General features: G+C 74.5%; 47 protein-coding genes. 21 read left to right on the top strand and 26 right to left on the bottom strand.

The features are described 5' to 3' along the window. The first annotated feature begins 59 nt into the window (after positions 1 to 59). Positions 60 to 578, top strand: a complete 519-nt coding sequence (locus WDV86_RS03275; protein ID WP_339566163.1) for a mycothiol transferase — start codon at positions 60 to 62, stop codon at positions 576 to 578. An 18-nt stretch (positions 579 to 596) separates the two neighbouring features. Here the strand turns inward: WDV86_RS03275 and WDV86_RS03270 are convergent, their stop codons facing one another. Together WDV86_RS03270 and WDV86_RS03265 are read right to left on the bottom strand one after the other, a co-directional pair. After that, entirely contained in the window at positions 597 to 1,016 is a 420-nt protein-coding gene (locus WDV86_RS03270; protein ID WP_339566162.1) for an arsenate-mycothiol transferase ArsC, read from the bottom strand. Next, entirely contained in the window at positions 1,013 to 1,393 is a 381-nt protein-coding gene (locus tag WDV86_RS03265; protein ID WP_339566161.1) for an ArsR/SmtB family transcription factor, read from the bottom strand. Before WDV86_RS03265 ends, WDV86_RS03270 begins: the two co-directional genes overlap by 4 nt. Positions 1,394 to 1,508: 115 nt before the next feature. Here WDV86_RS03265 and arsB point away from each other — a divergent pair, with 115 nt between their 5' ends. Genes arsB through WDV86_RS03245 form a run of 4 tightly spaced genes read left to right on the top strand, consistent with a single transcriptional unit; the run spans position 1,509 to position 4,995 of the window. Then, positions 1,509 to 2,648, top strand: coding sequence for an ACR3 family arsenite efflux transporter (gene arsB / locus WDV86_RS03260; RefSeq protein WP_339566160.1), 1,140 nt, complete (start codon positions 1,509 to 1,511; stop codon positions 2,646 to 2,648). A gap of 56 nt (positions 2,649 to 2,704) precedes the next feature. After that, on the top strand, positions 2,705 to 3,394 hold the full coding sequence (gene deoC / locus WDV86_RS03255) for a deoxyribose-phosphate aldolase (protein WP_339566159.1): 690 nt from the start codon (positions 2,705 to 2,707) through the stop codon (positions 3,392 to 3,394). Positions 3,395 to 3,432: 38 nt separating this feature from the next. Continuing rightward, positions 3,433 to 4,515, top strand: coding sequence for an adenosine deaminase (locus WDV86_RS03250; RefSeq protein WP_445262923.1), 1,083 nt, complete (start codon positions 3,433 to 3,435; stop codon positions 4,513 to 4,515). A gap of 9 nt (positions 4,516 to 4,524) precedes the next feature. Next, positions 4,525 to 4,995: a hypothetical protein gene (locus WDV86_RS03245; protein ID WP_339566157.1), complete on the top strand. Its 471-nt coding sequence runs from the start codon at positions 4,525 to 4,527 to the stop codon at positions 4,993 to 4,995. 102 nt (positions 4,996 to 5,097) lie between these two features. Here WDV86_RS03245 and WDV86_RS03240 read toward each other — a convergent pair whose 3' ends face one another. The 5 genes from WDV86_RS03240 to WDV86_RS03220 all read right to left on the bottom strand — a co-directional run bounded on the left by WDV86_RS03240 (position 5,098) and on the right by WDV86_RS03220 (position 13,683). Further along, a complete protein-coding gene (locus tag WDV86_RS03240; RefSeq protein ID WP_339566156.1) occupies positions 5,098 to 9,687 on the bottom strand; it encodes a S8 family serine peptidase in 4,590 nt (1,529 codons plus the stop codon). Between the two features lie 156 nt (positions 9,688 to 9,843). Further along, positions 9,844 to 10,536, bottom strand: a complete 693-nt coding sequence (locus WDV86_RS03235) for a uridine kinase family protein (protein WP_339566155.1) — start codon at positions 10,534 to 10,536, stop codon at positions 9,844 to 9,846. Next, entirely contained in the window at positions 10,533 to 12,302 is a 1,770-nt protein-coding gene (locus tag WDV86_RS03230) for a phospho-sugar mutase (protein ID WP_339566154.1), read from the bottom strand. The genes WDV86_RS03235 and WDV86_RS03230 overlap by 4 nt, the downstream gene beginning before the upstream one ends. Then, positions 12,299 to 13,123, bottom strand: coding sequence for a purine-nucleoside phosphorylase (locus WDV86_RS03225; RefSeq protein ID WP_339566153.1), 825 nt, complete (start codon positions 13,121 to 13,123; stop codon positions 12,299 to 12,301). Before WDV86_RS03225 ends, WDV86_RS03230 begins: the two co-directional genes overlap by 4 nt. 68 nt (positions 13,124 to 13,191) lie before the next feature. Beyond that, a complete protein-coding gene (locus tag WDV86_RS03220) occupies positions 13,192 to 13,683 on the bottom strand; it encodes a gamma-glutamylcyclotransferase family protein (RefSeq protein WP_339566152.1) in 492 nt (163 codons plus the stop codon). Positions 13,684 to 13,799: 116 nt separating this feature from the next. On the opposite strand from WDV86_RS03220, the gene WDV86_RS03215 reads away from it, so the two are divergent. Continuing rightward, positions 13,800 to 15,449, top strand: a complete 1,650-nt coding sequence (locus WDV86_RS03215; protein WP_339566151.1) for an NAD(P)H-quinone dehydrogenase — start codon at positions 13,800 to 13,802, stop codon at positions 15,447 to 15,449. Positions 15,450 to 15,602: 153 nt separating this feature from the next. On the opposite strand, the gene WDV86_RS03210 is transcribed toward WDV86_RS03215, so the two are convergent. The 5 genes from WDV86_RS03210 to WDV86_RS03190 form a co-directional block, all read right to left on the bottom strand. Beyond that, positions 15,603 to 16,520 carry an endonuclease domain-containing protein gene (locus WDV86_RS03210; protein WP_339566150.1) on the bottom strand — a complete coding sequence of 306 codons (918 nt, stop codon included), beginning with the start codon at positions 16,518 to 16,520 and terminating at the stop codon, positions 15,603 to 15,605. Between the two features lie 239 nt (positions 16,521 to 16,759). After that, a complete protein-coding gene (locus tag WDV86_RS03205; protein ID WP_445262922.1) occupies positions 16,760 to 18,526 on the bottom strand; it encodes an acetyl/propionyl/methylcrotonyl-CoA carboxylase subunit alpha in 1,767 nt (588 codons plus the stop codon). 274 nt (positions 18,527 to 18,800) lie between these two features. Next, positions 18,801 to 19,466 (bottom strand): Maf family protein, encoded by a 666-nt coding sequence (locus tag WDV86_RS03200; RefSeq protein WP_339566148.1) that lies wholly within the window; start codon positions 19,464 to 19,466, stop codon positions 18,801 to 18,803. A 46-nt stretch (positions 19,467 to 19,512) separates the two neighbouring features. Next, positions 19,513 to 20,940 (bottom strand): dicarboxylate/amino acid:cation symporter, encoded by a 1,428-nt coding sequence (locus WDV86_RS03195; protein ID WP_339566147.1) that lies wholly within the window; start codon positions 20,938 to 20,940, stop codon positions 19,513 to 19,515. A gap of 92 nt (positions 20,941 to 21,032) precedes the next feature. After that, on the bottom strand, positions 21,033 to 22,748 hold the full coding sequence (locus WDV86_RS03190; protein WP_339566146.1) for a DUF885 domain-containing protein: 1,716 nt from the start codon (positions 22,746 to 22,748) through the stop codon (positions 21,033 to 21,035). 216 nt (positions 22,749 to 22,964) lie between these two features. On the opposite strand from WDV86_RS03190, the gene WDV86_RS03185 reads away from it, so the two are divergent. Next, on the top strand, positions 22,965 to 25,841 hold the full coding sequence (locus tag WDV86_RS03185; protein ID WP_339566145.1) for a hypothetical protein: 2,877 nt from the start codon (positions 22,965 to 22,967) through the stop codon (positions 25,839 to 25,841). Positions 25,842 to 25,929: 88 nt separating this feature from the next. Here WDV86_RS03185 and WDV86_RS03180 read toward each other — a convergent pair whose 3' ends face one another. The 4 genes from WDV86_RS03180 to WDV86_RS03165 all read right to left on the bottom strand — a co-directional run bounded on the left by WDV86_RS03180 (position 25,930) and on the right by WDV86_RS03165 (position 30,877). Further along, positions 25,930 to 26,646 (bottom strand): PspA/IM30 family protein, encoded by a 717-nt coding sequence (locus WDV86_RS03180; protein WP_339566144.1) that lies wholly within the window; start codon positions 26,644 to 26,646, stop codon positions 25,930 to 25,932. A gap of 171 nt (positions 26,647 to 26,817) precedes the next feature. After that, positions 26,818 to 28,998 carry a TPM domain-containing protein gene (locus tag WDV86_RS03175; RefSeq protein WP_339566143.1) on the bottom strand — a complete coding sequence of 727 codons (2,181 nt, stop codon included), beginning with the start codon at positions 28,996 to 28,998 and terminating at the stop codon, positions 26,818 to 26,820. Then, a complete protein-coding gene (locus WDV86_RS03170; protein ID WP_339566142.1) occupies positions 28,995 to 29,249 on the bottom strand; it encodes an acyl-CoA carboxylase subunit epsilon in 255 nt (84 codons plus the stop codon). The genes WDV86_RS03175 and WDV86_RS03170 overlap by 4 nt, the downstream gene beginning before the upstream one ends. Beyond that, a complete protein-coding gene (locus WDV86_RS03165) occupies positions 29,246 to 30,877 on the bottom strand; it encodes an acyl-CoA carboxylase subunit beta (protein ID WP_339566141.1) in 1,632 nt (543 codons plus the stop codon). The genes WDV86_RS03170 and WDV86_RS03165 overlap by 4 nt, the downstream gene beginning before the upstream one ends. A 136-nt stretch (positions 30,878 to 31,013) precedes the next feature. Here WDV86_RS03165 and WDV86_RS03160 point away from each other — a divergent pair, with 136 nt between their 5' ends. Both WDV86_RS03160 and WDV86_RS03155 read left to right on the top strand, forming a co-directional pair. Further along, on the top strand, positions 31,014 to 32,105 hold the full coding sequence (locus tag WDV86_RS03160) for a biotin--[acetyl-CoA-carboxylase] ligase (protein ID WP_339566140.1): 1,092 nt from the start codon (positions 31,014 to 31,016) through the stop codon (positions 32,103 to 32,105). Further along, the gene (locus WDV86_RS03155) at positions 32,102 to 33,193 is read left to right on the top strand and encodes an adenylate/guanylate cyclase domain-containing protein (RefSeq protein ID WP_339566139.1); all 1,092 of its coding nucleotides are present in this window, start codon (positions 32,102 to 32,104) and stop codon (positions 33,191 to 33,193) included. Before WDV86_RS03160 ends, WDV86_RS03155 begins: the two co-directional genes overlap by 4 nt. 50 nt (positions 33,194 to 33,243) lie before the next feature. Here WDV86_RS03155 and WDV86_RS03150 read toward each other — a convergent pair whose 3' ends face one another. Both WDV86_RS03150 and WDV86_RS03145 read right to left on the bottom strand, forming a co-directional pair. Continuing rightward, entirely contained in the window at positions 33,244 to 34,017 is a 774-nt protein-coding gene (locus WDV86_RS03150; RefSeq protein WP_339566138.1) for a polyprenol monophosphomannose synthase, read from the bottom strand. Further along, complete coding sequence (locus WDV86_RS03145) at positions 34,014 to 34,727, bottom strand: GtrA family protein (RefSeq protein WP_339566137.1); 714 nt, start codon at positions 34,725 to 34,727, stop codon at positions 34,014 to 34,016. The genes WDV86_RS03150 and WDV86_RS03145 overlap by 4 nt, the downstream gene beginning before the upstream one ends. Positions 34,728 to 34,877: 150 nt before the next feature. Between WDV86_RS03145 and WDV86_RS03140 the strand changes: the two genes are divergently transcribed. Both WDV86_RS03140 and purE read left to right on the top strand, forming a co-directional pair. Then, entirely contained in the window at positions 34,878 to 36,131 is a 1,254-nt protein-coding gene (locus WDV86_RS03140; protein WP_339566136.1) for a 5-(carboxyamino)imidazole ribonucleotide synthase, read from the top strand. An 83-nt stretch (positions 36,132 to 36,214) separates the two neighbouring features. After that, on the top strand, positions 36,215 to 36,703 hold the full coding sequence (purE, locus tag WDV86_RS03135) for a 5-(carboxyamino)imidazole ribonucleotide mutase (protein ID WP_445262921.1): 489 nt from the start codon (positions 36,215 to 36,217) through the stop codon (positions 36,701 to 36,703). A gap of 24 nt (positions 36,704 to 36,727) precedes the next feature. On the opposite strand, the gene WDV86_RS03130 is transcribed toward purE, so the two are convergent. The 4 genes from WDV86_RS03130 to WDV86_RS03115 all read right to left on the bottom strand — a co-directional run bounded on the left by WDV86_RS03130 (position 36,728) and on the right by WDV86_RS03115 (position 40,020). After that, complete coding sequence (locus WDV86_RS03130; RefSeq protein ID WP_339566134.1) at positions 36,728 to 37,156, bottom strand: CoA-binding protein; 429 nt, start codon at positions 37,154 to 37,156, stop codon at positions 36,728 to 36,730. 38 nt (positions 37,157 to 37,194) lie between these two features. Further along, a complete protein-coding gene (locus tag WDV86_RS03125) occupies positions 37,195 to 38,490 on the bottom strand; it encodes an LCP family protein (RefSeq protein ID WP_339566133.1) in 1,296 nt (431 codons plus the stop codon). Positions 38,491 to 38,655: 165 nt separating this feature from the next. Further along, positions 38,656 to 39,276 carry a dTDP-4-dehydrorhamnose 3,5-epimerase family protein gene (locus WDV86_RS03120; protein ID WP_339566132.1) on the bottom strand — a complete coding sequence of 207 codons (621 nt, stop codon included), beginning with the start codon at positions 39,274 to 39,276 and terminating at the stop codon, positions 38,656 to 38,658. A gap of 36 nt (positions 39,277 to 39,312) precedes the next feature. Continuing rightward, positions 39,313 to 40,020, bottom strand: a complete 708-nt coding sequence (locus WDV86_RS03115) for a hypothetical protein (RefSeq protein ID WP_339566131.1) — start codon at positions 40,018 to 40,020, stop codon at positions 39,313 to 39,315. Between the two features lie 245 nt (positions 40,021 to 40,265). On the opposite strand from WDV86_RS03115, the gene rfbD reads away from it, so the two are divergent. The 5 genes from rfbD to WDV86_RS03090 all read left to right on the top strand — a co-directional run bounded on the left by rfbD (position 40,266) and on the right by WDV86_RS03090 (position 44,901). Then, on the top strand, positions 40,266 to 41,090 hold the full coding sequence (rfbD, locus tag WDV86_RS03110; protein WP_445262920.1) for a dTDP-4-dehydrorhamnose reductase: 825 nt from the start codon (positions 40,266 to 40,268) through the stop codon (positions 41,088 to 41,090). A gap of 113 nt (positions 41,091 to 41,203) precedes the next feature. Next, positions 41,204 to 42,247: a class I SAM-dependent methyltransferase gene (locus WDV86_RS03105; protein ID WP_339566175.1), complete on the top strand. Its 1,044-nt coding sequence runs from the start codon at positions 41,204 to 41,206 to the stop codon at positions 42,245 to 42,247. A 238-nt stretch (positions 42,248 to 42,485) separates the two neighbouring features. Next, the gene (locus WDV86_RS03100; RefSeq protein ID WP_339566129.1) at positions 42,486 to 43,484 is read left to right on the top strand and encodes a hypothetical protein; all 999 of its coding nucleotides are present in this window, start codon (positions 42,486 to 42,488) and stop codon (positions 43,482 to 43,484) included. A 131-nt stretch (positions 43,485 to 43,615) separates the two neighbouring features. Beyond that, on the top strand, positions 43,616 to 43,981 hold the full coding sequence (locus WDV86_RS03095) for a hypothetical protein (RefSeq protein WP_339566128.1): 366 nt from the start codon (positions 43,616 to 43,618) through the stop codon (positions 43,979 to 43,981). Positions 43,982 to 44,094: 113 nt separating this feature from the next. Then, entirely contained in the window at positions 44,095 to 44,901 is an 807-nt protein-coding gene (locus tag WDV86_RS03090) for a hypothetical protein (RefSeq protein WP_339566127.1), read from the top strand. A gap of 49 nt (positions 44,902 to 44,950) precedes the next feature. Here WDV86_RS03090 and rfbA read toward each other — a convergent pair whose 3' ends face one another. Further along, positions 44,951 to 45,820: a glucose-1-phosphate thymidylyltransferase RfbA gene (gene rfbA, locus WDV86_RS03085; protein ID WP_339566126.1), complete on the bottom strand. Its 870-nt coding sequence runs from the start codon at positions 45,818 to 45,820 to the stop codon at positions 44,951 to 44,953. Positions 45,821 to 45,835: 15 nt separating this feature from the next. Here rfbA and WDV86_RS03080 point away from each other — a divergent pair, with 15 nt between their 5' ends. Beyond that, positions 45,836 to 46,903, top strand: a complete 1,068-nt coding sequence (locus WDV86_RS03080; protein ID WP_339566125.1) for a glycosyltransferase family 2 protein — start codon at positions 45,836 to 45,838, stop codon at positions 46,901 to 46,903. 16 nt (positions 46,904 to 46,919) lie between these two features. On the opposite strand, the gene WDV86_RS03075 is transcribed toward WDV86_RS03080, so the two are convergent. From WDV86_RS03075 to WDV86_RS03065, 3 genes are read right to left on the bottom strand one after another with little or no spacing between them, the layout of a single operon-like run. After that, complete coding sequence (locus WDV86_RS03075) at positions 46,920 to 48,056, bottom strand: glycosyltransferase family 4 protein (RefSeq protein ID WP_339566124.1); 1,137 nt, start codon at positions 48,054 to 48,056, stop codon at positions 46,920 to 46,922. Continuing rightward, positions 48,053 to 48,826 carry an ABC transporter ATP-binding protein gene (locus tag WDV86_RS03070; RefSeq protein WP_339566123.1) on the bottom strand — a complete coding sequence of 258 codons (774 nt, stop codon included), beginning with the start codon at positions 48,824 to 48,826 and terminating at the stop codon, positions 48,053 to 48,055. The genes WDV86_RS03075 and WDV86_RS03070 overlap by 4 nt, the downstream gene beginning before the upstream one ends. Continuing rightward, entirely contained in the window at positions 48,819 to 49,679 is an 861-nt protein-coding gene (locus WDV86_RS03065) for an ABC transporter permease (protein WP_339566122.1), read from the bottom strand. Before WDV86_RS03065 ends, WDV86_RS03070 begins: the two co-directional genes overlap by 8 nt. 363 nt (positions 49,680 to 50,042) lie before the next feature. Here WDV86_RS03065 and WDV86_RS03060 point away from each other — a divergent pair, with 363 nt between their 5' ends. From WDV86_RS03060 to WDV86_RS03045, 4 genes are all read left to right on the top strand, one after another. Then, positions 50,043 to 50,885 carry a hypothetical protein gene (locus WDV86_RS03060; RefSeq protein ID WP_339566121.1) on the top strand — a complete coding sequence of 281 codons (843 nt, stop codon included), beginning with the start codon at positions 50,043 to 50,045 and terminating at the stop codon, positions 50,883 to 50,885. Then, a complete protein-coding gene (locus WDV86_RS03055; RefSeq protein ID WP_339566120.1) occupies positions 50,873 to 54,019 on the top strand; it encodes a glycosyltransferase in 3,147 nt (1,048 codons plus the stop codon). The genes WDV86_RS03060 and WDV86_RS03055 overlap by 13 nt, the downstream gene beginning before the upstream one ends. 780 nt (positions 54,020 to 54,799) lie before the next feature. After that, positions 54,800 to 56,125 (top strand): SpoIID/LytB domain-containing protein, encoded by a 1,326-nt coding sequence (locus WDV86_RS03050; RefSeq protein WP_339566174.1) that lies wholly within the window; start codon positions 54,800 to 54,802, stop codon positions 56,123 to 56,125. A gap of 204 nt (positions 56,126 to 56,329) precedes the next feature. After that, on the top strand, positions 56,330 to 57,671 hold a 1,342-nt coding region (locus WDV86_RS03045; RefSeq protein WP_339566119.1), incomplete at its 3' end, for a peptidoglycan recognition protein family protein.

Genomic DNA, 57,671 nt, shown 5'->3' with positions numbered 1-57,671 from the left:
CAGGGACCGCAGCCGCGACCCGAGGACGGCGGCAGCCGCGTCCCGCATGCTTGTCCTCCGTGACCGCGACGCACGACCCCGGCCCCGAGCGCGAGGCGCTGATGGAGTCCCTGCGCGACCAGCGCGCGCACGTGCTGCGCGCCGTCGAGGGGCTGCCGGAGGCCGACCTGCGCCGGTCGGTCCTGCCCTCGGGATGGACGCCGCTGGGCCTGGTGCGCCACCTGACGTGGGACGTCGAGCGCTTCTGGTTCCGCGTCGTCGTCGCCGGCGAGCGCCTGCCGATGCCGACGGACGAGGAGGTCTGGCAGGTCCCCGGCTCCGTGACGGCGGACGACGTTGTGCAGGCCTACCGGGCCGCTGCCGCGCTGGGCGACGAGGTCGTCGCCGCCGCAGCGCTGGACGCCCGGCCGGCGCGCTGGGCGCTGGAGGCCTTCCCCGGCACTCCCGACCGGGCCCTGCGCGCGACGGTGCTGCACGTCGTCACCGAGACCGCCGCCCACGCCGGCCACCTCGACGTCGTCCGCGAGCTCCTCGACGGGCACCAGCACCTCGTCGTGACGGACGGCGACCAGGCGTGACGGACCTTCCCGGGCCGGTCAGCCGGTCAGGCGCTGGTGCAGGTGCTCGACGCGGGCGGCGACGTCGTCGCGCACCAGCCGCATCCGCTCCATCCCCTCGACGCCGCGCCGGGACGGCTCGTCGGTCTCCCAGACCTCGACCGGGGTGCCGCCGACAGGCTCGACGTGGGCCTCGGTGCCCAGGACGACGACGAGGTCGGCCTCGGCCACCATGGCATCGGTGAGCTGGCGGGGCTGCTCGCCGCTGACGTCCACCCCGACCTCGGCGAGGCTGGCCACGGACTGGGCGTTCAGGCTGCCGCCGGCGCGGGTGCCGGCCGAGCTGACCCGGACCGGCGCCTCAGGGTGGTCGGCGACGGCCCGGCGCAGCAGGCCGGCCGCCATCTGGGACTTGCCGCCGTTCTTCACGCACACGAAGAGCACGTGCGGGGTGCTCATGGGGCCCCCGTCCCGCAGAGGCGGTCCTCGAGGGCTCGGGCGACCGCGTCCAGGGCCCCGGGCACCGCGGCGTAGAAGACCCACGACCCACGGCGCTCCCGGGTGAGCAGGCCCGCCTCGACGAGGGTCTTGAGGTGGTGGCTCACGGTCGGCTGGCTCAGGCCCACCGGGGTCGTGAGGTCGCAGACGCACGCCTCGGCGCCCTCGGCCGCCGCGACGAGCGAGAGCAGGCGCAGCCGGGCGGGGTCGGCGAGGGCCTTGAGGGTGCGGGCCAGCCGGTGCGCCTCCTCGACGCCGAGCGGGGTGGCCGTCGTCGGCCCCGGGCCGGTGCAGCCGGTCGCGCCGCGCGGTGGCGCCGGGGCGGTCGTCGTCCTCACGTGGCGACCGTACGCGACGGCATCCATGGCTGTCGATGTTGACGTCGGTCGATGCCGGCCCCACCATCGACGCCGGTCGACCCTCGTCGGCCGCCCCCGACCGGGAGGACCCCCTGTGAGCGACGTCGTCGCCGAGACCCCGCGCCCCGCCTCGTCGGAGGCGCCCGTCCTGGCCCGGCTGTCGGTGCTCGACCGCTTCCTGCCGGTGTGGATCGGCCTCGCCATGGCCGCCGGCCTGCTGCTGGGGCGGGCGGTCCCGGGCCTGGACGACGCCCTCGAGGCCATCACGGTGGGCGACGTCAGCCTGCCGATCGCGGTCGGCCTCCTGCTGATGATGTACCCGGTGCTCGCGAAGGTGCGGTACGCCGAGACCGCCCGGGTGACCGGCGACCGCCGCCTGGTCGTCGCGTCGCTCGCGCTGAACTGGCTGGTGGGACCGGCGCTGATGTTCGCGCTCGCGTGGCTCATGCTGCCCGACTCCCCGGAGCTGCGGACCGGCCTCGTGGTCGTGGGCCTGGCCCGATGCATCGCCATGGTCCTCATCTGGAACGACCTCTCCTGCGGGGACACCGAGGCCGCGGCCGTGCTGGTGGCCATCAACTCGGTCTTCCAGGTCGTCGCCTTCGCCGGGCTGGGGTGGTTCTACCTCGAGGTGCTGCCGGGATGGCTCGGCCTCGCGACGACCTCGGCCGAGTTCTCGGTCGGCGCGGTCGTGGTCTCGGTGCTCGTCTTCCTCGGCGTGCCGCTCGTGGCCGGCTTCCTGACGCGGGCCGTGGGGGAGCGGGCCCGGGGGCGGGAGTGGTACGAGTCCCGCTTCCTGCCGCGCATCGGGCCGCTGGCGCTCTACGGGCTGCTCTTCACCATCGTCATGCTGTTCGCGCTGCAGGGCGAGGCGATCACCTCGGCCCCGCTCGACGTCGCCCGGGTCGCACTGCCGCTGCTGGCCTACTTCGTCCTGATGTTCACCGGCTCCTTCCTGCTCGGCATGCGCCTGGGGCTGGGCTACGCGAAGACCTCGACGCTCGCCTTCACGGCCAGCGGCAACAACTTCGAGCTCGCGATCGCCGTGGCCATCGGCACCTTCGGGGTCACCTCGGGGCAGGCCCTGGCCGGCGTCGTCGGCCCGCTCGTCGAGGTGCCCGTGCTCGTCGCCCTCGTCTACGTGGCCCTGTGGGCCGGGCGTCGCTTCTTCCCCGGTGACCCGAGCGCGCCCCCGGCGCGGACCGTCCCGGGGTCCTCCCGCCGGACCGGCTGAGCAGCCGCCGGACCTCGGCAGGTGCGAGGCCGGCACCGACTGCCAGGATGCCGGGCATGGACACCTCCACCGGGAGCCCGCCGGCGGCGGGCGTGCGCCGCGCCCAGGTCGCGGCGATGGTCGACCACACCCTGCTCAAGCCCGAGGCCACGGCCGAGGACGTCGCGGCGCTGGTGGCGGAGGCGCGCGGGCTCGGCGTCCTCGCGGTCTGCGTCTCGCCGTCCGCGCTGCCCCTGGCGGAGACAGGGGACCTCGTCGTCGCGACCGTCTGCGGCTTCCCCTCGGGCAAGCACACGAGCGAGGTGAAGGCCGCGGAGGCGGCCCGCGCCGTCCGCGACGGCGCGCACGAGGTCGACATGGTCATCGACGTCGGTGCCGCCCGGGCGGGCCGGTGGAAGGACGTGCGGGACGACGTCGCGGCGGTGCGCGAGGCCGCACCGGCGCCGACGGTCCTCAAGGTGATCATCGAGTCCGCCGCCCTCGACGACGACGCCGTCGTCGGTGCCTGCCGGGTGGCGGAGGAGGCCGGCGCAGACTTCGTCAAGACCTCGACGGGCTTCCACCCCAGCGGCGGCGCGAGCGAGCACGCCGTGCGCCTCATGGCGGCGACGGTCGGGGGGCGCCTCGGCGTCAAGGCCAGCGGCGGCATCCGGGACGCCGACGCGGCGGCCGCCATGGTCGCCGCAGGCGCGACGAGGCTCGGGCTCTCCGCCTCGGCCGCCGTGCTCGACGGGACCCCGGCGTGAGCGCCCGCGGGACCCAGGGCGACGGCGTCGACGAGCGCCTGCTGCGGGCGATCCCGGCGCTGCCCAAGGTGCTGCTGCACGACCACCTCGACGGCGGCCTGCGGCCGCAGACGGTCCTCGACCTCGCGGCCGAGGTCGGCCACGAGCTGCCGGCCGCCACGGCGGACGCGCTGGGTCGCTGGTTCGAGGAGTCCGCGAGCTCGGGGACGCTCGTGCGCTACCTGGAGACCTTCGACCACACGACCGCCGTCATGCAGAGCGCCGACGCCCTGCGCCGGGTCGCCCGCGAGAGCGCGCTCGACCTCGCCGCCGACGGCGTCGTCTACGCCGAGCAGCGCTACGCCCCCGAGCAGCACACGCAGGGTGGGCTCTCGCTCGACGAGGTCGTCGTCGCGGTGCAGCAGGGCTTCGCCGAGGGCGAGCGGGAGGCCGCCGAGCGCGGCACGCCCATCCGCACCGGCACCCTGCTGACCGCCATGCGGCACGCCGACCGGGGGGTCGAGATCGCCGAGCTGACGCTGCGCCACCTCGGGTCGGCCGCGGGCGGGTCCGTCGTGGGCTTCGACATCGCCGGCGCCGAGGACGGCTTCCCGCCCGAGCGCCACCGCGAGGCGTTCGCGCTGCTGCACGACGCAGGCGTCCCGGTGACCATCCACGCCGGCGAGGCCGCAGGCCTCGCCTCGGTCCACGGCGCCGTCCACGCCTGCTCGGCGCAGCGCATCGGCCACGGCGTCCGGCTGCTGGAGGACGTCGAGGGCGCGGTCACCCCCGAGCCGCGGCTCGGTCCCCTCGCGGCCTGGGTGCGCGACCGGCGGATCCCGCTGGAGCTGTGCCCCAGCTCCAACGTGCAGACCGGCGCTGCCGTCTCGGTGGCCCAGCACGGCATCTCGGCGCTGCGCGACCTCGGCGTCGTCGTCACCGTCAACACCGACAACCGGCTGCAGTCGGCGACGACGATGAGCCGGGAGATGACGCTGCTCGTGCGAGAGGCGGGCTGGACGCTCGCGGACCTGGAGGCGGCCACCGTCGCCGCCGCCCGGGCGGCCTTCCTGCCGCACGCCGTCCGCGAGGTCCTCGTCGAGGAGGTCGTGCTCCCCGGCTTCGCCGCGGCGCGGGGCTGAGCGCTGCCGGTGGCCGAGACGGCGGCGGCCTGCCACCTCGCGGCGGCGGCGCTGTACGCCGGCTTCCAGCTCACCGTGCGCCTCGTCGTCTACCCGCAGCTGGGCAGCGCCGGCCGCCTCCTCGACGGGGCGGGCGAGGAGGCGCCGGCGTTCCCGGCGCTGGAGGCCTCGCACGGGCGGCGTGTGGCGCGGCTCGTCGGGCCGCTCTTCCTCGCCCTCGCCGGGACGACCAGCTGGGTGCTGCTCGTGGCGCTGGGAGGTCGCGGCCTGGCCTCGGCGCCCGGGCTCCTCGCCGCCGGGGCCGCGGCGTGCACCGCCGTCGTCCTGGCGGTCACGGCTGCCGGCGCCGTGCCCCAGCACCGGGTGCTCGGTTGCGGCTGGGACGCCGCCGCGCACCGCCGGCTGCTGCGCTGGGACACGGTGCGTACCGCGGCCGCCCTGCTGCAGGTCGCGCTCGCCCTCGCGCTCGCCCTCCCCTGACGCGCCGGCTGCCGCCGGGGGCGGGTGCCCGCCGGGCCCGGGACGCACGACGGCCCCGCCGCCCGGCAGGGCGACGGGGCCGTCGTGAGGCCGCGGCTGGGGTCAGCGCGGCCAGCCGCGGGGGGCCCGCAGCGCGACGATGGCCGAGGTGGCCTCGTCCACGTGGACGACGTGCGCGCCCGCCCTGGCCTGCGCCGGGACGTCGAGCACGGCGCTGGCGCGCCCGCCCGCACCCCCCGTGAGGGTGCCGAGGACCATCGGCGCGTCACGCCCGGCCACCCGCTGGAGCCTCACCTCGACCGTGCGGCCGGGGGCCAGGCCCTCGACGTCCACGGTGAGGCTGCCGCCCAGGTCGGCCCGGCGCTCGCGCACCGAGACGGCCAGCTCAGGGGCGACCGGCTCCTGCGGCTGCAGGTCCGCCAGGGTCACCGCCGGCAGGTCCATCCGGAACCAGCCGTAGATGAACTCCGGCTCCAGGACCGCGAAGTTGAGGTCCAGCCAGATCGGCAGCCCCTCCACGACGGCGAACTCCGTGGTCCAGACCGGGCCCCGCTCCTCGGTCGGCTCGACCGTGACCTGCGTGCTGCCGTCGGGGTCCGGGAAGAGCAGCGGCCCGTCGCCCATCCGCTCGCCCTGGCCGGCGATGAGGTTGAAGGTGCTGATGCCCGGCTCGTAGCGGTAGGAGAGCGAGCCGGCGACCGGCGCCTCCGGCGTCGTCGGCGCCGAGGGCTCGGCCGAGACCGCGGGGTCGACGAAGGTCAGCCACAGGTCGTGCCCCGTCGGCTCCGCGGCCCGCTCCGCGCACCGGGTCTCGTGCGTCACGAGGTGCTCGGTGAACAGCCGGCCCTCGCTGTCGTAGACCGTCGCGCTGACGTACCCGGCGAGGTTCCACGTCCGGGTGGAGACGCCCGGCGCCACGTTGTCGTAGCCGACGACCCGCGTCCCGTCGCACCCGGCGTAGATGACGGTGAGCACCTCGGGCAGGTCGCGGACGTTCGTGACCGTCACGGTCACGTCCCCGGCCTCGTCCGGCGCGCCGACCTCGACGGTGCTGGGCGTCCCGCCGGTCACCTGCAGCGGCGGGTACTCGAAGGTCGGGCCGCCGCCGCCCGGCATGACCACGGTGGCGACCGCCCGCAGCTCCCCGGGGGGCGCAGGGAAGAGCCCGGTCGTCAGCTGGGTCGCCGTGAGGGGCTCCGCGAGCGCGTCGTAGACGACCTCGCCGGTGCCCGCGTGCGTCACCTGGAGCCGGACGTCACCCCGACCCGCCCGCAGGATGCTGTAGGAGGCCCACGACGAGCCGTCGAAGGCCACCTCCGAGGAGCCGGTGCCGCCGACGACGTACCCGCTCGTCACCCGGAAGGTGCCGGTCAGCTCGACGCCCTCGCCGCTCAGCTGCAGCGTGCGCACGCCCAGCTCGGTGCTCGGGGAGGTCTCGTAGAGCCAGTCGACGACCCCGTCCTCGGTGGCAGGGCCGCTGCGGGCGAGCGTGCCGTCGTCGAGCGTGAGCCGGTACGTGCCGCCCGGCCGCAGCCCGGTCGCGGTGGCGCGCACCAGGCCGCTGGCCAGGAGCCACTCACCCTCGCCGGGGTCGACGGTCAGCGTGGGCTCGCCCGGCGTGGCCTCCGTGGCGCCGGCGTCGACGGCGAGCAGCGTGGTGGTCCCGGTGCTGCCGTAGGTCATCGCGCCGAGGAAGGAGCCGCCGGGCAGGTCGGCCCACGAGGCGGTGACCTCGGACCTGTCGCCCGGGCCGCCACGCACGCTGCCGGGCTCGACGTCGAAGGGCTGGTCGGGCGCGTCGGCGTCGACCACGTAGGTGGCGAGCTCGTAGTCGACCGTCGCCTCCGGCGGGCCGCCGGGGAAGTACACCTCGACGACGAACGAGGACTCCCACGGGTCCTCCAGCACGATGACCTCGCGCCCGTCCGCCTGCTGGGCCTGGCCGACGGAGAGGACGCGCCCGTCGTCGAAGCGCCACAGCAGCTGGACCGCGAGGTCGGCGTCCCCGCTGATGGCCGCGGCGTCCACGACGAGGAGGTCGGCACCCTCCGGCACGGTGACGCCGTAGAGGTGGGAGGACCCGGAGGACTCGCCCTGCCCGTAGGCCCGGGCGCCGCGCGTGAGGCCGGCCGTGGAGATCTCGTGCTCGGCCGCCACCCCGAAGGAGGTCTCGAACGTGGCAGAGCCCGAGGCGCCGTCGGCGTGCACGATGGTCGGGGCGGCGAAGTCGACCGGCTGGACGGCCATCGGGCTGCGCACCTGCTGCTCGCCCTCGCCGGTCCAGGTGAGGAAGCCGGTGGTGAACGTCCCGGTGGGGGCGTCGACGGGGCGGAAGGTCAGGGAGACCTCCTGCTCCTGCCCGGCCTCGGTGAAGGTGAGCTGCGCCGGCTCGACCGTGACGTCGACGCCCTCCATGCCCTCGACCACGGCGCTCCAGCTCCCCGCCCGGGTCGCGGTGAGCGTGCGGGTGACGGTCTGCTCGCCGGCGAGGGAGCCGATGGCGAGCGAGGCCAGGTTGAGGTCCGAGGGGTCCAGCTCCTCGCGGCCACCGGCCAGGCCGAGGGCGCCGAGGTAGTCCAGCCAGTCCTCGGTGCCGCTCAGGTAGAGCAGGCCCGGGTCGAGGAAGGAGCCGGGCACGACCTGGCCTGCGCCCTGGGCGAAGACGTCGGGCGCCGAGCCGTCGCGGCGCACGAGGTCCGAGCCCGTCGTCATGAGGGCCGACTTGATTTCCGCGGGGCTCGCCTGCGGGTCCTGGGAGAGGTACATCGCGCCGAGCCCCGCCACGTGCGGGGAGGCCATCGACGTGCCCGAGAGGTACTCGAAGCCGGGCTCGCCACCGGGCGCGTTGCTCGTCGCGGCCAGCACGGTCGTCCCGGGGGCGGCGACGTCCGGCTTGAGCAGGTCCGAGCCGTCGGCGACGACGGGCCCGCGCGAGGAGAAGCCGGCGATCTCCGGGGCCGGCAGGGCCGGCAGGCCCTGGGGGTTGCCCGGCAGGAGGGTGACGGTCGGGTCCTGCGCCTGCGCGTGCTCGCGCAGCGCCGGCGCCGCGTCGACGTCCAGGTGCACCGTCGGCAGGGTGTGCGCGTCGGCGTCCACGGAGTCGGGGAAGGGGTTGACCAGCACCGTGCCGGCCCCGCCGGCCGCGGCGACCTCGGCCGACTTCTCGGTGCGCGCCACGATGCCGCGCTCGCAGACGACGACCGCCCCGGCGGTCTCGGCCGGGTCCAAGGACCCGGGCAGGCAGAGCCGGGCGCTCGCGACGTCGGCGTCCTCGCGGGCGAGATTCTCCGCCAGGCGCAGCGGCCCGGTGACGCCGCCCTCGGGGACGGTGGTCGAGGCGCCGAGCAGGCTCTGGTCACCCAGGTCGACCGTGCCGAGCGGCGGCGGGAGGGTCGAGGCGGCCACCGTGGTGATCCACGGCGAGGCGTTGTCGAGGGTCGAGGCGGTCGGGCCGGAGTTGCCGGCCGCCGCCGCGACGAAGACGCCCGAGGAGGCCGCGGCCAGGAAGGCGCGGTCGACGAGCGTCGCGGTGCTCTCCGCGGCGCCGCCGCCGATGGAGTAGTTGATGACGTCGACGCCGTCGGCGGTGGCCGCCTCGATGGCCGCGACGAGGTCGCTCAGGGCGCAGCCGTCGTCGAAGGAGGCCCAGTCCAGCGGGCCGGTCCAGCACACCTTGTAGGCGGCGATCCGCGCGCCCGGCGTCACCCCGGAGATGGCGGTGCCGTCGGCGTCCACGCCCGGGTTGCCGGCCGCCGTGCCGGCGACGTGCGAGCCGTGGCCGCTGCCGTCGCGGGGGGAGCGGTACTCCCCGACGGACTCCCCGCCGATGTCCCCGAAGCCCTCGACGAAGTAGCGCGCACCGACGACCTTGGTGCTGCAGTCCTCAGCGGTGAAGCCCGCGCCCTCCTGGCAGGTGCCGCGGAACGTGCCGCCGTCGCTCTTGGTGAAGACGACCTCGTCGCCGTCGCGGTAGGGCTCGCCGTCCTGCGGGATGCTGGCGAGGGGCTCGCCGGCGAAGGACGGGTTCTCCGGCGCGATGCCGGTGTCGATGATGCCGACGACGACGCCGTCGCCGAGCCCCTCCGGACCGCCGAGGTCCGCCCAGACCCCGTCGGGGCCCTCGAGGCCGAGGAACTCCGTGCCGGTGGTGGCCAGCGGGAGGATCTCGTCGGGGACGACCTCGAGCACCCGCGGGTCGAGGCTGGCCCGCGCCGCCTGCTCGGGGGTGAGGTCGGCGACGAAGCCGTTGGTGACGAGGGTGAGGTTGTCCACCGGGGTCGCGCCGATCTCGTCGGCGACGTCGTCCTGCGCCTGCACGAGCGCCTGCTCCAGCGCCTGCTCGTCCTGCGCCGCAGCCGGGCCGGTGCCGTCCTCGCCCAGGGCCTCGGCGACCGGCGGGGCCGCGAGCACGACGACGTGGCGCCCCTCCTCGAACTGCTCGACGAGGTCGGCCGAGGGGGTCAGGTCGAGGTCGTCGTCCAGGCGCAGCAGCTCGCCGGCGGGGAGGTCCTCCAGCGCCGACGCCGCGTCGGTCGCCGTGGACCCGTCCGGCAGGGGGAGGGACTCGCGCGTCAGGGTCTCGGGCACCTGGCCGTCCGGCGCCGTGGCCGGAGGCGGCCCGGGCGTCGAGGCCGCGGCCGGGAGGGCGGCGGCGCCCCCCAGCAGCAGGGTCGAGGCGACGGCGGTCGCCACGAGGGACCGAGGGCCGCGTCGTGGGCGCGGTCGTGGGGACACGGAGGACCTCCGAGGAGTCAGGGCGCGCCGGGTGCGCGTAGGCCGATCGGGTGACCGTACGGACGATCCGTGTCCGGTAACGGCCGACGTCCGCAAGCGGACGCCCTCGGTCGGTCAGAGCAGGGCGCGGACGGCGGCCTCGGCGTCGGCGGGGGAGAGCGGGCGGCACCCGAGGTCGGTCCAGCGGCGCCGCAGCCCGGGCTCCGCGCGGGTGAGGGCGAGGCCGCGGCGCACCAGGACGTGCGGGGGCTTGCGGGCCTCGGCGAGGTCGCGCAGCAGCCGGAAGGTGAAGGTCACCGCGGCGGGGCGCTGCAGGCAGACGGCGTCCGCGAGCAGGGCCCGCTCGCGGCAGGCGGCGACGAGGTCGGCGGCGAAGATGCCCTCGGCGACCACGACGGGCGCCGTGCCGACGGACAGGTGCACGGCTCCCGTCCGGCGGCTGGTCGGGATGTCGTAGACGGGGACGTCGCACTCGCCCTCGCGGCACAGGCGCTCGAGCGCCGCGACGGCGCGCGCGGCGTCCCAGCTGCCCGGGTCGTCCCAGTCGACGATGCCGAAGCGGCGCGGCAGGCCGGGCTCGTCGCCGTCGCGGTAGAAGTCGTCGAGGGCCAGCACCGGCAGCCCGAGCCGCCGCACCAGCGACGTCTTGCCCGAGCCGCTCGGCCCCGTCAGGAGCACGACCCGGCGGGCGGGAGGGCGCCGGGCGCCGGCGGGCTCGGCGAAGAGGGCGTCCTGGCGGCCGTCGACCGCGAGGTCCTCCGGGCGCGGAGGCCGGGCGTGCCGCGGGAGGCCGTCGGCCGGGCTCACGCGGGCAGGTCGAGGAGCGCGCGCAGGTCCTCCCGCAGCGCCTCCAGCCGTCGGGCTCCCTCCCGGCGGGCGGCCGTGACGGCGCCCGCGTCCGCCCCGGCGTCGAGCGGGAGGACCACCTCGCAGTAGCACTTGAGCTTCGGCTCGGTGCCGGACGGGCGGACGACGACGCGGGCGCCGTCGGCGGTCCGGTACACCAGCCCGTCGGTCGGCGGGAGGTCGTCGTCCCCGGCGGACAGGTCGACCGCGGTGACGACGTCGCTGCCGGCGAGCGTGGCCGGCGGCTCGGCGCGCAGCCGCGCCATGGCGTCGGCGATGAGGGAGAGGTCCGGCACCCGGAGGGTCAACGGTGCGGTGGCGTGCAGGCCGTGCCGGCGGGCGAGGTCGTCGAGGGCGTCGAGCAGCGTGCGGCCCCTGGCCTTCTCGGCCGCCGCGAGCTCGGCGACGAGGACGGCGGCGCTGATGCCGTCCTTGTCGCGCACCGAGGCGGGGTCGACGCAGTAGCCGAGGGCCTCCTCGTAGCCGAAGGCCAGGTCGGGCACCCGGCTGATCCACTTGAAGCCGGTCAGCGTGACGGCGCTCTCCAGGCCGTGCGCGCCGGCGACCTGGGCGAGCAGCTCGGAGGAGACCACCGACCGGGCCAGCACCGCGCCGGGTGGCAGCCCCCGGTCGGCGAGGTGGGCGCCGAGCAGGGCACCGACCTCGTCGCCCGTGAGCTGGCGCCACCGCGGGTCGGCGGCGTCGCCGGCGCCCGCGTCGATGCCCGGCCGCAGCGGCACCGCGACGGCGCACCGGTCGGCGTCGGGGTCGTTGGCGAGGACGAGGTCGGCGCCCCGCTCCCGGGCCAGGGCGAGGGCGAGGTCGAGCGCGCCCTCCTCCTCGGGGTTGGGGAAGGGGGTCGTGGGGAAGTCGGGGTCGGGCTCGGCCTGCTCGGCGACGGTGTGCAGGTCGGTGAGACCGGCTGCGCGCAGGGCGGACTCGACGAGCGGGGCGCCGACGCCGTGCAGCGGGGTGAGGACGAGGCGCACGTCCCGCGGCCCGCCGGCGGCCGCCACGGCGGCCGCCGCGGCGACGTAGGCCTCGACGAGGTCCTCGCCCGCGACGTCCCACCCGTCCTCGGCCATCGGCACCTGCGCGGGGTCGGTGACGTCGCCGACCTCGGCGATGCGGGCGGCGATCTGCGCGTCGGCCGGCGGGACGATCTGCGCGCCCTCCTCGCCGGGGCCGCCGAGGTAGACCTTGTAGCCGTTGTCCTGCGGCGGGTTGTGGCTGGCGGTGACCATGACGCCGGCGTCGGCGCCGAGCGCGCGCACCGCGAAGGCCAGCACCGGCGTGGGCAGCGGGCGGGGCAGCAGGGTCGCCGCCAGCCCGGCGCCGACGAGCACGGCGACGGTGTCGAGCGCGAACCGGTGCGACCCGTGCCGGGCGTCGTACCCGACGACGACGGCCGGCGGGGACTCGGGGCCGCCCTCGCGCTCTCGCAGGTAGCGGGCGAGGCCGGCGGCCGCCCGCCGCACGACGACCTGGTTCATCCGGTTCGGGCCCGGGCCCAGGCGCCCGCGCAGGCCCGCGGTGCCGAAGGCCAGGGGGCCGGCGAAGGCGTCGTCGAGCTCGGCGGTCGCCTCGGTGTCCCCGCCGTCGCTGCGCCGCAGCAGGTCGCGCAGCTGCTCGGAGGTGGCGGGGTCGGGGTCGGCCTCCGCCCACGCGACGGCGCGCTCGCGGCGGGCGGTGCGCTCGGCGGCGAGCGCCTCCTCGCGCGTCGTCACAGCCGCACCACGACCTTCGCCAGCAGCGCCCCGAGCCGGGGGCCCGCCGCGCGGCCGGCCTCGACGACCTCCTCGTGGCTGAGCGCCGAGCTGCCCACCCCGGCCGCGAGGTTCGTCACGAGCGAGAGCCCGAGCACCTCCAGGCCGGCGGCGCGCGCGGCGATCGCCTCCAGCGCCGTCGACATGCCGACCAGGTCGGCGCCGAGGACCCCCGCCATCGCCACCTCGGCCGGCGTCTCGTAGTGGGGCCCGGGGAACTGCGCGTAGACGCCCTCGGTCAGCGAGGGGTCGACCTCGCGGGCGACGTCGCGCCACCGGCGGCTGTAGAGGTCGGTGAGGTCGACGAACGTCGCGCCCTCCAGCGGCGAGGTGCCCGTGAGGTTGAGGTGGTCGCTGATGAGGACGGGCTGGCCGGGCGCGACGTCCGGGTCGAGCCCGCCGCACCCGTTGGTGAGGACGACGCCGCGGCACCCGGCCGCCGCCGCCGTCCGGACCCCGTGGGCGACGGCGCGCACGCCGCGGCCCTCGTAGAGGTGGGTACGGCTGCCGAGGACCAGCGCCCGGCGGTCGGTCTCGTCCAGCCGGACCGAGCGGAAGACGGCGACGTGGCCCTCGACGACGGGGGCGAGGAAGCCGGGCACCTCGTGCGCGGGCACCTCCGCGACGACGTCCATCGCGTCGACCGCCGTGCCCCAGCCGGACCCGAGCACCAGGGCCAGGTCGTGCCGCTCGGCGCCGGTGCGCTCGGCGAGGACGTCGGCGGCGCGGCGGGCCGCGTCGGCCGGGTCGGCGAGGACGTCGGCGGGTGCGGGGCTCGGCATGGCCGGCACGCTACCGGCGGGTCTCGTGGTGACGGCGGCCCGCGGGCGGGGAGCGGACGGACGTGCCGTCAGCGGTCGTCGGTGAAGCCCGGGGGCACCGCGCCGTCGGCCGAGGGACGGCAGGGGCGGGCCCGCAGCGACGTCACGTACTCGTCCGGGGCGCCGGCGGCCTCGGCGGCGTCGGCGACCATGCCGAGGTAGCGTGCCGAGGGCAGGCCGCCCTCGTAGCCGTCGAGGACGTAGACCCACGCGAGGACCGAGCCGAAGAGGGTGTCCACGCGTACCCGCAGGCGCTGGTAGAGGCCGATGTCGGCGCCCTCCACCTCGTCGAGGGCCCGCGCGTCGAGGTCGGTGAGGTCGTAGAGCCCGACGTAGACGGCGGCGCCGGGGGAGGGGTCCTGGACGACGGTGGCCAGGGCCCCCTCCCAGCCGCGGTCCTCGCCCCCGAAGGTCAGGCGCCAGCCCTGCAGCCAGCCCGTGCCCGCCAGCGGCGAGTGGGGCGCCCGCTCGGCCATCCGGGCCGGGTGGAGGTTGCTGCCGTAGGCGGCGTACTGGGCCATGCTCGGACTGTATCGACGCGCGGCTGCTGCTCCGGCCCCGTCGCAGCCGGGGGCGGCCCGGTCGGCAGAGGGCACCCGGGCCGGTGCCCGAGGACGTCGGCGGGCAGGATGGGGCGGTGCCCGAACCCGCGCCCGACCAGCCGCCGTCCTCCTCGCCGCCGGGCGACGGCGTGACCGGGGCCCACGACGGGGCCCACGCCGAGGCCGCGACGGTGACCGACGTGGACGGCATGGGGGCCCCCGCCGAGAGGCTCCCCGAGGAGTCGCTGCGGCCGGAGGCCACGTCCAGCGAGGCCACCGCGCACCGCGCCGCCGACGCGGCGCTGCCGGTGCGCTCGGCGGTGACCGACGTCGCCAGCACACGCGTCGTCGTCCTCGGTGGTGGCCCCGGGGGGTACGAGGCGGCGCTCGTCGCGGCGCAGCTGGGCGCGAGGGTCACCGTCGTCGAGAGCCACGGGCTCGGCGGGTCGACGGTGCTCACCGACGTCGTGCCCTCCAAGACGCTCATCGCGACCGCCGAGGTGATGGCGACCGTCACCGGGTCGGTGGACCTCGGGCTGCGCTTCGCCGGGGCCGGTGACGGCACCGACGCCGAGTCGGCCGTGACGGTGGACCTCGACAAGGTCAACACCCGGGTGCGGGCGCTCGCGCACGCCCAGTCGGTCGACATCCGCGAGCGCCTGGAGCGCGAGGGCGTCGAGGTGCTCGTGGGGCGGGGCTGCGTCCTGGCGCCCGACCGGGTCGGCGTCGACCTCGCCGACGGCGGGTCCACGGAGCTGCGGGCCGACGTCCTGCTGCTGGCCACGGGCTCCCACCCGCGAGAGCTCCCCGACGCGATGCCGGACGGGGAGCGCATCCTCACGTGGAAGCAGCTTTACGACCTCACCGAGCTGCCCGAGCGGCTCGTCGTCGTCGGCTCGGGGGTCACGGGGGCGGAGTTCGCCAACGCCTACGAGGCGCTGGGCTCCGACGTCGTGCTCGTCTCCAGCCGTGACCGGGTGCTGCCGGGCGAGGACGCCGACGCGGCCGAGGTCATCGACGACGTCTTCCGCCGCCGCGGCATGACCGTCATGGCGCGGTCCCGGGCGCAGTCGGTGGTGCGAGAAGGCGACGAGGTCGTGGTCACGCTCTCCGACGGGCAGGAGGTGCGCGGCTCGCACTGCCTCATGGCCGTCGGGTCCATCCCCAACACGCGGGGGCTGGGGTGCGAGGACGCCGGGATCGTGCTCAGCGACTCGGGGCACGTCGTCGTCGACCGGGTCTCGCGGACGTCGGTGCGCGGGGTCTACGCGGCGGGGGACTGCACCGGCGTCCTGCCGCTGGCCTCGGTCGCGGCGATGCAGGGGCGGATCGCGATGTGGCACGCGCTCGGCGACGCCGTCGCCCCGCTCAAGCTGCGGACCGTCGCGGCCAACGTCTTCACGGCGCCGGAGATCGCGACGGTCGGGTGGACGCAGGAGCAGATCGAGTCGGGCGAGGCCCAGGGCGAGGTCGTGAAGCTGCCGCTGGCGGGCAACGCCCGCGCCAAGATGCAGGGCATCCACGACGGCTTCGTGAAGCTGTTCTGCCGCACGGGTTCCGGGACGGTGATCGGCGGCGTCGTCGTCAGCCCGAGGGCGAGCGAGCTGGTCTTCCCGTTGACGCTCGCCGTCGAGCACCGCCTCACGGTCGACCAGGTGGCCCACGCCTTCAGCGTCTACCCGTCCCTGTCGGGCTCCCTCGCCGAGGCCGCCCGGCGCCTGCACACCACCCCGCAGCTCGACTGACCGGTTCCCCTGCCCGGCACGTCGACGACGACGTGCCGCACTCTGGGCTCTTCGCTCCGCACTTCGACGACTATGTGCCGCCCACGGCCCCATGCTCTGGAACTTCGACGACGACGTGGCGTGAGCGAGAGGCGAGAACCGGCACGTCGACGACTAGCTGCAGGGCCAGGTGTCGCGTCCGGTGTGTGAGCGCCCGGCCATGGCGGCCCGGACCAGTGCGACGACGCGGCCGGGCTCGGCGACGTCGGCCGCGGTGACGTGGACGACGACCCAGCCGGCCTCCCGGAGGGCGTTGAGCCGGTCGCGGTCCTTGACGAGCTGCTCGGGGAGCGCGTGCCACGCGCCGTCGTACTCGACCGCGATCCGCAGGGCGACGAGAGCGAGGTCGACCCGGCCGACGAACCGCCCCATGTGCCGTACCTCGACCTGGGGCACGGCGTCGATGCCCGCGAGGTGCAGCAGCACCCGGACGACCGACTCCGGGAGGGACTCCGCCCGCGGGTCGACCATGGCGACGGCCTCCCGGACGCGGACGACACCGCCGTCGCGACGGTCGAGGAGCCAGCCCTCCAGCCGGGGGACGGTGACGAGTCGCGCACGGACGAGGGCGTCGAGCCGGGCGACCGCCCAGGGGAGGGAGGTGCGTGCCGCCGCGTCGAAGGCGATGCGCTCGGGGGCGGCCAGCTGTGTCGTCCGCCATGCCCGACCGCGGTCGAGCGGGCGCCTGCTTCGTCGGGTCGACACGCCCCTGACCGTCGGATGCAGGCCCACGTCCTCGATGACGGCCTCGACGTCGTCGCGCGCGGCGAGCCAGTCCTGGCCCAGCACGCTTGCCGCGGAGGCCCCGGTGATCTGGGCAGCCGGAGGGAGCAGAAGGCCGGCCGCCTCGCACCGCAGCGGATGCGTCACCTCAACGTCGCGTCGGGTGTAGACGCCGCGGAGCAGGCGTACCCAGCGTCCGTCGCGGAGCTCGCGCTGGGTCAGCACGCCGGCCTCGAGGGCGTCGGCGCCGCGGAAGACGAGAGGCAGGTCGAGGTCGTCGGTCGCGACGCGGCGTGCGCGGGTCGTCATGGCCGAACCATGACGTCGAGGACGCGCTCGCCGGCGCCGTCCACAGCTCCGCGACGTCGACCGCTCGTACGGGGCACCTGTGGACGGCGAGGGCGCCGCCGCGTGGTGACGTCGCCTCGTCACAGTGTCGTCTATACGCCGGACATAGGCCCTGACGGCGGCAGGTAGTCGTCGAGGTGCCGGGAAAAGAGCCGTGGTGGCGGCGGATAGTCGTCGAAGTGCCGGGGAGGGGGAGGTGCTCAGGCGGGGTCGACGACGTCGCAGACGACGGCGCCGGAGGTGACCGTCATGCCGACCTTGGCCTCGAGGCCGCGGACGACGCCGGAGCGGTGGGCGGTGAGCGGCTGCTCCATCTTCATGGCCTCGAGGACGACGACGACGTCGCCCTTCTCGACCTCCTGCCCCTCGGCGACGGCCACCGTGACGATGGTGCCCTGCATGGGGGAGGTGAGGGACTGGCTGCTGGTCGCCACCCCGGCGCTGCGACCTCGCCGGGCCTTGGCCCGGGCGGGAGGCGCAGCCGCGGAGGCGCTCCCGAGACCGGCGGGGAGCACGACCTCGAGCCGGCGTCCGTCGACCTCGACGACGACGGCCTCGCGCTCCGCGGGCCCTGCGGCGTCCTCGGTCGGCCCGGCGTACGGCTCGACCCGGTTGTCGTGCTCGCTCTCGATCCACCGCGTGTGCACGGTGAAGGGCGGCTCACCGCCGGTGACCTCGGGCGCGAAGGCCGGGTCGACGACGACGGCGCGGTGGAACGGCAGCACCGTCGGCATGCCCTCGACGACGAACTCGGCCAGCGCCCGGCGGGAGCGCTCCAGCGCCTGGCGGCGGGTCGCTCCCGTGACGACGAGCTTGGCGAGCATCGAGTCGAACGCGCCGGCCACGGCGTCCCCCGCGACGACGCCGGAGTCGACCCGCACGCCCGGCCCGCTCGGCGGCTCGAAGCGGGACGCCGTCCCCGGCGCCGGCAGGAAGTCGCGGCCAGGGTCCTCGGCGTTGATCCGGAACTCGAAGGAGTGCCCGCGCACGGGCGGGTCGTCGTAGCCCAGCGGCTCGCCGGCGGCGAGCCGCAGCTGCTCGCGGACCAGGTCGAGGCCCGTGACCTCCTCGGAGACCGGGTGCTCCACCTGCAGGCGGGTGTTGACCTCGAGGAAGGAGACGGTGCCGTCGGGCGCCACGAGGAACTCGCACGTGCCGGCGCCGACGTACCCGGCCAGCCGCAGGATCTCCTTGGACGCGCGGTAGAGCTCGGCCTCCTGCTCGGGGGAGAGGTACGGCGCCGGCGCCTCCTCGACGAGCTTCTGGTTGCGCCGCTGCAGCGAGCAGTCCCGCGTCGAGACGACGACGACGTCGCCGTGGGCGTCGGCGAGGCACTGGGTCTCGACGTGGCGGGGGCGGTCGAGGAAGCGCTCGACGAAGCACTCGCCGCGCCCGAAGTTCGTCACGGCCTCGCGGACGGCGGAGTCCAGCGCCGAGTCGACCTGGCTGCGCTCGCGGACCACCTTGAGGCCGCGCCCGCCACCGCCGTGCGCCGCCTTGATGGCGACCGGCAGCCCGTGCTCGTCGACGAAGTCGAGCACCTCCTGCACCCCGGAGACCGGGTCCGACGTCCCGGGGGCCAGCGGCGCGCCGGCCTTCTCGGCGATCTTGCGGGCGGCGACCTTGTCCCCGAGCGCCCGGATGGCCTCCGGCGGCGGGCCGACCCACACGAGCCCGGCGTCGAGCACGGCCTGGGCGAAGTCGGCGTTCTCGGACAGGAAGCCGTAGCCGGGGTGGACGGCGTCGGCGCCGCTGCGACGGGCGACGTCCAGGAGCAGCTCCTGGCGCAGGTAGGAGTCGGCGGGCGTGCTGCCGCCCAGGGCGTAGGCCTCGTCGGCGGTCCGCACGTGCAGGGCGTCACGGTCAGGCTCGGCGTAGACGGCGACCGAGGCGATGCCGGCGTCGGCGCACGCCCGGGCCACCCGGACGGCGATCTCGCCGCGGTTGGCCACGAGCACCTTCGTGATGGTCCGCCTGCCCTCGGCCGCCGTCGTCATCCGGTGCTCCGCCTCCTGGTGCCGCGATCACTCGCCCCGCGGATCGCCGTCGGTGCGGGGTCCGCCCTCGGACCGCCGGGGAGCCTAGCCGCGTGGCCGGCGCGCCCCGGCGCGCCGCGCACGCGCGTCGTCGACGCCGGGCACCCGTCGAGCGCGAAGGACGGCGACGAGGTCCGTCGCGGAGGGCTCCGACGGCGGAGAAGACCGACGACGTCCGTGGTGGCCGGTCCTGGCGGCGGAGGGGCTACGAGGTCCGCGTCGCGGCGGGGTGGGGCGCTCGCACGTCCGACCAGCGGACCCCGGCGTCGGCGAGCAGCCCGCGCAGCGTCGCGAGGCCCAGGCCGACGACGGCCGACGGCTCGCCCTCGACCCCGGCGACGTAGGGCGCCCCGAGCCCGTCGAGCGTGAAGGCCCCGGCGACGCGCAGCGGCTCGCCCGTGGCGACGTAGGCGTCGACCTCCGCGTCGTCGACGTCCGCGAAGTGCACGGTCGTGGAGGAGACCGCACCGAGCGTCGCGCCCGAGCCGCCGTCCTCGGGGGGGCGCGCGTCGACGAGCCAGTGCCCCGAGTGCAGGACGCCCGCGCGCCCGCGCATCCGGCGCCAGCGGGCGGCCGCCTCGGCGGCGTCGGCAGGCCTGCCGTGGACCTCGCCGTCCAGCTCGAGCACCGAGTCGCACCCGACCACGAGAGCGCCTGCACCGCCGAGCTCCTCGACGTCCTCGAGGCGGGCGGCGACGTCCTCGGCCTTGGCCCGCGCCAGCACGAGGCACACGTCCTCGGCGTCCTGGACGCCGTAGCGGTCCACGACCGCCGGCTCGTCGACGGCGGAGACGAGGACGAGCGGGTCGACCCCGGCGGAGCGCAGCAGCTGCAGCCGGGCGGGGGACGCCGAGGCGAGGACGAGACGCACGACGTGACCGTAGCCGCCGCGCGTCTCGCCCCCCGGGCGGAGGTCCTCAGGCGAAGGCGCTGGTGCGGGTGGCGTCGTCGCTGCTGCCGCGTGCCGTCTCGGCCTCGCCGGTGCGCACGCCCGCGTCCTCGCGCTGGTCCTCTCGGGGCGCGAGCGGGTCGCGGCCGCGAGGCGCGTGGTAGGCCTCGACGTCGAGGATGCCCTCGCGCTTGGCGACGACGGCGGGCACGAGCGCCTGGCCCGCCACGTTGGTCGCCGTGCGGATCATGTCGAGGACCGGGTCGATCGCGAGCAGCAGGCCCACGCCCTCCAGGGGCAGCCCGAGCGTGGACAGCGTGAGGGTCAGCATGACGACGGCGCCGGTGAGGCCCGCCGTCGCCGCCGAGCCGACGACGGAGACGAAGGCGATGAGCAGGTAGTCGGTGACGCCCAGCTGGACGCCGAAGAGCTGGGCGACGGTGATGGCCGCCAGCGCCGGGTAGACCGCCGCGCAGGAGTCCATCTTCGTCGTCGCCGCGAGCGGCACGGCGAACGAGGCGTAGGAGCTCGGGACGCCGAGGTTGCGCTCGGCGACGCGCTGGGTCACCGGCAGCGTGCCGACCGAGCTGCGCGAGACGAAGGCCAGCGTGATGGCTGGCCACACCCCCGAGAGGTACTTGCGCGCCGACAGCCCGTGCAGGCGCGCCAGCAGCGGGTACACCCCGAGCATGACCAGCAGCGACCCGACGTAGACGTCGGCGGTGAAGACGGCCAGCGGCGCCACGAGGTCCCAGCCGTAGCTCGCGACGGCGTTGCCGAGCAGCCCCAGCGTGCCCAGGGGCGTCAGGCGGATGACCCACCACAGGGCGGTCTGGGTGACGGCGAGCGCGGAGCGCACGACGCCCAGGAAGGGCTCGGCCTTCTCGCCGGTCCGGAGCGCGGCCAGGCCGACGACCAGGGCGAGGACGACGAGGGACAGGACGGAGAAGGACAGCGACGTCGAGGCGGTGGCGCTGCCGCCGTCGACCGTGACGTCGGTGCTCGCGCCGAGGGCGAGGACGTTGCCGGGCACGAGCTGGTCGAGGAAGTCCGTCCACCCGCCCTGGGTGCTGGAGGCCTGGGCGTCCTCCGTGCTGATGCTGGCGTTGGCGCCGGGGTTCGTCAGCAGCCCCAGGCCGATGCCGATCGACACGGCGACGAGGGAGGTGATGGCGAACCACAGCAGGGTCTGCCCGGCGAGGCGGGCCGCGTTCGTCACCTCTCGGAGGTTGGCGACGGAGACGATGATCGCCGTCACGACGAGCGGCGGGACGACCACGCGCAGCAGCTGCACGAAGGTGCTGCCGATCGTGTCGAGGACGGTCGTGAGGCCGTTCGGGTCCTCGGGCGTCCCGCCGAGGGAGCGGGCGAGGACGCCGAGGGCGACCCCGAGGACGAGGCCGAGGAGGATCTGGGCGCCGAAGGGCACGCGCGCGGCGCGGCGGAGGAGTGTCACGGCGCCTCGCAACGAGCCTGGTCGACCGCGGCATTCCCGGCAATCCCGACCGCTGCGGTCGGGAATCCGGCTCGTCGCCCTGACGGGCAGCGTCAGCCGCGGTCGGGTGCGGCGAGCGCGTCGCGCAGGACGTCGAGGCCGACGGCGCCGAGGTCGAGCGCACGACGGTGGAAGTCCTTCAGCGAGAAGGCCTCGCCCTCGCGGGCGCGGGCCTCGTCGCGCATCTGCAGCCAGAGCCGCTCGCCGACCTTGTACGAAGGCGCCTGCCCCGGCCAGCCCAGGTAGCGCAGGTGCTCGAAGCGGCGGGTCGGCTCCTCCTGCCGGGCGTGGAGGGTGAGGTAGCGCCACATCGCGTCGGCGTCCCACGTGCCGCCGCCGACCTCCTCCGGCGCCCGGAAGCCGCAGTGCAGCCCGATGTCGACGACGACGCGCGAGGCCCGCAGCACCGAGCCGACGAGCATCCCCATCCGATCCCCGGGGTCGTCGAGGTGCCCGAGCTCGGCCATGAGCCGCTCGGCGTAGAGCGCCCAGCCCTCCCCGTAGCCGCTGGACCACGCCATCGTCCGGCGCCACCGGTTGAGGACGTCGGTGCGCAGCAGCGCGTGCCCGATCTGCAGGTGGTGGCCCGGGACGCCCTCGTGGAAGACCGTCGTCGTGTCCAGCCAGGTCGTGAAGGAGGTCTGCCCCGTCGGCACGGAGAACCACATGCGCCCCGGGCGCGTGAGGTCCTCGCTCGGGCCGGTGTAGTAGATGGCGCCCGAGGAGCTGGGCGCGATGCGGCACTCCAGCGTCCGCAGCGGCGCGGGGATGTCGAAGTGCTCGCGGCCCATCTCCTCGACGGCGCGGTCCGAGAGGTCCTGCATCCACGTGCGGAAGGCGTCCGAGTCGGCCAGCTGGCGCGCCGGGTCGGCGTCGAGCAGCGCGATGGCCTCCTCCGGCGTCGCGCCGGGACGGACCTGCTGCGCGACGTCGGCCATCTCGGCCTCGATCCGCGCCACCTCCTCCAGGCCCCACGCGTAGGTCTCCTGGAGGTCGACGGCGGCGCCGACGAAGGAGCGGCTGCGCAGGGCGTACTCCTCGCGGCCGCAGGCGTCCTCCTCGCGCGCCCGCGGCGAGACCTCCTCGCGCAGGACCCGCGCCAGGTCGGCGTAGGCACCCGCCGCCGCCTGCGCGCCGCGCGCCAGGTCCGACGCCAGCGCCGGCGACGGCGCGCCGCCGTCCGGGCGTGCACCGCCCGCGAGGTCGGCGAAGAAGCCGCCGGCGGCCGCGAACTCCTCGGCCTGCTCGACCCCGGCGCGCACCTGGCGCGCCGCCGGCGGGCGCCCGTCCGCGCAGGCGGCGAGCAGCGCCGCCGAGTACCCGGCGAGCGCCGAGGGGACGAGCGCCAGCCGGTCCGCGACGACCGACCAGTCCTGCGCCGTGGTGACCGGCATGAGGTCGAAGACCTCGCGCACGCCCTGCAGGGGCGAGGCGAGGACGTTGATCTCGCCGGCGCCGATGCCGGCGTCGGCCAGCTCGACCTCCAGGCCGAGGCGCTCGCGCATCGCCGCGACCGTGACGACGTCGACGTCGTCGGTCACCGCCGCGGGCCCGAGCGCGTCGAGCTGGGCGAGCGTGGCCCGCGCGAGGTCGACGCGGGCCGCCTCGCCGTCGGGGGAGTAGTCGGTCATCTGCGCGTCGTGGCCGGGCAGGCCCATCGCCGTCGCGTCGACCGGGTCCAGCGCGGCGTAGGCCTCGACGTGGGCGTCGGCGAGGGCGTCGACCGCCGAGGAGGGACGGGTGGGCCGGGGTGTCGTCTGGTCGGGCATCGCGAGCACAGTAGGCGTGGCAGGCCGGGCCACGCGCGACGCCTGGCCAGGCCCTGGGTGGCGCTGCCGCCGTCCCGGCGGGCCGACGCCGTCTCGACCTCGAGGCACCCGGACGGTGGATGTGCCCTCGTCTGCCTGCGACGCAGGCCTGGGACGGGCGACACTCCCTTGCCGGTCGCAGGACGACCGACGCGCCCGCCGTCCCGGAGGTCCGCCATGCCCCTGCTGCGCCGCAGCGCCCGACCCGCCGCTGTCCTGGCGGGGCTCCTCCCGGCCCTCGTGCTCGGTGCGCCGGCCGCCACGGCGAGCCCCACCACGGCGAGCCCCGCCGCGGCGAGCCAGACGGCGACGGCGACGGCGACGGCGACGGCGACGCCGCAGGACGTGCTGCTCGTCGGCTGGAGCCAGGGCTGGGCCCGGGACCACGACGCCGTCGGCCGGGAGGTCGAGGTGCGCCGGGTGCTGCCCGGGCTGCTCGACTACCGCCCGGCGGGCGTGCTCGACGACATGCGGCAGCTCGTCCTCGGTGACCTGCCCGGCACGGGCACCTTCGACCTCGTCCAGCAGGACCCGGACGCCGGGCAGGTCCGCTTCGGCAGCTGCTCGTCCGGGACGCCGGTGCAGGGGCAGGTCGTCGTCCACGAGCTCTCGGCCGGCCAGGACGGCATCCCGGACGTCCTCGCCGTCGACCTCACCTGGCGCTGCGGGTCGGCGGGCGAGGACCGAGCCGCCGTCGTGCGGATCTCCTCGGCGGTGCCCTACGCGCGGCTCGAGGTCTCCCAGCCGTACGTGACCCGTGTCCCCAACGAGGTCACCGAGGTCGTGGTCGGTGACGTGCGCAGCACGGGGACGGCGCCGGCTGCGCTGGTGGCCCCGGCCGGCAGCAACTGCCCGGAGGTCCTCGCACCGGGCGAGAGCTGCCGCATCGAGCGCGAGGTGCGGGGCTACGACGCGGGTCTGATCGGTCCCGACAACGGGGTCGTGGTGCCGGTCGACAGCCCGGGGGGCGTGGGGACGCGAGGGGTTCTCACCTACCGCCCGGTGTGGCCTGCCGCCGCCTGCACCACGCAGGTCTCGGGTCGCGGGACTGCTGCGGTCGGGGTGTGGCTCCACGGGTGCGAGAGCGGGGCGGCGGAGGACCTGGGCGTGGTCGTCGAGCGGCTGGGACCGCGAGGGTGGGCGCCGCTCGCCGAGGGGCCGGACCCCTTCAACCGCACGGTCGAGGGGCTGGCGCCCGGCGAGGAGGTCACGCTGCGCTCCGTGCTCAGCACACGCGACCAGGCGACAGGAGCGCTGGGGCGGCTGGTGTCCGAGCCGGTCAGCGCCCGGGCGGCGACGACGGCCTACCTGGCCGCCGACGGACGGCTGAGCTCCTCGAGCGACGGCGACGCCGGCGCAGCGGTCCTGCGCGAGGACGTCTCGGGCGTCGACGTCTCCTCCGACCGACGGACGCGGGCGCTCGTCGCGGCGGGCTCCTCGACGCTCCGCCTGGAGCGACGTGACGGCACCCTGGTCCGCGAGGTCGCCTTCACCGAGTACGAGAACGTCCGGCGACCGCGCTTCAGCCCGGACGGGCGCCAGGTGGCGCTCACGACCTCGGGGCCGGGCGGCGTCGTGCTCGTCGACGTCGCCAGCGGCGTCCGGCGGGTCGTCGACGCGTACGGAGACGTCGTGCAGGGGTGGTCGCCCGACGGAGCACGGGTGCTCGTCGCGGGCAGCCTCCCGTCGGCCGGCAGCGTCCGACTGCTGTGGCTCGACATCGCGACAGGTGTCCGCACTCCCGTGCCCGGTACCGAGGGCGTGGAGTACGCCGCGGTCTCACGGGACGGGGCCGTCGCCTTCGTCCGTCAGGACCCGGACAGGTGGACCGTCCTCGAGCAGCGGGCAGGCGCGCCGGCACGGACGGTGACCTCCGTCGACGGTCGCTTGAGGTTCCACCGCGACGTGAGGTACTCCCCGGACGGGCAGCACCTGCTCGTCGCCCGCAGCGAGCAGGTGGCGGAGCGCGACCACGGCGTCGCGGTCGTCGACGTGCGCACGGGCAGCACCCGCCTGCTGCCAGGGCCGCGCCTCGCCCAGCTCGCCTGGGACCAGGTCGGCTCTGCGCCGCCAGCCACGCCGGCGGTGTCGGTCGTCGCCCCGGTGACGGGCCCGCGCACGCAGGTCCGGTGGACCCAGTCCGACCCCGACGACGCCGCCCCGGCGTTGACCGCCCGCTGCCGGGTCGACGCGGGCGCGTGGACGGCGTGCCGCTCGCCGTGGCAGAGCCCCCGGCTCACGCAGGGCCGACACACCGCTGCCGTGCAGCTCAGGGACCCCGCAGGCACCTGGAGCGCCGTCGGGACCACGACGTGGACGGTGCGCGGCTCCGAGGCCTTCGGGCGTCTGTCGGACTGGACGGGCGACGGCGTCGCCGACCCGGCCGGCTACGAGGGCGGGCGCTGGGACTTGCCCGGGCGTGTCGTCCGGCACGGCGTCGCCGGCGACGTCCCCGTCGCGGCCGACTACGACGGGGACGGGCGGGCCGATGTCGCGGTGTACCGGCCGTCGACGGGTGACTGGTACGTCAAGGGTCGCCCGCCGGTGCGGCACGGCGCGCGGGGTGACGTGCCGGTGGTGGCCGACTACACCGGCGACGGCCGGGCCGACATGGCGGTCTTCCGGCCGTCGACGGGGGAGTGGCTCGTGCGGGGCCGCCCGACGGTGCGGTACGGCGCGCGGGGTGACGTCCCGGTGCAGGCGGACTACGACGGCGACGGGCGGGCGGACGTGGCGATGTTCCGGCCGTCGACGGGGGAGTGGCTCGTGCGGGGCCGCCCGACGGTGCGGCACGGGCAACGCGGTGACGTCCCGGTGCCGGCGGACTACGACGGAGACGGGCGGGCGGACGTGGCGGTGTTCCGGCCGGGTCCACGGACGTGGTCGGTGCGCGGTCGAGCCGCCGTGGGCTACGGGATGTCCGGTGCCCAGCCCGTGCCCGCCGACTACACCGGTGACGGGCGGGCCGACTTCGCCGTCCTCAAGGCAGGGGTCTGGTACCTGCAGGGCCGAGCGCCCGTCGCGGCGAGCTCTGGGCGGGCCGTGGCCGTCTGAGGACGACCGGCGCGGCCGACGTCACCCCCGGCGAGAGGCGTGACGGCCCGCGGTCCGGTGCCACGGGGCACCGGACCGCCGTCGTCGCTCAGGCGCCGCCGGACTTCAAGGCGGCCAGGCGGGCCTCGACCTCCAGGGCGTCGGAGTCGGCCTCCAGCTCCTCGAACTGCGCGTCGATCGAGGACGCCGCGAGCTCGGCCCGCCCGGCGGCACGGGCCTCCTCCCGGCGGACCTTCTCCTCGAAGCGGGAGACCTCGCTCGTCGGGTCCATGAGGTCGATGCCGCGCACGGCGTCGTGTATGCGGTTCTGCGCCTCGGCGACCTTGGCGCGCGAGGCGAGCTCGTCTCGCTTGGCGCGCAGCTCGGAGAGCTTGCCCCGCATGCCCTCCAGGCCCTTCTTGAGCTTGGCGACGACCTCGGTCTGCGCGGCGATCTGCGGCTCGAAGCCCCGCAGCTCGGACTCGGCCGACATCTGGCGCTGCAGGGCGACCTTGGCGAGGTTGTCGAAGCGGTCCGCCTCGGCGGTGCTGCCCTGCCCGCGCAGGTCGTCGGCGCGCCGGCTCGCGGCCAGCGCCTTGCCGCCCCACTGCGACGCGTTCTGGCGCGCCTCCTCGGCGTCGGCCTCCAGCAGCCTCAGGTTGCCGATGGTCTGCGCGACGGCGTCCTCGGCCTCACGGATGCTGTCGGTGTAGTCGCGCACCATCTGGTCGAGCATCTTCTCGGGGTCCTCGGCCTGGTCCAGCAGCGCGTTGAGGTTCGCGCGGACCAGCTGCCCGACCCGTCCGAGCAACGACTGCTGCACCATCTCGCCCACTCCTCGCCGTCCGGGCCCGCTCGCGGCAGGCGTGCCCTCGTGCCCGCGAGCCTGCCACGGACGGCCGGGTGCGCGAGCGACGGCGACCGGCCGCGGGGACGTCGAGGGCCCGCGCGTCCAGGTCACTCGCGAAGGGGTGGGGCCCGGGGGCGGCACGAGGGATCAGAAGCGGCCGCCGCCGCCCGACCCGCCGAAGCCGCCGCCCCCGCCGAAGCCGCCCCCACCGCCGAGCCCTCCGAAGCCCCCTCCGCCGCCGCCGAGGCCTCCTCGTCCGCCGCCGAAGCCGCCACCGGAGCGGCGCCCACCGCCGCCGGTGAGGACGGCGCCGAGGATGCCGCCGAGGACCGCGGCCTCCATCGAGGCGCCACGGCGACCGCCGCCGCCGAGGCCGCCGCCCCAGGGGTCGTGGCGGTCGAGGTCCGCCTCGGCCTGGCGGCGGGCCTGCTCCGCGAGCTCGGCCGCGCGCCGGGCCTGCCCCAGCGCCTCGACCGGGTCGCTCTCGCGCCGCTGCTCGGCGCGGGCGAGCGCGCGCTCGGCCTCGGCCAGCAGCTGTCGGGCCCGCTGGCCGACGGCGCCGCGCCGGGCGTCGACGACGGACCGGGCGCCGGCCACCTCCGAGCGCGCGGCGACGAGCGTGTGGCCGAGGGACTCCTGCGCGCGCTGCACGCGCCGGCGGGACTCCCGGACGTCGGCCAGCGCGTCGTCCAGCGCCCGGCCCGCCTCCTCCAGGCGCCGCAGCGCCGTCACCGGGTCACGGCGGCCGGGCCGCTGCGCCGCCTCGGCGTCCTCGACGGCCGCGCGGGCGCGGGCCAGCAGCGGCCCCAGGTCGCGGGCCGCGCGGCGCGCGTCGTCACCACCGCCCGAGCCGCCGTCGCGGGTGGCCTCCAGCAGCGCCTGCGCCTCGGCGAGGTCCTGCTCGGTCTCGGCCCGGGCGTCGCCGAGGTGGCCCTCGGCCTCGGCGAGGTCCTGGCCGAGCCGGCCGACCGCGTCCAGCAGCTGCCGGGCCCGCCCGACGGCCTGGTCCGCACCCCGGGCGGCGAGCGCCGCCCGGCCCGTGTCGCCGGCGGAGACGGCGGCGCGGCCCTCCGCGACCTCCTCCGCCACGAGGTCCAGCGAGGCCTCGGCGTCCTGCGGCGCACCCGCCACGGCGGCGAGCGCCGACGCGACGTACCGCTCCTGCAGCCGCGCGAGCCGTGCTCGCTCCTCGTCCACGCGCCCGCGCAGGGCTGCCAGGTCGCGCTCGCGGGCGTCCAGCACCTCCCCGGCCCGGTGGCCGAGCTGGCGCAGCTCGTCGAAGGCGTCCGACTGCTCGTCGAGGGCGGCGTCGGCCCGCTCGCAGCGCCCCACGACCTCCTCCAGCGCCGCGCGCCGCGTCGACTCGTCCGGCGGGCTGCCCGCCCGGTCCCCGTCCTCGTCCTCGCCGTCGGCGCGGCGCCGGGCGGCGAAGGCGGCGGCCAGGTCGGCCCGCGCGGCGGCGAGCACCCGCTCGAAGGGGAGGACGGCCTCGTCGCCGAACTCCGCGCGGGCGAACTCGACCTCGGTGGCCGAGGCGCTCACGGCGTCGTCGACCGCCACCAGCGCCGAGCCCGCCCGCTGCTCCAGCGACTCGAGGGGCTCGGGCGGCTCGCCCTGCGCGGCGCGGCGGTCGGCCCGCCGCTGCCTGCGCCCCCGCACGAGCGCGACGACGACGGCGACGCCCGTGCCGAGCACCAGCAGCAGCACGAGCACCGAGAGCGCCGACACGCCGGAGGAGGCGCTCCCCGCCGTCGTCCCCGTCCCCGTCCCCGTGCCCGTGCCCGTGCCCGAGCCGCTCCCGGCGTCGTCGCCGGAGCCGGCGCCCGACGTCCCGGCCGTGCTCGTGAGGGTCGCGGTGAAGGCCTCGACGGCGCCGGCCCAGTCGTCGTCGGCCAGGAAGGTCTCGGCGTCGGCGTTCGCGGCGAGGACGTCGACGTCCGCGTCGACCTGGCTGCCGTACGCGCGGTCGCCGACCGCGACGGCCAGGACGCCGTCCCCGTCCCCGAGCTGGGAGAGCGTCCCGGTCTCCTGGGCCCACTCCTGCCCGCCGAGCCCGTCGAAGGAGTCGACGAAGACTACGAACAGCTGGATGCCGGTCTCCTCCCGCAGGTCCGCGACGGCGGCCTCGACCTGCGCCTGGGACCCCTCCAGCGCGCCGACCTGGTCGGTGACCTGCTCGGCCAGCCGGAAGGGTTCCTGCGCCGACGCCGTCGGGGCGAGGGCGAGCAGCGGGGCGAGGGCCAGCGCGAGCACCGCGACGAGCGACGCGACGACCGACGACCTTCGGCTGGCCGGGCCCGGCCGGGCGAGGCGACGGGCCACCGTCACCGCCGTCCCCACCCGCTCGTGCGCCAGGCGTCCGGCCCGGGGGCGGTGACCCCCAGCCGGTGCGCCGGTGAGTCCCAGACCGCCACCGGCGCAGGCGCTCGCGTGGGCCCGGGCGCCTGCAGCCGCGCGGTGAGCACCGCGGTGAGGGCGGCGACGTCGACGGCGTCCGCGCGGCCGCGCACCACGCGCAGCACCGGCCGCCGGGCCTCGCCCGCCTCCCTGGTCGCGCCGGCGTCCCCCCTCGCCGTCACAGCGGGATGTTCCCGTGCTTCTTCGCCGGCAGCTGCTCCCGCTTGCCCCGCAGCGCCCGCAGCGCCTTGACCACCTCGGCGCGCGTGCGCGAGGGCGCGACGACGGCGTCGACGTAGCCCCGCTCGGCCGCGGCGTAGGGGTTGGCGAGGGTGTCCTCGTACTCGGTGACCAGGTCGGCGCGCAGCGCCTCGACGTCCTCGCCCGCCTCGGCGGCGGCCTTCAGCCGTCCGCGGTGGAGGATGTTCGCCGCGCCCTGGGCGCCCATGACGGCGATCTGCGCCGTCGGCCACGCCAGGTTGACGTCGGCCCCGAGGTGCTTGGAGGCCATGACGATGTAGGCGCCGCCGTAGGCCTTGCGCGTGATGACCGTCACGAGCGGCACCGTGGCCTCGGCGTAGGCGGAGATCAGCTTGGCTCCGCGCCGGATGATGCCGTTGTACTCCTGGTCGGTGCCGGGCAGGAAGCCGGGCACGTCGACGAGGGTGAGGACCGGCACGTTGAACGCGTCGCACGTGCGCACGAAGCGGGCGGCCTTCTCGCTGGCGTCGATGTCCAGGCACCCCGCCAGCTGCATCGGCTGGTTGGCGACGACGCCGACCGAGCGGCCCTCGACCCGCCCGTAGCCGCAGATCACGTTCGGCGCGAACAGCTCGGAGACCTCGAGGAAGTCCCCGTCGTCGAGCAGGTGCTCCACCACCCGGTGCATGTCGTACGGCGCCGAGGCGGTGTCGGGCACGAGCGTGTCGAGCTCGAGGTCCTCCGTCGTGGTCTCCAGCCCGCGCGGCTCCTCGGGCGGCACGACGGGCGCCTCGGCCAGGTTGTTGCTCGGCAGGTGCGCCAGCAGGTCCTTGACGTAGGCGATGGCCGCGTGCTCGTCCGCCGCGAGGTGGTGGGCGCTGCCCGAGCGGGTGTTGTGCGTGCGGGCCCCCCCGAGGTCCTCCATCGTCACGTCCTCGCCCGTGACGGTGCGGATGACGTCTGGCCCGGTGATGAACATCTGCGACGTGCCGTCGACCATGACGACGACGTCGGTGAGCGCGGGGGAGTACACGTGCCCGCCCGCGGAGGCGCCGAGGACGACCGAGACCTGCGGGACGACACCCGACAGCATGGTGTTGCGGCGGAAGATCTCCCCGTACAGCCCGAGGGAGGCGACGCCCTCCTGGATGCGTGCGCCGCCACCCTCGACGAGGCCGACGACGGGGCAGCCGGTCTTGAGCGCCAGGTCGAGGACCTTGACGATCTTCTCGCCGTAGACCTCGCCGAGGGAGCCGCCGAAGACGGTGACGTCCTGGCTGAAGACGGCGACCGGCCGGCCGTCGACCGTCCCGTACCCGGTGACGACGCCGTCGCCGGGGGGGCGGCTGCGCTCCTGGCCGAACTGCGTCGAGCGGTGCCGGGCGAGGGCGTCGAGCTCGGTGAAGGACCCCTCGTCCAGCAGCGCGTCGAGCCGCTCGCGCGCCGTCATCTTCCCCCGCGCGTGCTGGCGCTCGACCGCCCGCGCCGAGCCGGCGTGCACGGTCTCCTCCAGGCGCGCCTCCAGGTCGGCGAGCTTGCCCGCGGTCGTGTGCGGCGCCCCTCCCGGCCCCGGCGACCCTGCCGTGGTGGACGCTGCTGCTGGCTGCACGGACGGCCTCCCGGGTACGCGGTGCCCCCGGCGGCGCTGGCGCGCGGCGCTGCACCGTCGGCGGGCGGGTCCGCCGAGCGGGGCGGACCGCCCTGCGCTCGACGGTCGGCGACTGTAGTGCGCCTACCCTGGGGACGTGACGAGCCCGGCGAGCCGGACGGCGGCCGCAGCCTCTCGCCCGTCGTCCCCTCCGCAGCCCTCCCTGCCCGCGTCGTCCCCGACCGCGGGCGCCTCGCGGACCCCCTCGGAGCCCCCCGGCCCGTGGGCCGACCTGGCCCGTCCCCCGCTGCGGACCGCGGCGCTGCGCGGCGGGCTCGTGGCGCCCGCGGGCCCGCTCGCGCGCCTGGAGGTCGAGCGGCGGCTGGGGTCGACGAGCACGACGCTCGCCGAGCGCGCCACCGCGGACCCGGCCGCCTGGCCGCACCTGTCCGTCCTGCTCGCCGAGCACCAGGACGCCGGCCGGGGCCGCCGGGGCCGCGCCTTCGCGACGGCGCCCCGCGCGGCGCTCACCTTCTCGGTGCTGCTGCGCACCCCCGCCGGCTCGGCCCCGCACCTGCCCTGGCTGCCGCTGCTCGCGGGGCTCGCGGTCGTGCAGGTGCTGCGACGGCGGGCCGGCGTGCAGGCCGTCCTCAAGTGGCCCAACGACGTCCTGCTGCCGCCCCCGCCGGCCGGCTCCGGAGGCGCTGGCGTGCACGCGGCGCCCCCGCCGGCCAAGGTCTGCGGCCTGCTCGCCGAGGTGCTGCCGCCCTCCGTCCCGGACGACAGCGCGGCCGAGGTCGGGTCCGGGGCGGGCGGGCTCGCCGTCGTCCTGGGCGTGGGCCTCAACGTCGACGCCTCCGTCGAGGAGCTGCCTCCCGGCGCGACGTCGCTGCGGCTGGCGGGCGCGGCGACCACCGACCGCGACACCCTCCTGCGGGCGCTGCTGCGGCGCCTGGCCGACCTCTGGGCGGACTGGCGGGCGCTGCCTCCGGGGCCTGGGCCCGGTGACCCGTCCGGCGGGCCCGCCCCCCCTGGTGCCGCGCTGGCGGGGCTGACCGACCCCGTCCGCGAGGTCTGCGCCACGCTCGGCCAGGACGTCCGGGTGCTGCTGCCCGGCGGCGAGGTGGTCGCCGGGCGGGCGGAGTCCCTCGCCGCCGACGGCGCGCTCGTCGTCCGGACCCCCTCCGGCACCCGGACGCTGCTCGCCGGCGACGTCGAGCACGTCCGCCCGCACGCGGGCCCGTCGTGACCAGCCCGCAGCAGGACCCGCCGGCCCGGGGCGCCGACGCCCTCGGGCGCGCCGCGCTGGCCGCCGAGGCCGAGCTCCTCGGCGGCGAGCCCGAGCTGTCCCGCCGGGAGGTGGCGACGGCGGCCGGCGTCCGGCTGCGTGACGCCCGGGCCCTGTGGCGGGCGCTGGGGCTGCCCGACGTGGAGTCCTCCGTGCCCGCCTTCACGGGGCGCGACGTCGCCGCGCTCACCGAGGTGACGCGGCTCGTCGACGACGTGCGCCTCGGCGAGGGGCTGGCGCTGGAGCTGGCCCGGGCGATCGGCCGCACGATGGACCGGCTCGCCTCCTGGCAGGTGCAGCTGCTGCTGGAGGAGACCGGCTCGGCGGAGCAGGTCCCGCCGATGGTCGTCAAGCTCGTGGAGGACCTGCAGCCGCTCGTCGACTACACCTGGCGCCGCCACCTCGCCTCGGCGCTGGACCAGCTGGCCGCCGACGGCCTCGCCGCGAGCGCCGCGTCGACGGTCGTGCGCAGCGTCGGCTTCGCCGACATCGTCTCGTTCACCTCGATGAGCCGGCGCCTGCCCGAGGCCGACCTCGGCCGCCTCGTCCAGCGCTTCGAGGAGACGGCGAGCGACGTCGTCGCCGGCCACGGCGGACGGGTCGTGACGATGATCGGCGACGAGGTCCTCTTCTCCTGCCCGCCGGGGGAGCAGGCGGCCGGTCTCGCCCTCGAGCTGGCCGAGGCGCTGAGCGCCGACCGCAAGCTGCCGCCGGTGCGGGTGGGTGTGGCGACGGGCCAGGTGGTCGCCCGGCTCGGCGACCTCTTCGGCACCCCCGTGAACCGGGCCTCGCGCCTGACGGCCATCGCCTCCCCGGGCACCGTCCTCGTCGACGACCCCACCGCCGGCTTCCTGGACCGCCGGGCCGACCTGGAGGTGCTGCCGCTGCGCGAGCGCTCGCTCCGAGGTCTCGGCCCCGTCCGCCCGTGGCTGCTGCGCCGCGCGGGGCAGGAGCGGGGCGACGTCGAGGCCGCCGCGGCCGTGGTGGACGAGGGCCGGCTGGTCCGCCTCGACGGCCTGCGCGAGGAGCACCGCACGCCCGCCCGGTGACGGCCCCTGCCGGCGCCCCCGTCGGCCGGGTGGGCGCGCACCCGGGCCGGTCAGCGACTCCGCGCCCGGCCGGGCCCGGCCTGACGACGAGAGCGGCGGCGGACCCGGTCCAGCACGCCCCACCAGGTGATGCGGGCCACCGCCTCGGCGACGATCCCGGCGCCCATCTTCGAGCTGCCGCTGGCGCGCTCGGTGAAGGTGATGGGGACCTCGACGACGCGGGCGCCGTCGCGGACCGCGCGCAGGGTGGTCTCCACCTGGAAGCAGTAGCCGGTGGAGCGCATCGACGTGGCGCCCATCTGCGCCAGCAGCGGTGCGCGGAAGGCCCGGAAGCCGGCCGTGGCGTCGTCCACGCCGAGCCGCAGGGCTGCGCCGATGTAGGCGTTGCCGCCCCGGGAGAGCAGCTGCCGGTGCAGGGGCCAGCCGACCGTCGCGCCGCCGTCGACGTACCGCGAGCCGAGCGCCAGGTCGGCGCCCCCGGGGCCCACCGCGGACAGCAGCGCCGGCAGGCGCTCGGGCGGGTGGGAGAGGTCGGCGTCCATCTCGACGACGACGTCGTAGCCGCGCTCGAGCGCCCACGCGAAGCCCGCGCGGTAGGCGGCGCCGAGGCCGTCCTTGCCGGCCCGGCGCAGCAGGTGCACCTCGGGCTCGGGCCGTGCCGCGACGAGGTCGCCCGTGCCGTCGGGGCTCGCGTCGTCGACGACGAGGACGTGCGCACCTGGGACGGCCGCGAGGACGCCGTCGAGCAGCGCGCCGATGCTCCCGGCCTCGTCGTAGGTGGGGACGACGACGAGCGCGCCGGTGCCGACCGGGGGCTCGCTCACCCGCTGCGTCCGGGCAGGGCCTCGTGGTCGCGCGCCTCGTCGTCGGCCTCACGGTCCCTGGCCGCGTCCTCCCCGGCTGCGTCCCCCCCGGCTGCGTCCTCCCCGGCTCCGCCGTCCGCTGCTGCGGGGGGCCCGCCGGCCCAGGTCGTCCGCCCGGCGACCTCGGCCGGCACGAGCAGCGCGTCGGAGGCGGGCACGTCGAGCGGGTCGACACGGGGCAGCACGGGCGGCAGGCGCCGGCGGGGGGCGTCCCTGAAGACGACCGTGCGGTAGGCCACGAAGCGGAAGGCCGTGCCCAGCACGAGCCCGACGCCGTTGGCCGCCACGTTGTCGGCGACGACGGAGCGCAGCCCGAGGACGTAGTGGGAGACGCCCAGGCACACCAGGGCGATGCCCATGCCGACGACGTTCATGACGACGAAGAGGACGAGCTCGCGGCGGGTCGAGCCGGTCGAGCGGTGCCCCCACGTCCACCACCGGTTGCCGAGCCAGGTGACGGCGGTCGCCACCGCCGCGGAGACGACCTTGGCGGTGAGCGGGCGGTCGTCGAGCAGCCCGGTGCGCAGCAGGGTGAAGAGCCCGACGTCGACGACGAAGCCGGCGCCGCCGACGACGAGGAAGCGGGCGAGCTCCTCGGACACCCCGCGCGGGCGGCGCCTCAGCCCCCGGCGGGGCACCGCGGTGGCCCGGGGGGAGGTGCGCCGTGCCATGCCCCTCCTCGTCGTGCCGCTGACCGGCCGGTGCCGCTCGCCTCGTCGGTGCCGCTCGCCGTGCCGGTGCCGCTCGCCGTGCCGGTGCCGTCGGGCGCAGGCTAACCGGGCGCCGCGGCGGACCTCGCCGCGGCGCTAGCCTGCCCGCCCGTGAGCACCTCCGTCACCGCACCCACGACCCACGGGCCGGGCGACCCGACGACCGGCGCGAGCGGGCGGACCGGCGCCGGCCCGGGCTTCCCCGTCGTCGCGGTCGTCGGCGGGGGACAGCTCGCGCGGATGCTCCAGCCGGCCGCGGTCGAGCTGGGCGTGGGGCTGCGGGTGCTCGCCGCGGGGCTGGAGGAGAGCGCGGCGCTCGCCGTGCCCGACGTCCGGCTGGGGGCGCACACCGACCTCGACGCGCTGCGCGCGGTGGCGGCCGGTGCGGCGGCGCTGACCTTCGACCACGAGCACGTGCCCACCGAGCACCTCCGCGCGCTGGCGGCCGACGGCGTCGCCGTGCGCCCGGGGCCCGAGGCTCTCGTGCACGCCCAGGACAAGCTCGTCATGCGCGCCCGGCTGACCGAGCTCGGCGTGCCGTGCCCGCGGTGGGCGGCCGTGGCGGACACCGATGCCCTCGTGGCTTTCGGCGACGACGTCGGGTGGCCGGTCGTCCTCAAGACCCCCCGAGGTGGCTACGACGGCAAGGGCGTGCGCGTGCTCGCCGACGCTGCGGCGGCGGCCGGCGCCCAGGACTGGTTCGAGACCACCGACGGGCCCCTGCTGGTGGAGGAGGCCGTGGACTTCCGACGCGAGCTCGCCGTCCTCGTCGCCCGCAGCCCCTCGGGGCAGGTGGCGGCCTGGCCGGTCGTCGAGACGGTGCAGCGCGGCGGCGTCTGCCACGAGGTCACCGCCCCGGCCCCGGGCCTGGACGACGACGTCGCCGCCCGCGCGGTCGACGCGGCGCTGCGGGTGGCCGGCGAGCTGGGGACCACCGGCGTGCTGGCGGTCGAGTGCTTCGAGACCCGCGACGGCCGGGTGCTCGTCAACGAGCTGGCGATGCGCCCGCACAACTCCGGGCACTGGACCCAGGACGGCGCGGCGACGTCGCAGTTCGAGCAGCACCTGCGGGCCGTCCTGGACCTCCCGCTGGGCTCGCCGCGGGCGCGGGCGCCGTGGACCGTCATGGTCAACGTGCTCGGCTCGGCCCGCCCCGACCGGGCGGCCGAGGACCCGGCGGCGATGTATGGCTCCTACCTGCACGTCATGGCGCGCGACCCGGAGGTCAAGGTGCACCTGTACGGCAAGGGCGTCCGGGTGGGGCGCAAGCTCGGCCACGTCACCGCGTGGGGCGAGGACCTCGACGACGTGCGCGCCCGGGCCCGGCACGCCGCCGCCTTCGTCGCGGGGGAGATCGACGAGTGAGCCTGCCCAGCAGCTCTTCTCGGTCCGAGGCGCCGCCGCTCGGTGCCGTCGTGGGCGACGGTGCGCCGGTCGTCGGCGTCGTCATGGGCTCGGACTCCGACTGGCGCGTCATGTCCGCCGTCTCGCAGGCGCTCTCGGAGTTCGACGTCCCGCACGCGGTCGACGTCGTCTCGGCCCACCGGATGCCGGAGCGGATGGTCGACTACGGCCGGGGCGCCGCGGAGCGGGGCCTGCGGGTCGTCGTCGCGGGCGCCGGGGGAGCGGCGCACCTGCCGGGGATGCTCGCGGCGCTGACGCCGCTGCCCGTCGTCGGGGTGCCGGTGCCGCTGGCCCACCTCGACGGCATGGACTCGTTGCTCTCGATCGTGCAGATGCCGGCCGGCGTGCCGGTCGCGACGGTGTCGGTCGGCGGGGCCCGCAACGCCGGGCTGCTCGCCGTGCGGGTCCTCGCCGCGGGCGACGACGACCGCGGCGTCGCCCTGCGGGCGCGGATGGCGACCTTCCAGGACGAGCTGCGCGTCGCCGCCGAGACCAAGGGCGCGGCGCTGCGGGAGCGGGTCGGCGAGGGCTGAGCCGCTCCTGTCGCGACCTGGGACTCAGAGGAGCCCGAGCCGCGGCGCCTCGATCGCCGGGCACGTGTCCATGACGACGTCGAGCCCGGCCGTCGCGGCGCGTGCGGCGGCGTCCTCGTCGACGACGCCCACCTGCAGCCACACCGCCCGCGCCCCCAGCCGGATCGCGTCGTCGACCACGGCGCCGACCCGGGCGCTGCCGACGAAGCAGTCGACGACGTCGAGCGTGCCGTGCTCTGCCGCCGCGTCGAGGTCGGGGACGCCGTGCTCGCCGTGGACGTCCTCGGCCCGCGGGTGCACCGGCACGACGACGACACCGAGCTCCTCCTGCAGGAAGCGGGCGACGCCGAAGGCCGGGCGGCTCTCGTCGTTCGACAGGCCCACGACGGCCCAGCGGCCCGGCTCGGTGAGCAGGCGGCGCATCACGGCGTCGTCGTTGCGGTGTGGGGTCATGCTGGTGCTCCTTGGTCGGTCTGTGGCCACCCGCGGCCTCAGTCCGCCGCCTGAGCCTCTGCAATGGCCCGGACGGCATCGGTGTCGCTCTCGGCGAGGGCCGACCACAAGGCGTCTGCCTGCTCCTCGTCCCAGTCGACCACCTGCCCCGAGTTGGTCATGCGGTCGGTGCTAGCGACCGGCACGGTCATGGAGACACCGTCCGGTCCGGTCGCGCCGCGCATGCCCCGCGCGAAGGTCAGGAGGTCCCACAGGCCCGTGGACTCGTCCACGGTGAGGGCCTGGCCACCCGCCGAGGCGGTCGGGAAGGCGCGGAAGGGATTGAGCAGCAGGGCCGGTGAGGTGCCCTCCTCCGCGATGGCTGCCATCAGCTCGCGCTGGCGCCCGCCCCGACCGATATCGCCGGTCGGGTCCTCGTACCGCGTGCGGGCGTAGCCCAGCGCGGTGTCGCCGTCCATCATCTGGCACCCCGCCTCGATGTCGAGGCGGGCTCTCGGGTCCTCGATCGACGTCTCGGGGCACATCTCGACGCCGCCGACGGCGTCGACCAGCCCGGCGAAGCCTGTGAAGCCGGTCTCGACGTAGTCGTCGACGTGCAACCCCGTGTTCGTCTCGACGGTGTCGACCAGCAGGGAGGCACCGCCGAGGGAGTACGCGGCGTTGATCTTGGTGTCGTAGTAACCCGGGACCTCCACGTAGGAGTCGCGCGGCAGGCTGACCAGGACGTCGGGACCCCCGCCGCTGGGGACGTGCAGCAGCAGGATCGAGTCGGTGCGGGCTCCCGGGGCGTCGCCGCCGATGGTCGTGCCCTCACGGCTGTCCGAGCCGACGAGCAGGATGTTGGTGCCGGGGGTGTCCGCGACGGCCGAGTCCCCGAGCGCCTCGACACGGTCGAGATTGCCGAGCGCCGACAGCCCCAGGGTGACGGGGTAGACGACCAGGGCGGTCACGACGAGCAGGGCGACGAGGAGGACGCCGCCCCGGCGGCGACGGGCCCGGCTGCGCCCCGGGCGCCGGTGCCCGTCGGTCGTGCCGGCGCCGCCGTGACCCGGGGGCGGAGGTGCGGCAGCGGCAGTGCGCTGCAGCGGGCCCGGACGTCCGTGCCCTGCCTCCTGCTGCCTGCGCTCCCTCACGCCGCTGAGCCCGTCCTCCCGGGTCTGGCCGCTGCGTGCCCCCACCGGGCTCGGGGGCCGACGGTCCGCGGCCGTCGCCGGGCGCCCGTCCGTCGGCGAGCGCCGGAGCCGCTTCTTGGCCCGGTAGGTCGTCGAGGGTCCCCAGCGCGGCTCCTCACGCGGCGCGGCGGCGCTGCAGCGGGCGTCGGGCTGGCTGGGCATGCGGGAGAGGATAAGGCGGCTGCCCGAGGGCTGCTGGCGGCCGGCGCCGGCGCGTCGTCGTCCATCGGCCGGCTCGGCCAACGCTGCGGGACCAGGTGTGACCTCCAGACACGCCTCGCCAAGGTCTCGGCGGCGTCCGGGGCTGCGAGAGCGCTGCGCCGTTGTTCAGGGTGCTCGCAGCGACGCGACGTGCTCGGTCACCTGCTTCATCGTGGGCAGCAGACCCTGCTCACGCGCCTGCGCCAGCGTCGGGGCGGCCGTGTCCTTCTCGGACAGCAGCGGCTCGAGCGGCTCGCCGTCCCGACCGGTCGTCGGCCACGTGATCGCCAGGTCGGCGTCGCGGGGGTCGATGCCGTGCTCACGACCGGGGGAGTAGCCCTCCGAGCAGAGGTAGACGACCGTGCTGCCCTCGGCGAGCGACATGAAGGCGTGGCCGAGCCCCTCGGACAGGTAGACGGCGCACCGGTCGACGTCGTCGAGGAGTACCGAGCTCCAGCGACCGAAGGTCGGGGACCCGACCCGGATGTCGACGATGACGTCCAGGACGGCACCAGACGCGCAGAAGACGTACTTGGCCTGCCCGGGCGGCACGTCGGCGAAGTGGATGCCCCGGACCACACCTGCGGCCGAGACGCTGCAGTTGGCCTGGGCCAGGCCCAGCGGGTGACCCGTCTGCTCCGCGAAGGCGCTCTCGGTGAACCACTCCATGAAGACGCCACGCGCGTCACGGTGCTGGGTCGGGCGCACGACGAAGGCGCCCTCGATGTCCAGAGGCTCGACCGGCATGGCGGCCACCCTAGGGACGCCGCGTACGCGCTGACGTCAGGTCGTGACGGGGCGCGTCGTCCCACCCCAGATCGAGGCGGTGTCCGAGGTCACCAGTCGGAGCTGGGCGCCCTTGGGGAGGTTGAGGTGGTGCGAGACTTTCCCCTTGCTGTCGGTCCTGAGCGCGGCGACCTGCGTCCATCGGCCGTTCACGAGGCGCTGGAGGCTTGCCGGTCGGCCGGTCCAGGGGACGAAACGGCCGGCGGTGCTGTGGAACGCCTGCGCGGTACCGCTGACCTGCACGGCGTCTCCACGGCGACTCGCCGACAGCCGCAGCGAGGAGTGAGCGCGGATGTCTACCGTGACCTGACGGTCGAGGAGGGTGCAGGAGCCGTCGCTGGTGCGCCAGGCGTCCACCTTCCATGTCTGCTGGCCCCAGTGCGTCAGGCTGCGCGCACGCAGATTCACCCCCACCTTCTGCACAGTCGGCCGACCCCAGTGGAGCGTCGTCGAGGAGCCGTTCGCGATGACGCGGCCCTGGCGGTCGGTCAGTGCGACGCCGGTGCCGTCCATGCGCTGGTCGGTGACCACGGTGATGACGACGCGCTGCTGCGCCGCCCTGACGTGCACGCGCGTCGGCGCGTCGGTCGCCCGGATCTGCTCGGCCTGCTTCGTCGCAAGCACCGACGCCGAGCCGTTGCCCGTGGCTGTGGCGGACGTCGGCGTCGCGCCGACGGCGGCGCCGCCGCCGCCGAGCAGGAGCACACCCACGGTGATGGCCGCGACGGCATGGCGTCGGAGATGAGGGTTGCGCATCGGTTCTCCCTGAGGTCGTCGCTGAGGCTTCTGCTCGACCCATCGGCCGGATCGAGCCACGGCACCTGTCCTCGGCTCAATCCGGCCCGCTTGTCACTCGTCCAGCCCTGGCTCCTCGCACCTCCTCGCGCCTCCGGTGGTGCGAGCATCGCCCGGTGCAGAAGCGGACTTGGGTCGTGGTCGGAGCCGGCGGCATGCTGGGGCGCGAGGTCGTGGACCTCCTGCGAGCGCAGGGACGAGTGGTCAGAGGCCTCACGCGCGCCCAGCTCGACGTCAGCGACGCGGGCGCCTGCAGGACCGCCCTGGAGGGTGCGGACGTCTTCGTCAACGCGGCGGCGTGGACCGCCGTCGATGCCGCCGAGGAGCACGAGGCCGAGGCCTTCGCCGTCAACGCCCAGGCCGCGGCCCACCTCGGGCGTGCCGCGAGCGATGTCGGCGCCCGCCTCGTGCACGTGTCGACGGACTACGTCTTCGACGGTCGGGCGGACGCGCCGTACGCCGAGGGCGCCGTCACCGGGCCGCGGTCGGCTTACGGGCGTACCAAGCTGGCGGGCGAGTGGGCGGTGGCGGCGACCTGCCCGGACCATGTGCTGCTGCGGACCGCCTGGCTGTACGGCGACGGGCCGTGCTTCCCGCGGACCATCGCTCGGCTGCTCGGCCAGCGGGAGACGATCTCCGTCGTCGAGGACCAGCACGGGCAGCCGACGTGGACGCGCGACGTCGCGGGGCTCCTCGTGCGCCTGGTCGACGCGGAGGTCCAAAGCGGCACCTACCACGCCACCTCGGGGGGGCGGGCGACGTGGCGCGACCTCGCGCAGGAGGTGGCGCGCTCGCTCGGGGCCGACCCGGCGCGGGTGCTGGCCACCACCTCGGCGGACTTCCCGACCCCGGCCGAGCGCCCGGCCTGGAGCGTGCTGGGGCACGATGCGCTGGCCGCCGCCGGGGTCGAGCCCATTGGTGAGTGGCGTGACCGGTGGGCAGCGGCTGCTGACCTCGTTCTCGGCGGACATCAGCCGTGACGGCACGAGCATGACGAGGGCATGTCCTCGCCGACGGCGGTCGGGCTGACTACCTTGTCGTGCTCCCGCTCGAAAGCGTGCGACGGGGGACAACCCAGGAGGAAGTACTGGCCATGTCGGCGACGTCCTTGCGACCCAGCCTCCGCTGGTGCCCCAGTTGCCATGGGGACATCGAGCACTTCGCTCCTGGACCCAGCGGGCGGCCGGACGCCACCTGCCCGGCCTGTGGCGCCCACGAGCGGCACAGATTTCTCGCGGTCCTCCTCGACGGCCTGGCGCCGTGGTTGACGGGCGCCTCCCTCGTCCTGGACGTCGCTCCCAGTCGGCAGATGGCCCGGCGCATGGCTCGGCTCTGCCCTCGGGGCTACGCCAGTCTCGACTTCGACCCGGCGGCCGACGGCCGGCGGGTCGACATCCGCGCCAGCCTCACAGCTCTGCCGCTGCCGGACGACTGCGTGGACCTGCTTCTCTGCTACCACGTGTTAGAGCACGTCCCCGAGGATAGGACTGCGATGAAGGAGATCGCGCGAGTTCTGAAGCCCGGAGGCCTGGCGCTCATCCAGGTGCCTTGGCGCGGCGATCAAGCCACCGACGAGGATCCGAGCGCCTCGGTAGAGGAGCGGGTTCGTCGCTTCGGCCAGTCCGACCACGTCCGCCACTACGGCAAGGACTTCGACGACCGGCTGGTCGCGGCAGGCCTCGACGTCACCCGCCTCACCCCGCAAGGCGTGCTCGGTCGCCTGGGTTGTCAGCTGATGCGGCTCGTGGAGGACGAGGCGGTCTGGGTGGTGCGTCCCCGACGCCAGGGCGATGAGTCCTGGCACGCCGTCGAAGGGGCTGAGGGATCTTCGACGGCGTTCTTGACCAGGCTCGTGGCCGAGGCTCGAGCACGCGAACGTCGTCACGACGCCTCGCTCGTGAAGGCACGCGACGAGGCTATGTCGCAGGTCTCCGCGTTGGAGGAGGTCGAGCGTCGCGCAAGAGAACTTGGCCGGCAGCTGAGAGCGAGAGACCGAGAGCTACGCGCAGCACGCGAGGAGGCGCGCCGCTGGCGGCGCGCGTACGAGAAGATGCGAGGCCGGCTTCCCGTACGAGTGGCCGCCGGCCTCCTCCGACGGCTGCGTCTTCTGCGAAGCAGACTGACGCGCTCCGCCTAGCCGCCCGGCCGGCCCGCCGGGGTGGCAGGTCAACCAACGTGGGTCAGTTCGTGCCCGGTACATCTAAGGTCCACGGGTGCGACCAGATGCAACGTCGATCGAGCCAGCAGAGAGCGGCGGAGTCGCCCGGAGGCGGGTCCTCCTGGTCAGCTCCAACGGCTCAGGCATGGGTCACCTCACCCGACTTGTCGCGATGGCGCGACGGGCGGGTAGCGGCACGCGACTACGCCTGATCTCCATGTCTTCGGCCGTGGCGCTGGCGGCTGAAGGCGTCGTCCCCTACGAGTATGTGCCGTCCGCAGACGATCTCGGCATCTCCGCCCGGCGCTGGAACCCGATCCTGCAGAGACGCCTGGACCGCGAGATCGCCCACAACGCCCCCGACGTGCTCGTCTTCGACGGCACCTACCCCTACCGGGCGGTGGCCGAGGTCAAGCGGCGTCACCCGAGGCTGCGAACCGTGTGGTCGCGACGGCCCATGTGGAAGCCGGGGATGGGAGCTCGACAGCTCGGGCTCTCCGGGGCTTTTGACCTCGTCATCGAGCCGGGCGAGCTGGCAGCCGACCTCGACCGCGGTCTGACGGCGAGCAGGGACGACGCGCTGAAGGTGCGACCGGTCACGCTGATGGACAGACAAGACGTCCTCGGACGCGCCGAGGCGCGGTCAGCGCTCGGCATGGACCCGGAGGCGCCAGCTGCCCTGCTCACGATGGGCGCGGGGGCGTGGCAGGACGTCGACAGCGATCTCGGCTCGCTGGTCAACGGTCTCCGCGTGGGCGTGCCCGAAGCGCAGCTGCACCTCGTGCGACCGAGCATCGCCCGCTCGAGCGCCGAGCTGGGGGAGGGGATCCGCGCGCTTAGCGTGTACCCGCTGAGCCGCTATCTCGAGGCCTTCGACCTCGTCGTCACGGCCGCCGGGTACAACACCTTCCACGAGACAGTCGCGCTCTCGAGACCGGGTGCCTTCGTCGGCGTCGAGGCGCAGCTTGACGACCAGCCACAGCGAGCGCGCTGGGCCGAGCGCGAGGGTGTCGGACTGGACCTGCGTCCCCGGGAGACTGCGTCTGTCGCTCGCGCTGCAGCACTGCTGGCGTCCCCACGGAGAGCGGCGATGGTCAGCGAGAGGTGCCAGGCGTTATGGCCAGGCAACGGCGCCGCCGACGCCATGGCAGCCGTAGAGGCCGTCGCTGACGGGGCTGAGGTCGGAGACCTGCTCGCCACGTCCGTGGTGCCATGAGACGCGCACTGCTCGACCGTGCGGCTCGACGGGCTGCCGGACCGGTCATGACTCGTCTCGCCCGTGTAGCGGGAGGTCCGCCGCCGGGACTGCGTCGAGGTCACGGCTTCGTGCCGCGCGACGTGCCCGTCGTGCTCGTCGTCCTCCTCGGCGCCGGTACCCCTGCCGTCGACCGGGCTCTTGCAGTGGTGAAGGAGGTGCAGTCGGCTCGCGACAGCTTCACCCCAGTACTTGTGGTGGACAACCCCGACCTTCTCCCGCCGGTGCGTCGAGCGGGGTACGTCGTGGAGCTGGTGGGTCCGTATGGTCTCGCCGAGACCGTGCGAGAGGCAAGGAAAAGCTATGCGGCGGACGACGTCCTCTGCGTCGTCGAGGACGCAGTAGAAGGTGCCCTCGCGAGCGGCCTCGAGGCCTTCGCCTCCGGGGGCGACGTCTGTCTCTCGGCGGTCGAGCGAGCGCGCCGAGCGCTACGGCGGTTAGAGCACCGTTTGAGGTGACTGTCCGTGATTTCGTCTGACTTCCTGGCGACAACTGCTTCCCCGCGGCGTGCTCCCACGGCATGCTTCGGCCAGCTACCCACCGCGGGGTGCTCACAGCTCGAAGGAGAAGCATGAAGCGCAGTCTGTCGGTCCTCGCCGCGTCCGCAGCGGTTGTCCTGGGCCTTGTCGTCTCAGCACCTGCCGCCTCGGCGGCGACGGGCGACCTCGACCTCTACCTGGCCAACCCGGCCGACCGCAGCGAGAGCCTCGAGGCTCTCGACATCGGGAACATACTCGAGGGCGACGTCCCGCTGGTGTGCGACATCGTCGACGACGCCGACGGCGCCGTCCCGGTCATCTTCAACGACGGTGCGTGGTTCTCGCCCGGCGCGGACGGCGAGGTCACCTTCGGACGCGCCGGTGACGTGCCGCTGTGCGGCGACTTCGGCGTCGTGGACGCGGACGAGGAAGAGGCTGCCGACACCTTCGCCGTGCGCCGGGGCAACCGGTACTTCATCTCCGACCAGCCGGCTCGCTTCAACGCCAGCGGCGCTGCCGTAAGGAGCTTCGTCTTCGGCCGGGCGACGGACCAGGCTTTGGTCGGGGACTGGGACGGCGACGGGGTCGACACCATCGCCGTGCGCCGGGGCAGCACCATCTTCTACGCGACCGCCAACGTGGACGGCGGAGGTGAAGTCCGCACGTCTTCTTACGGCCGCCCCTTGGACATCGCGGTCGCCGGTGACTTCACGGGGCAGGGCTACGACACGGTCGCCGTGCGTCGGGGGAGCGCCTTCTTCGTCTCCCAGGGGCGGCCAGGCCAGCTGCTCTCCACCTCCAGCTCCTTCCAGTACGGCAGGGCGAGCGACGTCCCCGTCGCAGGTGAGCCCTTCCGTGGCGAGAATTCCTTCTTCGGGGTCGTGCGCATCGAGCGCTGACGGATGCCGCGTGGGTGGGTTGTTCTCAGCGCGCCCACCCACGCGGCCGTCACCGCGGGTCGACGAGTAGCCCGAGGAGATACTCGCCGTAGCCGCTCCTACGCAGCGGCTCGGCCAGGGCGCGCAGTTGGTCATCGTCGACCCAGCCCTCGCGCCAGGCGATCTCCTCGATGCAGCCGATCTTGTAGCCCTGTCGAGCCTCGACCACTTGCACGAACTCCGAGGCGGCCATCATGTCGTCGACCGTCCCGGTGTCGAGCCAGGCGGTGCCGCGTTCCAGGACCGTGACGGCGAGGTCTCCGCGACGCAGGTAGGCCTCGTTGACGGCCGTAATCTCCAGCTCTCCGCGGGCGCTTGGCTCGACGCTGCCCGCGATGTCGACGACGTCGCTGTCGTAGAAGTACAACCCCGGCACGGCGTAGGAGCTCTTGGGCTGCTGAGGCTTCTCCTCTAAGGAGAGCACCCGTCCGTCGTCGGCGAACTCCACGACCCCATAGGCCTTGGGGTTGCTGACGTGGTAGGCGAAGACGTGGCCCCCGGAGATGGTGGAGAGTCGTCGAAGCGCGGTGCCGAGTCCTGTGCCGTAGAAGATGTTGTCGCCGAGCACGAGCGCGACGGGCTGGTCGCCGATGAAGTCGGCGCCGATGATGAAGGCCTGGGCGAGTCCCTCGGGTCGCGGCTGGACGGCGTAGGAGATCTCCATGCCCAGGTCGGAGCCGTCGCCCAGCAGCCGGCGGAAGGAGTCCGAGTCCTCGGGGGTGGTGATGACGAGGACTTCGCGGATGCCCGCCATCATGAGTGTCGAGAGCGGGTAGTAGATCATCGGCTTGTCGAAGACGGGCATCAGCTGCTTGCTGATGGCTCGCGTGATCGGCCACAGGCGCGTGCCGGTGCCTCCGGCCAGGATGATCCCTCGCATGGTGCGGACGCTACCGTGAGCGCCCTTATGGATCCCTCCTCCACGCCGACGACCGCGCGTCCGCAGACGGCGCCGGGAGCGGCTGCGGCGCCGCCGGTCTCGGTGGTGATGACGGTCCTGGACGAGGCGCACCACCTGGCCGAGAGCGTCGAGCGCTCGCTGGCGCAGGAATACGACGGCGAGCTGGAGGTCGTCGTCGCCGTGGGGCGCAGCGCCGACGGCACCCGGGGGGTGGCCGACGCCCTCGCGGCCTCCTCCGGCGGACGTGTCGTGGTCGTCGACAACCCCGACCCGCGCGGCGCGACCCCCGCGGGGCTCAACGCCGCCGTCGCGGCCGCCTCCCACGACGTGCTCGTGCGCGTCGACGGGCACTCGATGCTGCCGCCCGGCTACGTCGCGACCGCTGTGGAGGCGCTCCGCGCGACGGGCGCCGACAACGTGGGCGGAGTCATGGCGGCCGAGGGCAGCACGCCCTTCGAGCGCGTGGTCGCGCGCGCCATGACGACCAAGCTGGGCGTCGGCAGCGCGCCCTTCCACACCGGCGGGCGCGCGGGGCCAGCCGACTCCGTCTACCTCGGTGTGTTCCGCCGCAGCGCCCTGGAGCGCGTCGGCGGTTACGACGAGCACTACCTTCGCGCGCAGGACTGGGAGCTCAACCACCGGCTGCGCAGCACGGGGGGCGTCGTCTGGTTCGACCCGCGCCTGCAGGTCTCCTACCGCCCCCGCTCGACGCCGGCGGCGCTGGCCCGTCAGTACTTCCACTACGGCCGCTGGCGCCGCGCCATTGTGCGGCGCGACCCGAGCACCCTCTCCGTGCGCTACCTCGCGCCGCCCGCAGCGGTGCTCGGCGCGACCGCGGGAGCCCTCGTCGGGCTGCGATGGCGGCCCGCGCTGGGGCTGCCGGGCGCGTACGCCGCGCTCCTGCTGGGGGGCGGCGCCGTCCTCGGCGGGGGTCTGGGGCTACGTGGGCGCCTCGCGCTCGCGGGCGTCTACGGCCTCATGCACGGAGCCTGGGGCGCCGGCTTCCTCACGAGCCCAGCCGCTCTGGCCGGGCCAGTGGGCGGCCGCGGTGACGAGGAGTGAGGGCCTCGACCCATGGTCACCTCGAGGCCCAAGCCTCGAGGTGGGCCGCGAAGCGCTGCCCGTCGCGACGCCAGTCAAGCTCGGCGAGGGCGTAGGCCCGGCCGGCGGTGGCGAGCGCCTCGCGGTGGGGAGGGTCGTCCCGCAGCGCCCGGACGGCAGCTGCGGCCGCCGCTGGGTCCTCGAAGGGGACGACGACACCCGCGCCCGCCCGCTCGAGCAGCTCGATGGCCGCGCGGTTCGGTGTCGTCACGACAGGGAGCCCGTATGCCATGTACTCCATGACCTTCGTGGGGCGCGAGTGGGCGTAATTGGGCTCGTCGTGCAGCAGCGAGAGCCCTGCCAGCGCTCCCGGCAGGCCCGCGAGCGCCTCGTCGTTGGGCACGAATCCGCGCCAACGCACCAGACCCGCGTCGTGCGCTGCCTGCAGCTGCTCGCGGACGTCGGCGTCGGCGGGCCCGACGACCTCCACGAAGACCTCGCCGGCGAGCAGCCGGCCCAGCTCCACGAGCTCGAGGCCTCCGCGGGGAGCCGTGACCCGGCCGAGGTAAACGACTCGGTCGGTCCCGGGCGGCGGCACGTCGCCCTCGGGGACGAGGACGCTGTTGGGCACCACTGGGTGGTCGCGTCGGAACCGACCGGCGTACCCCTCCTCCGCGAGCGTCAGGCGCAGGTGCCGCTCGGCCGTCCGCTCCACCGCCCTCACGACCGCCGGCAGGAGGCGCCGCGTCGGCCCGGGCAGCCATGTCTTCATCGAGAGAGCCGCGGCGGTGTCCTCGTGGACGTCCCAGACGATCACGGGTCGACCGCGCGCGTCCTGGGTACCCGGGCGTCGGACCGCCAACCGGGCGAGGAGGACGGCGACCAGCAGCTCCGGGTCGTGCAGCAGGACGACGTCGTGCCGAGGTCCGAGCTCACGCAGCACTGCCGTGGCGGCTCGGAGCGCACGGGCCCGCCGACGACCTGTCGCACGGGGGAGGTCCACTGGGATGACGCCGTCTGGCGGGGTTCGGCCGTAGGCCGTGAAGGGTGCGGCGTAGGTGACCTCGTGCCCGGCCTCCAGCAGCGAGAGCAGTTGGCGGTGGCGGATCCGCGCGTCCTGCGGGTCATGGACGACGGTGACGACGAGGACGTGCGTCCCGTCCACGACGCTCACCTGGTGGAGTCCTTGTAGGCGGGGAGGACCTCTTCCACCGGCCCGTCCATGCGGAGGAGGCCGTGGTCGACCCACAGGGCGCGCGTACACGTCTCCTTGATGGCGCCCATCGAGTGGCTGACGAGGAAAACGGTGCCGGCGGCGGCCCTCAGCTCGCGGATGCGCTCCTCGCTGCGCCGACGGAATTCGGCGTCCCCGACCGCCAGGGCTTCGTCGACCAGGAGAACCTGGTGCTCGGCAGAGGCCGCGATCGCGAAGCGCAGACGTGCACCCATGCCGGCGGAGTACGTGGCCATGGGAAGGTCGATCGCCTCACCCACCCCGGAGAAGTCGACGATCTCTTGGTACTTCTCCGAGACCTGCGCCGGTGTCATGCCGAGGGCGAGCCCGCCGAGGACGACGTTGCGTTCTCCTGAGAGGTCGTTGATAAGAGCTGCGTTGACCCCGAGGAGCGTCGGCTGTCCCTTGGCGTAGACAGCCCCGCGCGTCGGCGTCGCCAGGCCGGCGATGGCCCGCAACAGGGTGCTCTTGCCCGACCCGTTGTGGCCGACGACACCGATGCTCTCGCCCTCGTGCGCGGTGAAGCTGACGCCGCGAAGAGCGTGCACCACCCGAGACCTCTTAAGCGCGCCTGGTCGTCGTGCCACCTTCGAGGCCCTGTCGGCGCGTCTCCCGCCGGCGAGGACGCGGTAGTCGACGACCAGGTCGTCCACGACGACGGTGGGACGTTCGAGGCTCTCCTGTGTCGAGGAGGTCCGAGGCTCACTCACGGCCGTAGCGCTCCTCGGCTCGCCAGAAGAAGAGGAAGCCTGCGATGACGGAGAGGAGCGCCCAGCCGAGACCGAGCAGCCACGTGCTTCCGTCGACCGCTTGGCCATCCACGAGGGCCCCTCGCACGAGAGAGATGTAGACGTGGACGGGGTTGAGCAGCGCGACGACCTCGACAGGCCGCGGCAGCCCTACGCGGTCTACCGCGTAGAAGATCCCACTGGTGTAGAAGAGCAGGCGTGTGATGAAGGGAAGCAGCTGTGTGACGTCCCGGATGTGCAAGGTGGCGCGTGCGGCGACGAGACCGACGCCGGTGCTGAAGGCGGCGAGGAGAGCGAGCGCCGGCGGGAGACCCAGCCACCGCAGCGCCAGCGGCTCCCCGAAGACGAGGCAGATCACCGCGGCGACGACCATCATCGGCCCGAGACCGAGCAGCTGCTGCAAGGTCGTCGCCAGAGGTAGCAGTGCTCGCGGAAAGTGCAAGGTGCGCACGAGGCCCAAATTCCCCGTGATCGCCTTCGCCCCGTCGTTGAGGCAGCCGGCGAAGAACTGGAAGACGAAGATGCCGACGACGAGGAAGGGGACGAAGTTGTCCGGGCGGGTGCCGGCCGGGAGGAGCAGCCCGAAGACGAGGCCGTAGACCCCAGCGTTGAGCAACGGTCTGATGACGACCCACGCCATGCCGAGGCGGTTGACCTCGTTGCTCGCCCTGAACCGCGAGCGGGCCAGCTCGAGCAGCAGCGCGCGTCGGCCCGACAGGGCCCCGACATACTGGAGGAAAGGTGGACGTCCTCCGAGACGAGGAAGCCCAGCCCGCCGGGCGATCTCGGACGGCGAAGAGACGGCGTCGGTCACAGCCGTACGACTCGTGCGGCAACGGTCATCGGCGAGGACCCATCAAGGAGTCTCCTAGACGCGTCGTCTGCGGCCCCGTGGCACCTGCTCAGAGCAGGCAACGCGACCGACTGTACGACGGCGTGACGGGCAGCCAGGTCGTCGTGCGCCACGTCTCATCCCTTCCTAGATCGGCTCACGGTCACTGGGCATCGCTCGAGGGCGGCCCACGGCCCGGGGAGTCTGCCACCTCCTCGCAACCCGCCGATGGAGGTGGGCCGAGTGACGCGTGGGTCCCCGTACATTGCGGCCGTCCCCTCACACAGGTGGTGCCACTGCATGCCAACAGCTGCCCTGCTCGCCCATGCCGATCAACATGGCTTGGTGCCGGCGTTCGTCCTCCGGCACGCGCGTGCCCTCGCCGACGTCGTCGACACTCTCGTCGTCGCCTCGTCGGCGCCCTTGCGGCCGGAGGCGGCCGCAGCGCTCGGCTCGATCGCCGAGGTGGTGCCCGTGACCGGGTCGTCAAGCTGCTGGGTGTCGTGGCGAGAAGGGATGTCTCGCCTCGGTGACTGGCGCAACCTTGACCGGTTGCTGCTCGTCGACAGCGCTGTCGCCGGTCCGTTCCGTCCGCTGGGTGACGTCCTCGGGGACGTCGTGCCTGGTACAGCTCGTGGCGTCTGCTCGACCGGCCCCTACCTCCAGTCGCAGCTGCTCGACCTCTCCCCGGAGGTCCTTGCAGCACCTGCCGTCCACGCCTTCTGGACAGGTGTCGAGGCTCTCGGGCCTCGACCTGATGCACATCTGCTCCAACGAAATTTCAGTCGGGTCGTCTCTGCCTCCGGGCTCGACGTGGAGCCTCTCTTCCGACCTCGAAGGAGTGACCGAGTGAGAGCTCGAGCGCTGAGTATGCGGAGGTCCCTGGGGCAGGCCGTCACGAAGCGGGGCCAGCAGCGGCGAGCGGCGATGGAGAGTCTGCGTCGGCCACCCGTCCGCCTGCTGGACCCCATGACTGAGCACTGGTACCGCGCTATCGACACGTCGCTGCCCTACCTCGACCTCAGCGTCCTGCTCGAGGACCCGGCGCGAGTTGGTCGTGAGCACATGCTGACGACTCTCGAGGCTGCGCACCCGGAGGCGATGACAGGGGTCAGGGACTATCTGCACCGGCTATCAAGTGAGGCTCTGCCTCGCAGCAAGAGGGTGGTGAACCTGTGGTCGACCTGAGAACCATTGCTCAGCGGACGGTCCGCAACTCCAAGGCGGCGCGACCGCTCGTCAAGGCAGCAGGCCGTGGAACGTCCGCGATCGACGTGCTCCGGTCCGGGCTCTTCGACCAGGACTGGTACGAGGAGCAGCTGGGCCGTTCGATGTCGAGTCCTCTCGCGGCGGCCGCTCACTACGTCGCACGCGGTCGCTTCGCGGGTCTCAGCCCCCATCCTCTCTTCGAGCCGGAGTGGTACGTGGGGGCCGTGTGGCGAAAAGCCGACAGAGACCCTCTTGCCACCTACTTGCGGTATGGAAGCCGCGAAGAGGTCTCCCCGCACCCTCTCTTCGACCCGGCCGTCTGGCTTTCAGAGAACCCTGGTGCGATTAGCTGGCAGGGAGGTGCTCTTGGTCATTTCGTGGCGCACGCGACCTCCGAGACGCTTCTGCCTCTCCCTCCGTCGCTCGTCCAGGTGCGGTCTGCTGCCGGGTTAGGGCCGCTTACCTACGGCGACCTGCGCTCTCACCTGTCGACGTCGGTCGCCGAACGGCGGAGGGGGGACAAGCTGCGGACCGCGCAGCGGATCAATGACAGACACGACTGGGAGGCTGACCGGGCTTACGTCGCGGCGGCCGCGCGTCAGGATCTCGGAAGAGAGGTCGACGGGGGACCTCTGGTCAGTGTCGTCATGCCGGTCTACAACCGGGCGACAACGGTCGTCGCGGCCATCGCTTCCCTGCAGGCGCAGACACTCGAGGCGTGGGAGCTTCTCGTCCTCGACGACGGCTCCACCGACGGAACCGGTGCCGTCCTCGCGGAACTGGCGGCCAGCGATTCGCGTATTGTCATCCTGCCCGGCGCGCACGAGGGTATCTCGATCGCCCGTAATGCCGCGGCTGCCCATGCCAGCGGCCGTTACCTCGCTTTTCTCGACTCCGACAACATCTGGAGGCAGGATTTCCTGCAGACAGCGGTTGCCGGGTTGCAGACGGTCGGCGGCCGTGTGGGCTACGCGACCTCTGAGCTGCGTACGGCGGCTGGGTCGCGTTTCCGCGACTTGGACGCCCAAGTTGACCACCTCGCTGTCCGTAATCACGTCGACCTCAACGTCCTGATCCTTGAGCGTGCGTTGTTCGAAGCGGTCGGTGGTTTCGACGAGAATCTGCGTCGGACGGTCGACTACGACTTGGTGTGGCGAGTAGGAAAGCTCGCCCACCTGCACCACCTCCCTTTCGTCGGTGTGGTCTACGACGACGATGAGGCTGCCGACCGGGTGACCGTCCGGGAGCTCTACTCGTGGAAGGACGTGGTCAGAGGGAAGCACCTCGTCGACTGGGACCGTGAAGGCAGCAGGGGGCGGACGGAAGGTCTGACCTCGGCCATCGTGGTTGCCCGAGAGGACTGGTCCCCAGCGGTGCGGTCGGCACGAGGCGTCCTCGGTGAGGGAGGCGCCGGAGAGGCGGTCATCGTCGAGTGGTCCTCGCGACCGTCCGTCGGCAGGATCTTGGATGTAATCGCCCTGGGCGACCCTCGCATCTTGATTGAGCACGCCCCTGACGACGTCAGGACAGCGTTGGGTATCGACCTCGGGTTAGCGCGGACGTCGGGTGATGTCCTTTTCCTGCTCGCCCCAGGTGCCGTAGTTTCGCCGCAGGACGCGCGTGAGCTCCGGGCTCGGCTCGAGCGAGACGCCGCTGTCGCTGTGCAGCCGCTCGTCCTCGACGAGACCGACGTCATCACGAGCGCCGGCTGGACTTTCCCTGAGCGCGGCACGCTCCCGAGCCCCTTCTTGTGGGAGCACCCTCGGGAGGACGCGCGCCGCCTCGGTGACGTCGTGGAGGTGCCTGCGCTCGACGGTTCAGCACTGATGGTGCGCGCGGAAGCGGTGGTCTCGGTCCGCGGTGCGGACCCACTTTTCGCGGACGACCTGTGGGACGTCGACCTGAGCTTGAGACTCTCCAACCGCGGTGCACTGCTCCTGGTGCCCGGCACGCAGGTGTCAGTTCCTCGCGGGCACCTGAGTCGTTCGCCCGCGCTCGTCCGGTCCTCTCGGACCGCCTTCCTCATGCGCTGGGCCGGGAACGAGCCCCTCGACGGCCGTCCTCTCTGGCGCGCCGCCGGCTTCGACGTCAGTCACTACGCGCCCCGACGGCTCAAGGGCGTCCCCCTGCATCTTCGAGTGCCGGTCCCAGTCGTCGTCCGGCGCCCTGGCGATGTCCGTGTCGTCCATGAAGCCCCCGAGAAGCTGAGGTGGGCGATCAGGACGGCCACCCCTCCTGGCGTCGAAGGGCTGCACTGGGGGGATCTTCATTTCGCGGAAGCCCTACAGGCAGCGCTGCTGCAGCTCGGACAGGATGTCGTCCTAGACGGTCGCGCGTCCTTATGGCGCGCCAGCACGCCTCTGGACGACGTCACGCTTTCCATCCGAGGCAAGCTGCCTCTTCCTCCGCAGCCTGGAGCGATCAATCTCCTGTGGGTCATCAGTCATCCACAGAGGGTCACCGAGCAAGATCTAGCGGGTGTCGACGCGGCGTTCGCGGCAAGCATCCCGTGGGCACGCTGGGCGAGTGCTTGGTCGGGCCGCGTCGTCACACCGCTGCTGCAGGCGACTGACCCCGCACGTTTTACCCCTTCGGCGGCCCCGGCGGACACCGGGGAGAAGGTGCTCTTCGTCGGGAACTCGCGGGGGGTCTACCGGCCGGTCGTGCGCCACCTCGTGGAGGCGGGCGTGCCGATGAGCGTCTACGGCGGTGGGTGGGAGGGGATCCTGGGTGAAGAGGTCCTCAAGGGGACACGCGTCGATAACGCTGACCTCCCGGCCAAGTACCGAGCTGCTGGAATTCTCCTGAACGACCACTGGGAGGACATGCGACAGTTGGGCTTCGCCTCCAACCGCCTCTTCGACGCCGCAGCGGTCGGTGCGAGGATCGTGAGCGACGCCGTCGAGGGCGTGGACGACATCTTCGGTGGCCTCGTACGGAGCTACAGCGGACCGCACGAGCTGGTGGATCTCGTCCGGCAGGGCGCTGACGGCTTTCCCGACGAGGCTACTCGTCTTGGAATTGCCGCCCGCGTCGCGCGTGAGCACTCCTTCGAGGCCAGGGCCCGCGTGCTCCTCGACGCCGCGCTCGTCGCGCGCCGTCGAAGGGGCTGACAGGGAAGCTGCTCGTCCGATAGCACTTCTGGTCCGTTCAGGGACGAGGGAAGTTGGTCGTCTCCAGCGACCGCTCGGGGCTGCCGAACGAGCGCCATGCGCTCGATCACTGCCCACCTCAATGCGGCCTCCGTCCGTCGGCGCCACGTCGCGCTCGTCCTCATCGCCGTCCTCCTGATGCCGCTGCTGCCTTTGGCAGGAGCCACGGGGGCCGAGGCGGCGTCGTGCCCGGCGCCCGCTGGCGCTGCGCCTCGTGACGACGCGGGGCCAGCGGACGCCGATGTCGTCGTCCACGGGCACGGCTACGGGCACGGCATGGGACTCAGCCAGTACGGCGCGCGGGGTGCTGCCCTGCTGGGATGCTCCGCCGGGACCATCCTGCGGACCTACTACCCCGGCCTGACGCCCCGTGACGTCCCACTGGCTGGCCAGGTCGCCGTCGAACTTCTCGTCGGTGGTCTGCGCGCGCAGGTGCGGGCGGAAGGTGGACCCGTCACCTGGCGCTCAGGGGCTGCTGCCGTGACCCAGCCGGCCGGTACGGCGTGGTCTGTCGTCCGTGCGGGGTCAGGATTGGCTGTCCGTTCCGGGACGGAGGCGAGCGCGCCGGAGGTCCCGGCTCTGCGGACAGCGCCCGGTGCCCCTCTCACCGTCGACCACCCCGGTGTGGTCACCCGGACGAGCACGTGGTCCGCATCAGGGACCACCGGGCTGGTGAGGCGCAGCCGCGGCGACGTGACGCGACTCGTGGGAGGCCCGACGGGGCTGACCGTCCACGAGGTGATGCGAGACGACCGTCGGGGACGGGCGGTCGAGAAGTACCTCCGGGGCCTGGGTGAGATGCCCGTCTCCTGGCCGGTCGAGGCGCAGGCCGCCCAGGTCGTGGCGGCGAGGAGCTTCCTGCTGGGCAAGTGGCGTGGGTCGGAAGGTGCCTACGTCGTCCGTCCGACGACGTCGGACCAGGTCTGGTTGGGTGCCGACAAGGAGGAGGAGGACCGGCGGTACGGGGGGAAGCTGGCGGCTGCCGTCGCCACTACGTCGAGCGGCGGCTCGGGCACCGTCATGACGACTCCAGGCGGGTCGGTGGCGCGAGACCTTCTTTATGCCTCGTCCCACGGCGGGTGGTCGGAGAGCAACACCTATGTCTGGGGCAGCACGCAGGTACCTCATCTCCGGCCCGTGGACGACAGCCGGTGGGACGAGGCATCGGGCAACCCCTACCGGAGCTGGACCGTGGGGCTCAGCTGGGAGCAGGTGGCGAGGGCTTTCGGCTTCAGCCGAGTGGACGCGGTCTCCTTGCCGGAGCGGGGTCGTGCAGCGCGTACGGGTGGTGTGACCGTCACAGGTGTGCGGGACGGACGTGTTGTCCGTGCGTCCTTCACGGGCCAGCAGGCTCGGGACCGACTCGCCACGGTCGACCCAGCCGTCCGCTCGAGCGGCTTCACCTTCAGCGTCCCCTCCACGACGGAGGGAGTGGCGATCGCGGGGGACTGGGACGGCGACGGCCTGGACGAGGTCGCCTGGTGGCACGCGGGGGTCTTCACCTTGCGCGCCCGCGACGGCGGGTTGAGAACGGTCGCCTTCGGCCCGAAGGGCGGTGTCCCGGTGGCGGGCGACTGGGAGGGTGACGGCCGCGACAGCATCGGTGTCTTCGACGACGGTTGGTGGTACCTAGGGGACGCAAGCTCCTCCGGTGCACTGGAGCGCACCGTGCGGTACGGGACGTCGGGCGACCTACCCGCCCCAGGTCGTTGGGCCGCCGGGTCTGCGGACGGTCTCGGCGTCGTGCGGGGCAACCACTGGCTGCTACGGCCGTCCACCACGTCCGGGGCCGCGACCGCCGTCCTCTCCTACGGCCGGCGTGGCGACGCCATGGTGCCCGGCGACTGGGACGGCGACGGACGGGACGAGCCAGGCGCCCGGCGCGGGAACACCTTCCACCGGTCCGGCGCAGGCGCGATCCCCTTCGGCCGACCGGGTGACAGCCCTCTGGCCGGTCGCTGGCTCACGAGGACGGCAGATCTCCCAGGTGTGGGGCGGGAGGGCACGGTATGGGCCCTCACGAGGGAGGATGGCGCGTCGATGCAGCGCTTGCCTCTGCACCGATGAGTGCGCTCAAGGCACCTATCGGCACTGACGAGAGACGACGGGACGGACGAGATCGACGAGCCGACAGGAGCACCACCTATGCGCCGCACACACTCACGCCGGCTGACAGCCGCTAGCAGCGCCCTGCTTGCCCTCCCGCTGATGTCGCTGGCGACGCCCGCTTCGGCGTACCCAGTCTCGGCCGTACCGGGACCTTCTGGCCCTGTGGCTGTCGAGACGGCGCCGGTGGAGGCGACCGAGCAGAAGGTCGGCGTCGAGGGTGTCGACCGGGGGGCGCTCGCCGCTCTCAGGGAGGAGGGAGGCCCCGCCATCAAGCCGGAGCTGCTCTCGCCCGAGACGAAGGTCGACACCTTCGACCTGGTGGGGGTGACCTGGCCCGAGGTCGTCGGAGAGCGCACCGAGGACGTCCAGGTCCAGGTGCGGGTACGCGAGAGCGGCGGGTGGACGGAGTGGGAGGCCCTGGACGTCGAGGACGGCGGGCCCACCCCGGGCAGTGAGGAGTACGAGCGCTCTCGCAAGATCGTCGCCACCGAGCCACTCCTGACGCTGGGCGCCGACGCGGTACAGGTGCGGCTCGACAGCCCGGACGGGCAGGCGCCCAGCGGCGTGGAGCTCGCCCTCGTCGACGGCGGTCAGGGCGCGGCGCTCGCCGGCAGGGAAGCTTTGGACGCAGACCCGTCTGCGTCCGCGTCCGCCTCGGTCATGGCGTCGGCCTCGACGTCGAGTACTCGCCCCACGATCATCTCTCGTGCGCAGTGGGGGGCCGACGAGTCGATGGCCCGTACGGCGTCGCAAAATCGTACGGTAACGGCGATGACCATTCACCACACTGCGTCGTCCAACGCCTACACGAGCGCCGCCGGCGCGATGGCCCAGCTGCGATCCATCTACAGCTACCACACGAAGACCCAGGGCTGGTCGGACATCGGCTACAACTTCGTCGTCGACAAATTCGGCAACATCTACGAGGGCCGCCGCGGCAGTATCACCTCGAACCCTGTGGGGGCCCACGCCTCTGGCTTCAACACGAGCACGATGGGCATCTCGGCCCTCGGCAACTACGAGGCGGCCAGGCCGAGCTCTGCGATGGTGGAGTCGATTTCTAAGGTGGTCGCCTGGAGGCTTGGCGGTCAAGGTCTTGACGTGACCGGGCGGACGACGCTCACCTCGGCCGGGGGCTCCTCCCGCTTCCGCAAGGGGACGCAGGCCACGCTGCCGCGTGTCTTCGGTCACGGCGATGTCGGGTACACCGCCTGCCCCGGCGTCTACCTGAACGGCCAGCTGAGCACGATCCGCGCCAAGGCGGCCGCCTACGTCAAGTCGACGTCGGCTCCTGCGCCCCCTCCTGCTCCTGCTCCCGCGCCTCCGGCTCCTGCGCCGGTTCCGGTTCCGGTGGGTGTGCCGTTGGTGGGGGACTGGGACGGCAGTGGCGGTGCTCAGCTGGGGTGGTACCGGGACGGGTGGGTGTCCCTGCGGATGGGTCCGCAACAGACGGTGAGCTACCGGTACGGGCGTGCTGGTGATGTGCCGGTGGTCGGTGACTGGG

Source organism: Pseudokineococcus sp. 1T1Z-3 (assembly GCF_037482365.1).
Classification (GTDB): domain Bacteria; phylum Actinomycetota; class Actinomycetes; order Actinomycetales; family Quadrisphaeraceae; genus Pseudokineococcus.
Note: the sequence above shows the minus strand (reverse complement) of the source record. Positions and strands in the feature narration are given on the sequence as shown.

Bases quoted from the DNA above. Each gene is read 5' to 3' on its own strand.
- WDV86_RS03190 (WP_339566146.1), bottom strand. From the start codon at position 22,748: ATGCCCGACCAGACGACACCCCGGCCCACCCGTCCCTCCTCGGCGGTC.
- WDV86_RS03185 (WP_339566145.1), top strand. From the start codon at position 22,965: ATGCCCCTGCTGCGCCGCAGCGCCCGACCCGCCGCTGTCCTGGCGGGG.
- WDV86_RS03120 (WP_339566132.1), bottom strand. From the start codon at position 39,276: ATGCCGGTCGAGCCTCTGGACATCGAGGGCGCCTTCGTCGTGCGCCCG.
- WDV86_RS03210 (WP_339566150.1), bottom strand. From the start codon at position 16,520: ATGACGACCCGCGCACGCCGCGTCGCGACCGACGACCTCGACCTGCCT.
- WDV86_RS03180 (WP_339566144.1), bottom strand. From the start codon at position 26,646: ATGGTGCAGCAGTCGTTGCTCGGACGGGTCGGGCAGCTGGTCCGCGCG.
- WDV86_RS03050 (WP_339566174.1), top strand. From the start codon at position 54,800: ATGCGAGACGACCGTCGGGGACGGGCGGTCGAGAAGTACCTCCGGGGC.
- WDV86_RS03270 (WP_339566162.1), bottom strand. From the start codon at position 1,016: ATGAGCACCCCGCACGTGCTCTTCGTGTGCGTGAAGAACGGCGGCAAG.
- WDV86_RS03105 (WP_339566175.1), top strand. From the start codon at position 41,204: ATGTCGGCGACGTCCTTGCGACCCAGCCTCCGCTGGTGCCCCAGTTGC.
- deoC (WP_339566159.1), top strand. From the start codon at position 2,705: ATGGACACCTCCACCGGGAGCCCGCCGGCGGCGGGCGTGCGCCGCGCC.
- WDV86_RS03145 (WP_339566137.1), bottom strand. From the start codon at position 34,727: ATGGCACGGCGCACCTCCCCCCGGGCCACCGCGGTGCCCCGCCGGGGG.
- rfbD (WP_445262920.1), top strand. From the start codon at position 40,266: ATGCTGGGGCGCGAGGTCGTGGACCTCCTGCGAGCGCAGGGACGAGTG.
- WDV86_RS03100 (WP_339566129.1), top strand. From the start codon at position 42,486: ATGTCTTCGGCCGTGGCGCTGGCGGCTGAAGGCGTCGTCCCCTACGAG.
- WDV86_RS03125 (WP_339566133.1), bottom strand. From the start codon at position 38,490: ATGCCCAGCCAGCCCGACGCCCGCTGCAGCGCCGCCGCGCCGCGTGAG.
- WDV86_RS03220 (WP_339566152.1), bottom strand. From the start codon at position 13,683: ATGGCCCAGTACGCCGCCTACGGCAGCAACCTCCACCCGGCCCGGATG.
- WDV86_RS03225 (WP_339566153.1), bottom strand. From the start codon at position 13,123: ATGCCGAGCCCCGCACCCGCCGACGTCCTCGCCGACCCGGCCGACGCG.
- WDV86_RS03130 (WP_339566134.1), bottom strand. From the start codon at position 37,156: ATGACCCCACACCGCAACGACGACGCCGTGATGCGCCGCCTGCTCACC.
- WDV86_RS03090 (WP_339566127.1), top strand. From the start codon at position 44,095: ATGAAGCGCAGTCTGTCGGTCCTCGCCGCGTCCGCAGCGGTTGTCCTG.
- purE (WP_445262921.1), top strand. From the start codon at position 36,215: ATGGGCTCGGACTCCGACTGGCGCGTCATGTCCGCCGTCTCGCAGGCG.
- rfbA (WP_339566126.1), bottom strand. From the start codon at position 45,820: ATGCGAGGGATCATCCTGGCCGGAGGCACCGGCACGCGCCTGTGGCCG.